43 protein-coding genes, 1 tRNA gene and 1 pseudogene (2 of these 45 running past the window's edge) are annotated in these 57,671 nt (G+C 40.1%); 34 read left to right on the forward strand and 11 right to left on the reverse strand.

The features are described 5' to 3' along the window. Positions 1–1,199, forward strand: partial view of a nicotinamide phosphoribosyltransferase domain-containing protein gene (locus tag HMPREF2086_RS04930; protein ID WP_023927663.1) — the 3' portion only. Its footprint begins 241 nt before the window's first position; the window shows 1,199 of its 1,440 coding nt (coding positions 242–1,440); the start codon falls outside the window, past its left edge; its stop codon occupies positions 1,197–1,199. A 52-nt stretch (positions 1,200–1,251) separates the two neighbouring features. On the opposite strand, the gene cutA is transcribed toward HMPREF2086_RS04930, so the two are convergent. Further along, positions 1,252–1,587: a divalent-cation tolerance protein CutA gene (cutA, locus tag HMPREF2086_RS04935; protein ID WP_023927664.1), complete on the reverse strand. Its 336-nt coding sequence runs from the start codon at positions 1,585–1,587 to the stop codon at positions 1,252–1,254. A gap of 258 nt (positions 1,588–1,845) precedes the next feature. Here cutA and HMPREF2086_RS04940 point away from each other — a divergent pair, with 258 nt between their 5' ends. The 8 genes from HMPREF2086_RS04940 (at position 1,846) to HMPREF2086_RS04975 (ending at position 12,184) form a co-directional block, all read left to right on the forward strand. Next, positions 1,846–4,746, forward strand: coding sequence for a TonB-dependent receptor (locus HMPREF2086_RS04940; RefSeq protein WP_023927665.1), 2,901 nt, complete (start codon positions 1,846–1,848; stop codon positions 4,744–4,746). A 14-nt stretch (positions 4,747–4,760) separates the two neighbouring features. Next, positions 4,761–5,582, forward strand: a complete 822-nt coding sequence (locus HMPREF2086_RS04945; protein ID WP_023927666.1) for an outer membrane beta-barrel protein — start codon at positions 4,761–4,763, stop codon at positions 5,580–5,582. 169 nt (positions 5,583–5,751) lie between these two features. Then, positions 5,752–6,756, forward strand: coding sequence for a phosphate acetyltransferase (gene pta, locus HMPREF2086_RS04950; RefSeq protein ID WP_023927667.1), 1,005 nt, complete (start codon positions 5,752–5,754; stop codon positions 6,754–6,756). A gap of 38 nt (positions 6,757–6,794) precedes the next feature. Beyond that, on the forward strand, positions 6,795–8,447 hold the full coding sequence (gene mnmE / locus HMPREF2086_RS04955; RefSeq protein WP_023927668.1) for a tRNA uridine-5-carboxymethylaminomethyl(34) synthesis GTPase MnmE: 1,653 nt from the start codon (positions 6,795–6,797) through the stop codon (positions 8,445–8,447). A 60-nt stretch (positions 8,448–8,507) separates the two neighbouring features. Next, complete coding sequence (locus HMPREF2086_RS04960) at positions 8,508–9,209, forward strand: hypothetical protein (RefSeq protein WP_023927669.1); 702 nt, start codon at positions 8,508–8,510, stop codon at positions 9,207–9,209. 186 nt (positions 9,210–9,395) lie between these two features. Next, the gene (gene pgp3, locus HMPREF2086_RS04965; protein ID WP_023927670.1) at positions 9,396–10,421 is read left to right on the forward strand and encodes a peptidoglycan metallopeptidase Pgp3; all 1,026 of its coding nucleotides are present in this window, start codon (positions 9,396–9,398) and stop codon (positions 10,419–10,421) included. 67 nt (positions 10,422–10,488) lie between these two features. After that, positions 10,489–11,292 (forward strand): glucosyltransferase domain-containing protein, encoded by an 804-nt coding sequence (locus HMPREF2086_RS04970; RefSeq protein WP_023927671.1) that lies wholly within the window; start codon positions 10,489–10,491, stop codon positions 11,290–11,292. After that, positions 11,231–12,184, forward strand: coding sequence for a hypothetical protein (locus tag HMPREF2086_RS04975; RefSeq protein WP_148374473.1), 954 nt, complete (start codon positions 11,231–11,233; stop codon positions 12,182–12,184). Before HMPREF2086_RS04970 ends, HMPREF2086_RS04975 begins: the two co-directional genes overlap by 62 nt. A 182-nt stretch (positions 12,185–12,366) precedes the next feature. On the opposite strand, the gene HMPREF2086_RS04980 is transcribed toward HMPREF2086_RS04975, so the two are convergent. From HMPREF2086_RS04980 to HMPREF2086_RS05000, 5 genes are all read right to left on the reverse strand, one after another. Further along, complete coding sequence (locus HMPREF2086_RS04980) at positions 12,367–13,728, reverse strand: MFS transporter (protein ID WP_023927673.1); 1,362 nt, start codon at positions 13,726–13,728, stop codon at positions 12,367–12,369. A gap of 201 nt (positions 13,729–13,929) precedes the next feature. Continuing rightward, positions 13,930–14,670: a YggS family pyridoxal phosphate-dependent enzyme gene (locus HMPREF2086_RS04985; RefSeq protein ID WP_023927674.1), complete on the reverse strand. Its 741-nt coding sequence runs from the start codon at positions 14,668–14,670 to the stop codon at positions 13,930–13,932. 111 nt (positions 14,671–14,781) lie between these two features. Further along, positions 14,782–14,858, reverse strand: a tRNA-Arg gene (locus HMPREF2086_RS04990). Positions 14,859–14,907: 49 nt separating this feature from the next. Continuing rightward, a complete protein-coding gene (locus HMPREF2086_RS04995) occupies positions 14,908–15,192 on the reverse strand; it encodes an HU family DNA-binding protein (RefSeq protein ID WP_023927675.1) in 285 nt (94 codons plus the stop codon). A gap of 353 nt (positions 15,193–15,545) precedes the next feature. After that, complete coding sequence (locus HMPREF2086_RS05000; RefSeq protein WP_023927676.1) at positions 15,546–17,003, reverse strand: phosphomannomutase/phosphoglucomutase; 1,458 nt, start codon at positions 17,001–17,003, stop codon at positions 15,546–15,548. Between the two features lie 326 nt (positions 17,004–17,329). On the opposite strand from HMPREF2086_RS05000, the gene HMPREF2086_RS05005 reads away from it, so the two are divergent. Then, positions 17,330–20,083, forward strand: a complete 2,754-nt coding sequence (locus HMPREF2086_RS05005) for an autotransporter outer membrane beta-barrel domain-containing protein (RefSeq protein WP_023927677.1) — start codon at positions 17,330–17,332, stop codon at positions 20,081–20,083. Positions 20,084–20,150: 67 nt separating this feature from the next. On the opposite strand, the gene HMPREF2086_RS11505 is transcribed toward HMPREF2086_RS05005, so the two are convergent. The 3 genes from HMPREF2086_RS11505 to HMPREF2086_RS05015 all read right to left on the reverse strand — a co-directional run bounded on the left by HMPREF2086_RS11505 (position 20,151) and on the right by HMPREF2086_RS05015 (position 23,003). Next, the gene (locus HMPREF2086_RS11505; RefSeq protein ID WP_148374474.1) at positions 20,151–20,378 is read right to left on the reverse strand and encodes a hypothetical protein; all 228 of its coding nucleotides are present in this window, start codon (positions 20,376–20,378) and stop codon (positions 20,151–20,153) included. Between the two features lie 236 nt (positions 20,379–20,614). Then, complete coding sequence (locus HMPREF2086_RS05010; RefSeq protein ID WP_034561118.1) at positions 20,615–21,067, reverse strand: acyltransferase; 453 nt, start codon at positions 21,065–21,067, stop codon at positions 20,615–20,617. A gap of 46 nt (positions 21,068–21,113) precedes the next feature. Beyond that, positions 21,114–23,003 (reverse strand): N-6 DNA methylase, encoded by a 1,890-nt coding sequence (locus tag HMPREF2086_RS05015; RefSeq protein WP_023927679.1) that lies wholly within the window; start codon positions 23,001–23,003, stop codon positions 21,114–21,116. 173 nt (positions 23,004–23,176) lie between these two features. Between HMPREF2086_RS05015 and hisA the strand changes: the two genes are divergently transcribed. From hisA to HMPREF2086_RS05085, 14 genes are all read left to right on the forward strand, one after another. Then, positions 23,177–23,902, forward strand: coding sequence for a 1-(5-phosphoribosyl)-5-[(5-phosphoribosylamino)methylideneamino]imidazole-4-carboxamide isomerase (gene hisA, locus HMPREF2086_RS05020; RefSeq protein ID WP_023927680.1), 726 nt, complete (start codon positions 23,177–23,179; stop codon positions 23,900–23,902). A gap of 163 nt (positions 23,903–24,065) precedes the next feature. Then, positions 24,066–24,440 (forward strand): chemotaxis response regulator CheY, encoded by a 375-nt coding sequence (locus HMPREF2086_RS05025; protein ID WP_023927681.1) that lies wholly within the window; start codon positions 24,066–24,068, stop codon positions 24,438–24,440. Positions 24,441–24,576: 136 nt separating this feature from the next. Next, on the forward strand, positions 24,577–25,779 hold the full coding sequence (locus HMPREF2086_RS05030) for a 50S ribosomal protein L11 methyltransferase (protein ID WP_023927682.1): 1,203 nt from the start codon (positions 24,577–24,579) through the stop codon (positions 25,777–25,779). 173 nt (positions 25,780–25,952) lie between these two features. Beyond that, positions 25,953–27,830: an ATP-dependent zinc metalloprotease FtsH gene (ftsH, locus tag HMPREF2086_RS05035; protein ID WP_034561122.1), complete on the forward strand. Its 1,878-nt coding sequence runs from the start codon at positions 25,953–25,955 to the stop codon at positions 27,828–27,830. A gap of 55 nt (positions 27,831–27,885) precedes the next feature. Further along, on the forward strand, positions 27,886–28,479 hold the full coding sequence (locus tag HMPREF2086_RS05040) for a phosphatidylserine decarboxylase (protein ID WP_023927684.1): 594 nt from the start codon (positions 27,886–27,888) through the stop codon (positions 28,477–28,479). Between the two features lie 188 nt (positions 28,480–28,667). Then, positions 28,668–29,405, forward strand: a complete 738-nt coding sequence (pssA, locus tag HMPREF2086_RS05045) for a CDP-diacylglycerol--serine O-phosphatidyltransferase (protein ID WP_023927685.1) — start codon at positions 28,668–28,670, stop codon at positions 29,403–29,405. Between the two features lie 79 nt (positions 29,406–29,484). After that, a complete protein-coding gene (locus HMPREF2086_RS05050) occupies positions 29,485–31,125 on the forward strand; it encodes a 2-isopropylmalate synthase (RefSeq protein ID WP_023927686.1) in 1,641 nt (546 codons plus the stop codon). Further along, complete coding sequence (locus HMPREF2086_RS05055; protein ID WP_023927687.1) at positions 31,122–33,641, forward strand: heavy metal translocating P-type ATPase; 2,520 nt, start codon at positions 31,122–31,124, stop codon at positions 33,639–33,641. Before HMPREF2086_RS05050 ends, HMPREF2086_RS05055 begins: the two co-directional genes overlap by 4 nt. 81 nt (positions 33,642–33,722) lie before the next feature. Then, complete coding sequence (locus HMPREF2086_RS05060; RefSeq protein WP_023927688.1) at positions 33,723–33,941, forward strand: heavy-metal-associated domain-containing protein; 219 nt, start codon at positions 33,723–33,725, stop codon at positions 33,939–33,941. Positions 33,942–34,143: 202 nt separating this feature from the next. Beyond that, positions 34,144–35,889, forward strand: a complete 1,746-nt coding sequence (locus HMPREF2086_RS05065) for an ABC transporter ATP-binding protein (protein ID WP_023927689.1) — start codon at positions 34,144–34,146, stop codon at positions 35,887–35,889. Between the two features lie 9 nt (positions 35,890–35,898). Next, a complete protein-coding gene (locus HMPREF2086_RS05070; RefSeq protein ID WP_023927690.1) occupies positions 35,899–36,561 on the forward strand; it encodes a metallophosphoesterase in 663 nt (220 codons plus the stop codon). Between the two features lie 229 nt (positions 36,562–36,790). After that, entirely contained in the window at positions 36,791–38,008 is a 1,218-nt protein-coding gene (locus HMPREF2086_RS05075; protein ID WP_023927691.1) for a HipA domain-containing protein, read from the forward strand. 67 nt (positions 38,009–38,075) lie between these two features. Next, positions 38,076–38,351 (forward strand): hypothetical protein, encoded by a 276-nt coding sequence (locus HMPREF2086_RS05080; RefSeq protein ID WP_023927692.1) that lies wholly within the window; start codon positions 38,076–38,078, stop codon positions 38,349–38,351. Further along, positions 38,320–39,090 carry a nucleotidyl transferase AbiEii/AbiGii toxin family protein gene (locus tag HMPREF2086_RS05085; protein WP_023927693.1) on the forward strand — a complete coding sequence of 257 codons (771 nt, stop codon included), beginning with the start codon at positions 38,320–38,322 and terminating at the stop codon, positions 39,088–39,090. The genes HMPREF2086_RS05080 and HMPREF2086_RS05085 overlap by 32 nt, the downstream gene beginning before the upstream one ends. A gap of 45 nt (positions 39,091–39,135) precedes the next feature. On the opposite strand, the gene HMPREF2086_RS05090 is transcribed toward HMPREF2086_RS05085, so the two are convergent. Beyond that, the gene (locus HMPREF2086_RS05090) at positions 39,136–40,305 is read right to left on the reverse strand and encodes an outer membrane beta-barrel protein (protein WP_023927694.1); all 1,170 of its coding nucleotides are present in this window, start codon (positions 40,303–40,305) and stop codon (positions 39,136–39,138) included. A 476-nt stretch (positions 40,306–40,781) separates the two neighbouring features. On the opposite strand from HMPREF2086_RS05090, the gene HMPREF2086_RS05095 reads away from it, so the two are divergent. The 3 genes from HMPREF2086_RS05095 to HMPREF2086_RS05105 all read left to right on the forward strand — a co-directional run bounded on the left by HMPREF2086_RS05095 (position 40,782) and on the right by HMPREF2086_RS05105 (position 45,277). Then, positions 40,782–42,560, forward strand: a complete 1,779-nt coding sequence (locus HMPREF2086_RS05095) for a Re/Si-specific NAD(P)(+) transhydrogenase subunit alpha (RefSeq protein WP_023927695.1) — start codon at positions 40,782–40,784, stop codon at positions 42,558–42,560. A 9-nt stretch (positions 42,561–42,569) separates the two neighbouring features. Then, on the forward strand, positions 42,570–44,093 hold the full coding sequence (gene pntB, locus HMPREF2086_RS05100; protein ID WP_023927696.1) for a Re/Si-specific NAD(P)(+) transhydrogenase subunit beta: 1,524 nt from the start codon (positions 42,570–42,572) through the stop codon (positions 44,091–44,093). 122 nt (positions 44,094–44,215) lie between these two features. Continuing rightward, the gene (locus HMPREF2086_RS05105) at positions 44,216–45,277 is read left to right on the forward strand and encodes a hypothetical protein (RefSeq protein ID WP_023927697.1); all 1,062 of its coding nucleotides are present in this window, start codon (positions 44,216–44,218) and stop codon (positions 45,275–45,277) included. A 103-nt stretch (positions 45,278–45,380) separates the two neighbouring features. Here HMPREF2086_RS05105 and HMPREF2086_RS05110 read toward each other — a convergent pair whose 3' ends face one another. Further along, positions 45,381–46,559, reverse strand: coding sequence for a cation:proton antiporter (locus HMPREF2086_RS05110; protein ID WP_023927698.1), 1,179 nt, complete (start codon positions 46,557–46,559; stop codon positions 45,381–45,383). A gap of 550 nt (positions 46,560–47,109) precedes the next feature. Here HMPREF2086_RS05110 and HMPREF2086_RS05120 point away from each other — a divergent pair. From HMPREF2086_RS05120 to feoB, 7 genes and pseudogenes are all read left to right on the forward strand, one after another. After that, positions 47,110–47,889: a HugZ family heme oxygenase gene (locus HMPREF2086_RS05120; protein WP_023927699.1), complete on the forward strand. Its 780-nt coding sequence runs from the start codon at positions 47,110–47,112 to the stop codon at positions 47,887–47,889. A gap of 378 nt (positions 47,890–48,267) precedes the next feature. Further along, positions 48,268–49,638, forward strand: coding sequence for a serine--tRNA ligase (gene serS / locus HMPREF2086_RS05125; protein ID WP_023927700.1), 1,371 nt, complete (start codon positions 48,268–48,270; stop codon positions 49,636–49,638). Positions 49,639–49,749: 111 nt separating this feature from the next. Next, a complete protein-coding gene (locus HMPREF2086_RS05130; protein WP_023927701.1) occupies positions 49,750–52,380 on the forward strand; it encodes a tetratricopeptide repeat protein in 2,631 nt (876 codons plus the stop codon). A gap of 20 nt (positions 52,381–52,400) precedes the next feature. Next, a complete protein-coding gene (locus tag HMPREF2086_RS05135) occupies positions 52,401–54,539 on the forward strand; it encodes an ATP-dependent helicase (RefSeq protein ID WP_023927702.1) in 2,139 nt (712 codons plus the stop codon). 21 nt (positions 54,540–54,560) lie between these two features. Beyond that, positions 54,561–55,340, forward strand: coding sequence for a flagellar basal body P-ring formation chaperone FlgA (gene flgA, locus HMPREF2086_RS05140; RefSeq protein ID WP_023927704.1), 780 nt, complete (start codon positions 54,561–54,563; stop codon positions 55,338–55,340). A 712-nt stretch (positions 55,341–56,052) separates the two neighbouring features. Continuing rightward, a pseudogene (locus tag HMPREF2086_RS12595) lies at positions 56,053–56,874 on the forward strand (mechanosensitive ion channel family protein); the annotation flags it as partial. Positions 56,875–57,232: 358 nt separating this feature from the next. Beyond that, a protein-coding gene (gene feoB, locus HMPREF2086_RS05150) for a ferrous iron transport protein B (RefSeq protein ID WP_023927706.1) crosses the window boundary here: on the forward strand, positions 57,233–57,671 show its 5' end (the start). It continues 1,976 nt past the right edge of the window; only the first 439 of its 2,415 coding nucleotides appear in the window; its start codon is at positions 57,233–57,235; its stop codon lies off the right edge, out of view.

Genomic DNA, 57,671 nt, shown 5'->3' on the forward strand with positions numbered 1-57,671 from the left:
GCATAAAATCTGGGTTGGAGTTTTTATACAGCGATTTTATGAAGCTAGATAAATCCCAAGAATCCTACCATTTCCTCATTGATAAATGGCTTAGCCTGCCAAATGAGATTCCTATCCACTTCAAAGTCGTGCCTGAAGGGAGCTTTATCCCCTCGCACTCGCCCATCATCACGCTCCAATCAACCAAGCAGGAGCACTGCTGGTTTGTAAATTTCATAGAGACTTATTTAAATTCTCAAATTTGGAAATCCTGCCTTGTGGCGACAAACGCAGCGCGCTTTAAGCGCATAGAATACGACTGCTTGGGCTACTACCTTGATGAAAGCTACAATTTCCACGACTTCGCACAGCGCGGAATGAACGGCATAGAGGACTGCTACAACTCCTCTATGGGACATATTTTGTTTTTTAATGGCACGGATTCTATGATGGCACTAAAGCACCTCTATGATGAATACGGTGCGCAAGCAAACCTAGTTGGCTCAATCCCTGCAAGCGAGCATAGCGTAATGTGTCTAGGCGGGCAAAGTGGCGAGGTGGAGAGCTTTAAGCGCATTATGAGAGCTTTCCCCAAATCAATGGTGTCAATCGTGTCTGATACTTGGAATCTTTGGGAGATTATCGAAGGGCTAAAGCACGATAAAGAGGCAAATGAGATGATACAAAATCGCGCATTTCCTATCGTGCTGCGTCCTGATTCTGGAGACCCGTTTTTAATCCTCACAGGCGATGCAGGCTCAAGCGATGAGCGGGCGAGAAAAGGCGTGATAAGACTTGTTGATGAGTATTTCTCCCTAAGCAAAGTGCGCATAATCTATGGCGATGCTATCACGGTGGAGCGTGCAAGGGCGGTGTATGATTGGTGCAAAGACAATGGCTATAACCCAACGGAGTTTTTGTGCTTTGGGATTGGCAGCTATGCGTATAACTCGGGCATAAGAGATGATGTGGGCTTGGTAAGCAAGATGACTTGGGCACGGATAAATGGGGAAAACAAGCACCTTATCAAATCCCCCATAACAGGGGGCGAGAAGCTCTCACTCTCTGGCAAAGTAGGCATAGATAGGCACACGCGCAAGACTAAGCAGTTTTTGGATAGCGATTTGGAAAATGACTTTTTAAGCGAGGATTTAAGCATTCCTAGTTTGGGGGATTTGCGCGGATTTGTCAAAGCGGAATTTTTACGTGTGCTTGGATAGTTTTTGCTCTTTTTTGCATTTAAGTGGCTTTGGATTTTTAGTTTTTTTTACATTAGTTTATAGATTTATCTAGCCATTTTTGATATTTCTCACTCATAGATTCTATGGGCAAAGAAATAATTTGTGGTGTGTCATAAGAGTGGATTTTGCCGATAAAAAGGGCGATTGCTTCAAAGTGCTTTTTGTGCGTTTTTATTTGTAAGAGATATTCTCTTTCATTGCAGATTGCCCCTTGCCATTCATAAAGACTTGTGATTTTGCGGATTTGGATACAAGCACATAGTCGCTTTTTTAACAGGGATTTTGCGATTTTGTGCGCTTCTTTTTTTGTGGGTGTTGTTGTTTGGATAGCGATATATTTGGTGGTTTTAGGTGGCATTTGTGGCATTGGTGTCCTTTATTTTAGTCTTGCATTTTATATCGTCATCGCACGCGCAAAAATATAAAAACTTTTTGCAAAAATTTTCACTTGATTTTTTAGCAATGCTTATAAAATATCGTAAAATAGCTTGCTTTCTCATTATGCTTCATATATTGATATAAGCGATTTTTAAGCGACTTAGGACTACAATATTTCAATTTTGTTAGTCGTTATCATTTTGTGTATAAAAATGATAATGGCACAAGAAATAAAAGGAGCTTAAAAATGGAGTTTGAAAAGCATTTCTACAAACAAAAAATTAGTGGATTTCGCGCTTCTTTCTTGCTAGCAAATTTTCTACTAGCATTATTTGCCAATCTCTCCCACGCACAGCAAAATCAACCCTCAAGCAACGCAGAAAAAATAAATAGCATTACGCCAGATAATATCGGGGGGGGGGGGGGGGGCGATACTAGCCAAAATCAACCTCCAAACGACACAGATTCTAACGACAACCTAAAAGCAACTTCTCTAGGCAAAATCACAGCCTACGGACACAAAGACTCTTCCTCTACCTACTCATCAAGTGCGGGGACAATCTCACGCACTTTACTAGAATCAAACCCAAGTGGGAATGGCGATATAACCTCAATCCTGCGCCTACTTCCAAATGTGCAGTTTGACAACTCTCAATTACGAAGCACTTCCCCCGGTGAAATCGACCCTGCAAACATTTCCATAAGTGGCGGGCTTTTTTGGCAAAATAATTTCCAACTTGATGGGTTTAATATGAACAACGACTTAGACCCGCACGGCAGCACCACAAACAACCAAACCTCCATACGCTCCACAGGCTCGCAAGGGTTAAACATTGACACAAGCCTTTTAGAATCCATAACCGTGCAAGATAGCAATGTAAGCGTGGCTTATGGTGGATTTAGCGGTGGGGTGGTAGAGGCAAATGTCCGCAGAGCACGCAAAGATAGTGGAGGTATCAAAGGCTGGCACGGCAATATCTCATATCAATTCACACAAGGCAATGCCGACCCTCAAAAATTCTCACTCACCAAGTATCACTACGATGAGCGTGCAGAAAGCAATCTCTTTTTAAGCGCAGATGAACGCTACCAACCAGAATTTTTCAAATACTCTATCAAATCAAGCCTAGAAGGGCATATCACTAAAGATTTAGGATTAGTAGCGAGCTTTACCACTACACAGAGCATTATCCCGCTAAGCTCATATCGCAATCTTGCCTCATATCGCTATGGTAATGACTTAGACAAAAAGCGTGAAAACAAACGCCAATCCTACAACTACTATCTAAAAGCACATTGGAATCCACGCGAAAATCTCACCCTAGAAGCAAATCTAGGCTATGCCCCGCAGTATAACACCTACTACAATGACGCCGCGGCAAATAGCTACTATGAAATACGAAGCGGAGGCTACCAAGCGGGACTAAAAGCGTTATGGCAGCTCCCAAAAGCTCTATGGACACAATCGCTAGGACTATCTTATGTAGAAAACTCACGCAAAAGCGATGCGAACTATTTTTATCAATGGTTTCGCAGTGTGGATAAAAATTTTGGTGGAATTTCTACGCTAGTGTTTGAGGGTGGGTTTGGCGATTTAGACCAAACCCAAGCTACCACCACTTACAAAAGTGATTTTAGCTTTGAGCCACTGCAAATCCACCGCCTAAGCAACAATATCCGCTTAGGCTTTGAAATCTCTCATCTCTACATTGGGCGCAATCGCCCAACCGACCATTATTGGATGCAGGGCAATCCTGAAAGAATGACTGCGGAGCAATCTTGCGGGGTGGATTCTCTAGGATATGATGGGCTTTGCTCTTCTTCGCCACTGCTCTTAAGCGGAAAACCTATGACAAGCGGGAGTGGTGCTGGCGGGCAATTTGCCACACAAATACGAATCAACAAAGCAAATAATTTTGTCTTTAATGGGCTAAGTTATGGAATCTACGCAGAAAATGATATGCAGTTAGATTTTGGCTTTATGGGGCTTCTTAACATTCGTCCGGGCTTGCGCTTTGATGGCGATAGCTATATGGGCAAGCACACTATTGCGCCGAGATTTTCGCTTAGCTACATTACACCTGCACCAAGAGAGTGGCAAACCAAACTCACATTTGGGGCAAATCGCTACTATGGGCGCAATTTATTGAGCTTTTGGCTCTATGCACAGCAGAGCAAAAGCTGGGAAGTGTGGCGCAGGCAAATGTGTGGTGATAATAGTCAAGCAAATGGATATACTTGCGGTAGTGGCGCAAATAAGCCTAGCGATTGGAAGCGTAATAATGATTACAATCTAAGTAGTTTCTTTCACTTTGAAAAACTTCGCGTGCCTTATGATGATGAACTAATGGGCGGTATCACACAACAACTCGGAATCTTCGAGCTAAGCGCAAAGTATATTATGCGATTTGGACGCGATGAAGTGATGAGGCAAGATACGGGGAATGCTCAAACGCGCAGTGATTCGTATTGGAACAATAACGGTAGCTCACAAAGCGACATAATAGCGGTAATGTTGCAAAACACACAGCCCATAAACACCTTTGGAATCGCTCATCACTATTTGTTTGCCTATGATGTTACGCAAGTAAAGCGCAGTTATAACATTTGGCTAAATACGCATAACGGCGTGGATAGAGATGATGATGAATATGCTAATAATGAGCTTATCTACTATGACGGAGCTCTCATACGCTACCGTGATAGACCTGTGGAAAACTTCGCGCGACCATTTACCCTGCGACTTACCACCACACATAGCTTCAAAATCTCGCGCACAAAGTGGCTGTGGAACAACTTTTTCCGCTATCGCGGTGGGTTTGATAGAATGATAAACACCGCGCAAACCATAAGCATAAATGGCACGAATTATCAGCGGTTTGACAAAATGCACTTCAAGGCAGCATTTAGCTGGGATATGCGACTAGGAATGGAAGTAGATGTCTATCGTGGCAAAAAAATGCGAAACATACTTTATGTCAATGTGGATATTTATAATGTGCTTAACACACGCAATATGACAACGCTCCAAGCCATAGGCACAACCACCACTAATGGCGCGATAACTCCCGGGATTGCTTCTGCGGGAACATTTATGGTGTATGAAATGGGACGACAGTTTTGGTTTCAAGTGGGATATAAATTTTAAAGGGGGGTTAGACAATGAAAAGAGCAATCAAAGATTTATTTTTTGTGTGGTTTGTGATGATTTCATCATTACAAGGGCTTAAATCAAGCGATTTATTTGAATCACCAAAATCCATAAATAGTGGCGAAGTAAGCGGATTTATACTAGGGCTTGGTGCGTCTTATGGCTCATTTGGATTTACACAATACAGCGAAACACAAACCACTATCGTAGACAATAAATCCACCGCACAAGGTGGCACTACTACAACTACTACCATAACGCCACTATATTCTATCAGCGCAAATGGCTATGGCGCGGGCGGTGGAATTATCTTGGGCTATCAGGGGTTTTTAGAGCCTTTTAAGCAAGTGGTGCAGTTTGGAGTGCGTGTATATGGAGACTTAAACGCCACAAAAACGCACATAAAAAACGATGATAAAATTTATGCCCCCACAATGCTACGATATGGGCTAAATATTGATATGATGATGAATTTTATCGTAGTGAAGCGTGTGTTTGGACTTGGGCTATTTGCAGGGGTGCGAATCGGTGGGATTTCGTATCTGGGCAAAGACATAGATAGTATTGACAGAGAACTGCGTGGGCTAAATAATGGCAATTTCCCAAAAAGCAGGTTTGATTTAGGCATAAATGTGGGGCTAAGAGCAAATATCGCTAGAAATAGTGGTGTTGAGTTTATTTTTGCTTTGCCTATGTTTGAGCTTGATTACAAAGCAAATAAAGAGCGTGTAGCTAAATCAAATGGACAAACTACAACCACTACAAATCGCCTAAGGGGCGACTTCAAGGAGCGGTGGAGTGTGGGCTTGCGCTATATTTGGACATTTGATTAAAAGCACAAATAAAGTGCGAGATTTTTTTTACACAAAAGATTTTCATAAAAAGTGTGTATAAATGTAATCTTTTGTGCTTTTTGCCAAATGAGAAAACTATCTTTTAATCGCAAATTTATCAAAATAGCATAATATTTAGTGTCTTAAATTTCCTAAAAAGAGGTGTAAAATGAGTTTTATCGATGACATTAAAGCAAAGGCAAAGGCAGATATTAAAAAAATCGTGCTCCCAGAGACAAGCGACATACGCACGCTAGAAGCGGCGAGCACGATTTTAGCAGAGGGCTTTGCAGAGGTGATTTTGGTAGGCGATGAGGGCGAGATAAACTCACGCGCTAAAGACAAGGGCTTAAATGTATCCAAAGCAGAGTTTATAAACCCCACTAATAGCCCGCTTTTGGAGGAGTTTATCAAACTTTTTGTAGAATTGCGCGGGGCAAAGGGAATGGATAGTGCGCAAGCAAAAGATTTGCTCCTTAATAATCCTTTGTATTTTGGCGTGGCGTTGGTGCGAAGTGGCAAGGCAGATGGAATGGTGGCAGGCGCGATAAATGCCACCTCTGATGTGCTACGAGCGGGACTGCAAATCATCGGCACGGCAAAAGATTCTAAAATCGTATCGAGCTTTTTTGTGATGGTTGTGCCAAATTGCGACTTTGGGCTTAATGGGACATTTGTGTTTGCTGATTGCGGATTGGTGCAAAATCCTAGCGCAGAGGAGCTCGCACACATTGCCATTAGCTCGGCAAAGAGCTTTGAAGCCCTTACCAAAGCCACGCCCTATGTGGGATTGCTAAGCCACTCCACTTATGGTAGTGCCAAGCACGCCGATGTGGATAAAGTGATAGAGGCGCGTGATATTGCCAAAAAGCTCGCGCCACACATTGCTATTGACGGGGAACTTCAGCTTGATGCGGCAATCGTGCCAAGCGTGGGAGAATCTAAAGCAAAAGGCTCAAATGTCGCAGGCAAAGCAAATGTGCTGGTATTCCCTGATTTAGATTCTGGAAATATCGGCTACAAACTCGTCCAAAGGCTCGCTAAGGCAGAAGCGTATGGTCCTATCACGCAGGGAATGGCAGCCCCTATCAATGACTTATCGCGCGGGTGTAGCGCACAAGACATTGTGGGTGTAGCTGCACTTACCGCCCTACAAGCACAAGGCGCGAAGTAAGCGCAAGTAATAGAAGCCGATAAAAGCAATAAATAAAAATGCCAATAAAGCAAGAATCTAGCCCACACCTTAGCTCACAATGCTCTAGTGATACACAAGACACAATCGTAGCAATATCAACGCCAAATATTGCAGTAAGTGGTGGGGCTAATCGTGGAGCGGGTAGTGTGCTAGGAGGGGGCATAGCCATAGTTCGCTTAAGCGGCACACAAGCCCTAAAAATCGCTTCTCTCATTGCTGTGCCTGTAAAAAACAACACTTTAAACACTAACTCCAAAAATCCAAGCAATCAAATAATTAACCAAAAAGCTAATCAAAAAACTAACCAAGAATCTAGCAAAGACAAAAATCAAATCCCTACACAAAATCCAAGTGCCACACAAGCACAAAATACAAATTTCACGCAACACCAAGCAAAATCAAAAATAGATTTTATCGATTTATCCCCACGCCACGCTACGCTGTGCAATGTCTATGACAAAGAGGGAATCTTGCTAGATGAAGCTATCATCATCTACTACAAATCCCCCCATAGCTACACTTGCGAAGATGTCATCGAAGTGCATTGCCACGCAAGTGATATTATCGCACAAAAGGTGCTACAATCCTGCTTGCACTATGGTGCTAGGCTCGCACGCGGGGGGGAGTTTACCAAGAGGGCGTTTCTAAATGGACGCATTGACTTATCCCAAGCAAACGCTATCGCTCAAATGATAGCTACTAAAGATGCCTATCTGCAAAGTGCCCTCATATCCCAGCTAAAAGGCTCGCTAGGGGATTTTGTGCGTGAGGTGCGTGAGGTGCTGTATTTCGCGCTTGCAAGTGCGGAAGTGATGATTGATTATAGTGAGGAGGATATTCCAAGCGAGCTTATAAGCGATATACGCACCAAGCTAGAATCCTTGCGAGTAAGGCTTGCTAAAATCTATGATTTTTCCACCACTAGAGCCAAAATCGGCAACGCGTGGAAGCTAGCAATTATTGGCAAACCAAATGTCGGCAAATCTTCGCTTCTAAATGCGATTTTGCTCCAAGAGAGGGCGATTACCTCAAATATCGCAGGCACGACACGCGATAGAATCGAAGAGGAAATCATAATTGACGGTAGCATTGTGCGTCTTATCGACACCGCAGGCATACGCACTAGCACAGATATGATAGAATCCAAAGGCATACAGCTAAGTTTGCAAGCCTTGCAAGAAGCAAATATTGTCCTTGCGATTTTTGATAGCTCACGCCCGCTAGATAGCGAGGATACTCAAGTGCTAGACGCGCTAAGCAAAAACAAAAAAGACAAAAAAATCTTAGCTATTTTTAACAAAAGCGATTGCAAAAATGTCCTAAAAAACCAAGACATAAAGCGTATAGAAAATCTATGTGATGAAAGCCTATCCATAAGTGCGCTAGATGTCGAGCACACTGCACACACACTACAAGAGAAGCTAAAAGAAATCATTGCCAAAAGTAATCTAAATGGCGAAGTGATTTTAAGCGCGTCCTATCAGCTAGAATCCCTAAAAACAAGCATTGCCAATCTTGATTTAGCATTGCAAAGGCTAGATACAAGTGAGCTAGAGCTATTTGCTTATCACATAAAAGATACGCTAGAATCTATCGGGCAAATCACTTCGCCATATACAAATGAGGAAATGCTAGATAAAATGTTTTCTCAATTTTGTCTTGGCAAGTGATAAAGTGCAAAATGTGATAGAAGCGCAAAAGTGCGAAAATGCACTAAACAAGGAGAATCTATGAGGGTTTTTGTATTTGCATTTTGTGTGGTGTTTGGAAGCGTTTGTATGAGTGTTTGTATGGCGGATTCTAGCATAAAATCTAGCCCAAAATCTAGCTTAGATTCTAGCGAGGATTTTGCACTAGAATCTAGCGCAGAGTCTAGTCAATCAAAAAGCACAAAATCTAGTAAAAAATCAAAATCCAAAAAAGATTTTAGCCCTACTTCAAATTTTGCTCTAGGGATTTTTGGCAATTTTGGCTCGATGATGGGCGGTGGAGTAGAAGCTGGTTTTTGTATCTATTGTGGCGAAGTGTGGCAGGTGCGAAATGCAATATCACTTGAAGCAAAAGGCATAAAATTACACAGCGATTCTTATGATAGCCTAGCCCTCATCGCACACGAAAAAGTCATATTTAGCGCGACACTTGGCAGCTCTTTAGCCTCACGCATAGGGTTGCCATTTTTTCGTCCATATCTGCATATTAGTGCTGGATTTGGCTTGCTAGATTCTGCCCATACGGATTTTTCTCGCTCGCCATATTATTATGAAGTGCAAGGTGGAATGGGACACGAGTTTATCTCTCTAAAAGGGCATAGCGCGTATTTTGAAGTGGGAGGAGGAGTGGCAAACTTAAGTGCTAAAGTGCCACAAATGCTAGAAAAAACCGCATTAGGAGGGATTTTTAAAGTTTTGGTGGGAATGAGATTTTATTTCTAGAGATTTTTAGCCTAAATCTTTTATCGCGCTTTTGTGGTGGCTTGACTTGTGGCTAGCTAGTTGGCTTATGATTGTGCTTTTTTGGGTAAAATGCTCCTCTAAGGCTTTAGGCAAAATCTCTTAAAACCACTTCAATCCTTAAAGCAAAAACTGCCAAATCCAAAACCCACAAAAAAAAGGAGCAAAATGAAAAATATCAAGCTATATATATGCGTGTTTTTTATAGCTAGCACATTAGCCCAAAGCATAGAGCAAAATCAATCCACTCCGCTACAAAATCCAAAACAAGAAAAAAATAAAGATTCTGCCAAAAAAGACACTAAAAAAACTCCCCAAAACGATGCTCAAAAAAAAGAGCAAAATAACGCACAAAGCAATACGCCAAAACCACAAACTACCACAACCACACCACCCAAAAGCCAAACACCACTTACTTCCCCTAGTGCTATCACAGCACAAATCCCGCATATCGCTTATAATGGCACGGCATATATTTTCACTACAAATGAGGCAAATCCAAAGTCGCTAAAATTTGGCGCAAAAACGATTTCTTGGCTAGCACACCCCACAAAGACAGATACAAAAATCGCACTTGTGGGCGTGCCATATCGCGCAAATCTTGGCAAAATCACTCTAAAAGAGGGGCTTATTTTGGAAGTAAAAGCTGCCAACTACAAAAAAGAGCAAATTACAGTTACAGATACTTCAAAAGTCCGTCCAAACGCAGCACAGCAGGAGAGAATAACGCGTGAGCTAGAGGAAGCAAACAAAATCTACCTAACGCGCACAAAAGAGCGACTATGGAGTGAGAGATTTGAGCTACCACTAGGGAGCGTGATAACAAGCCACTATGGCAATGCTAGAATGTTTAACAACGAGGTAAGGAGCTACCACGCAGGCACGGATTTTCGCGCACTTATTGGCACACCCATAAAAGCAGCAAATGATGGCAAAATAGCACTTGCAAAGGAGAGATTTCTATCGGGCAAAAGCGTAGTCATCGACCACGGAGAGGGGATTTATAGCGCTTATTTTCACTGCAGTGAGCTAAAAGTCGCAGTGGGCGATAGCGTAAAAAAGGGACAAATAATCGCGCTAAGTGGCGATACAGGGCGCGTTAGCGGTGCGCATCTGCATTTCTCTATGATGGTGCAGGGAGTGAGTGTAGATGCACTGCATTTTATCACTACTCTAAACGCACTATTTGAGTGAAGCAAAAATTAAATTTGCCAAAATCCAAGCCACTAGCCACAAGTCGCTAACTTAAAAGGAATCACAAATGCCACAAAGAAAAATCCCACAACACTATGCAGTTTTTAAGCAAAATCTGCTAGATTTTATTCACACACCACGATTTAGGGCTATTTTTGTTTTTGGTGTCTGTCTATATCTTGTCGCGCTTTTTGCGCTATTGCGAGGGAATGCGTATTATTTAGATGATTGGGTTAGGAGTATGAATCGTCAAGGATTTAGCGGATTTTCTCGCTATATGGCGACATTTTTGGTAGAGGTGCTAAATCTTTTTGATGGGATTTTGGATATTTCCCCGCTTTATCAGCTGCTAGGTATTTGCTTTCTCACTCTTGCGTCTATGGCAATTTTATACGCACTAAATGGTGGCTTTAGTTTTTGGGGAATCATCGCTTTAGCACCGCTTGGGCTAAGTCCATATTTTTTGCAAAATATCTCATATAGATTTGATTGTGCTACGATGAGTTTCGCGCTATTGTGCGTGTGCTTGCCTTTTATCTTTCGCAAAAATCTAGTTGTGTTTTGCGCTGCGAGCGTGGTTTGTCTAGTGTTTTCATACCTAAGCTACCAAGCTGCAAATAGCGTATATATCGTGCTTTGTTTGTTTTTTATCTTTGTGATGACAGTTGAAAGTCTTAGCAAAAAGCATATTTTGGCTTTTGTGCTCTCTTGTGCGGGAAGTTTTGTGCTTGCTAGCGGGATTTACAAAGTGATTTTTGTGCGAAAAACTGATATAAACAGCTATGCTAGCGATAAAATGCTTTCTTTTAGTGAAATGTTCGGGGGGGGGGATATATGCAAACATAAGCACTTATTTTCATCACTTGCTTAGTGATATGGCGTGGAGTCCATTTATCTTTATTTTTTGCGCACTATGTGTGTTTTTTGTGATTGTTTGTTGTTTTGGGGACTTTGCTAGAGAATCTAAAAATACTAAGGCTTCTTTGCTAGGCAAAGTTTGCATATTTATTTGCGCTATTTTGTTTTTGGGCGTGAGTTTAGGTTTGTCTTTTGGGGCGTATTTGGTGCTAGAGAAGCCTATATTTGCACCACGAGTGTTTAATGGAATCGGTGCTTTTGTAGCTGTGCTTTGCTTGTTTTGTCTTAGATATTCTCAAAATGGCAAAGTTTTTAAATTTTTGGGACGAGCTTTTGTGCTTATCCTAACCTATCAGTGTGTGCTTTATGCCAATGCCTATGGTAACGCGCTTGCAAAGCAGCAAGAATACACAATGTTTCGGGCAAATTTGCTGATAAATGATTTGATTAAAATAAAGCCAAACCCCACTTACACCACACATTTGCAAGACAGGCGAAATCCAAACAAATGGTGGCACAAATGGAAAAAGCCAAAGCTACTCAAAGACTATGACACGATAATTTTCATAAAAGGCACTATCGGCTACACTCCTACTGCACAAGAGCTAGCGCGTAGATATGCTATCACAAAGGCACTTTTGCCGATACATTTTGGGGAAGCATTTACCACGCCTGCAGTTTTGCAAGTCTATAAGATTCCTTATGCGATTGAAACTTTTAGCGAGCAATCCTACCAAGAATGCACCAAAAAAGACACAAAATCTACAAGAGATTCTACCATAGATTCTAGTGCGAAAATTTTGCTAGAAAACCCTTATCACAAAATCGAAACTTATCAAGCAAAAGAATCCAAAAACGACACCCCAAAAACTTGCCTTATCGTTACACTTAAACCAAGCGAGTAAAATCTAAAATAATTAAGCAAGCAAAATCTAAGCAACCAAAATTTAAGTAAGTAAAAAATCCTTAAGCAAATAAAATCATCAAACAAAAGAATCTTAGATTTTTTTGGTTCGCTTGGTTTTTAGATTTTGTTCTTTTTGTGGCGAGATTGCTTTTGTAGTTCTTGCTCTTTTGTGGATTTTGCCTAGTTGATTATTCCCTTTTTGGGTAGTAGGCTAGCTACGATTAGCACGAGTGCCATCATTATTGTTACATAGATAAAAAATCCATTCTCCACACCTGCGTTTTTGAAATTTAGCGCGACATATTGCGCAGAGCCACCAAAAATCGCATTTGGTATCGCATAGCCAAACCCCGTGCCAAGCGCACGAATGTGCATAGGAAATAGCTTTGCTTTAAAGATTCCAGCCACTGAAGTATAAAAACTAAGTATCACAAAAAGTGCGACTATCACGCCAAAGGCATAGTATGGATTTGCACTCACTTGCGTGCTTCCTAGCAACATAAATAGCGGGTAGATTCCACACATTGCTAGGGTAGCAAAGATGATGAGAGACCGTTTATGCCCGATTTTGTCCCCTAGTAGCCCAAAAAGTGGCTGCATACACATAAGCAAAAATAGCGCGTAAAGCATAATATGATTTGAAGTAGTCGTGCTGATATGCGCAGAATTTATCATAAAAGTCTTTGTATAAGTTGTGATAGTATAAAACGCTAGAGAGCCACCCGAAGTGATTCCCACCACGAGCAAAAAGGGCTTCCAGCTTTGAAGTAGTGCTTTTAGCGTGCCTCTATCCTCGTGCTTCTCTAAATCCTGCGCACTCTCTTGCATAATGCTTCTTACAAAAAGCGAACCTAGTGCCAAAACCCCACCTATGACAAACAAAATCCTCCAAGCCCACTCTTTCATCTCTGCTTCGGTGTAAAAATATAGCATTATACTGATACTTGCCACTGCCAAAAGCTGCCCACCGATGAGTGTAACATACTGAAAAGATGAGTAAAATCCGCGCTTTCCCTCGCTTGCTAGCTCGCTAAGATAAGTCGCTGCTATGCCATACTCGCCACCCACGCTTATGCCCTGAATAAGTCGCGCTATAAGCAAAAGTATCACGGCAAATTCCCCCACGCTATCTTTGCTAGGCAGAGCTGCTATCATAAAAGAGCCTAGTGCCATAAGCACTACCGAAATCACCATAGATGACTTACGCCCGATTTTATCCGCTAGAGAGCCAAAGAGCCAAGAGCCAATCGGACGCATAAAAAACCCAAGCGCGAAAATCCCAAACGCGTTTATCTGCTGAATCGTGGGATTATCCGAAGTAGAAAATGTATGCGCAAAATACACTGCGCTAAAGGCATAAATATAGAAGTCAAACCATTCTACGAGATTTCCACTACTTGCTGCGATGATAGAGCGGATTTTGGCTTGCTTTGATAGTTGGTTCGTAGCGGGTGTAGAATCTGCTTTGTCTTGTGAAGTGCCACTCTGCGAAGTAGTGCTTTGCGAAGCGGCAGTAGTGGATAGGTTTTTAGAGTTTTGCATTTTAGTCCTTTTTGTGATTTAAGTAGTTTGGAATTGTCTTTTTTGATTTTTATGGAATTTTTAAAAATCAAAAAAATCTCAAAGTGGAATCCAAAAACATTCTAGCCAAAGAGTTTTAAAACGACTAAAAATATTGCGTAGCTTTTTGTTTCTTTTTGACAAAGGGTTACAAAAATAAACAAAATATGTTTGCTTGTGTTTTTACGGATTTTGCTTATTTGTGGAAAAAAGTGCCGAGCCTATGCGAAGCATATTTGCCCCGTTTTGTATCGCTAAGTCAAAATCCCCACTCATACCCATAGATAGCACACTAGCACCTGCGCTAGAGAGGCTATCATACAGCTCTTTTGTGATTGCAAAGCTATCATTTATCTTGCTTCTATCATCGCTGTGCGCACCGATAGTCATTATCCCACATAGATTGAGATTTTTGGCACGGTCTTTTATTTCTAGAAAAGCTTCTTTAGCACATTCTAGGCTAAATCCGTGCTTGCTAGGCTCATTTGCGCTATTTACTTGCAATAGCGCAGGTTGGGTTATGCCTAATTCTAGGCATTTTTCATCTATGGCTAGAGCTAATGGTAGGGAGTCTATGGAGTGGATAAGTGCTGGGCGAAGTGCAAGGAGGGAGTTTATTTTGTTGCGTTGAAGTGTGCCGATGAAGTGCCATTTGATAGGATTTTTATCAATAGAGTTTTTGCCAACAAGACTTTTGGAGTCTATTTCGCCAATTTTTTGCCTCAAGTCTTGGACTTTGTTTTCGCCAAAGTAGCATTGCCCTAGAGAGTGCAGAGTCAAAATCTCTTGCGTGCTGTGGTATTTTGATACAGCGATTAGCTTTATTTCGTGGGTTTTTATATTGTGTTTTTGTGCGTAGATTTGGGAGTATTTTTGGACTTTGTCTTGGATAGATTTTAGGTTTTGTCTAAAGTCGCTTATCATTGTTTCTCTTTATCGCAAAAATAGTAGATATTTTGGTGGGGATAGTAAAAACATTCTAAAAAGTGTAAAAAAAAAAAAAAAAAAACAAAAAGTTTCAAAGAAAGTAAAAAGTGGTGTCCTCGGCGGGATTTGAACCCACGACCTTACGATTAGGAATCGTACGCTCTATCCAGCTGAGCTACGGGGACAAGCCCCCACAAGAGGGGACAAGCCCCATAAAAATGGGGGGAAGAAGACTTATTTAGCCTTAGCTACTAGGTCTTTCAAGCTCTTACCGGGCTTAAACTTAGGAACATATTTGTCCTTAGTTGTGTAAGTTTTGTTGCTGCCGGGAACTTTACCAGTTTTGCCTTTTTGCACTGTGGCTTCAAATTTGCCAAAGCCAACTAGCTCAACAGGCTTTTTCTTGCTAAGTGCTTTTTCCACAGCTGCTACAAAAGCGTTTACTGCGTCCTCTGCACCTTTTTTGCTTGAAAACTTGCCAGCTTCTTTTACAAGTTCTACAAACTCTGCTTTATTCATCGTGTCTCCTTTGAGGTGAAATTTAAAGCGTGCTTATTCTATACAATTTTTTCCCTAAAATCAAGGATTTTGCGCAAAATTTTATAAAAAAGTGCAAAATTTTCCCTATTTTTAGGGCATTTTGCACGATTTTTGTCCTACAAAGCCCTTTTTTACTTGATTTTTAGTTTTTAGATTTTTTATGTTTTAGCTTCTTTTTTTTTGCTTATTTTTTTGACACTTGCTAGATTTCACACGCCTTAGCATAATCCATATCATTGTGCAAAATTGTAGTGCAAAATTTACACCCCTCGCACCTCTTGCACTGCTAAAATCCCTCCAAAAGCCCTCTTTCTAGCTCCATAGCCACACTCTTAGCATTCTCTTAGCACAGAAAATATCGCATTTTGATATTGCTCTAGTTCCTCTTTTGATTTTGCTTCAAACCTCGTTACAAGCACGGGCGTGGTGTTGCTAGCCCTTACCAAAGCCCAGCCGTTTTCAAACACCACTCTTACCCCGTCAATGTCGATAATATCATAAATTCTTGGGAATCTGCGATGAGATTCTGTATGTATGGTTATATCTCTACTATCTCGCGCTATGGCTTCTAGCTTTGCCTTTAGATTTGCTATTTTGGCAAATTTTTCTTCCTCTGTGGTTGAGATTTTTTCCTCATCAGTGGAGTAGAGTTTGGGTAGGGATTTTATGCTAGATTCTACTTCACTAGGTGTGTGCATTGCAAATAGCTCTAGCGAGCGCAATGCCGCATATAGCGCATCATCATAGCCAAAATACCTATCATTAAAAAACAAATGCCCACTCATTTCTGCTGCCATTTGCGCATTTAGTTCTTTTAGTTTTACTTTTAGATTGCTATGCCCTGTCTTATACATTATGGCTGTGCCTAGAGAATTTATCTCATCATACATTATTTGAGAGCATTTTACTTCGCCTATGATAGTTGGATTTGGCGTGATTTTGGCGATTTCTCGTGCAAATAGTATCGCCATTTCATCGCCTTTGTAGAGATGATTTTGCGTCATCAGCGCGATTCTATCCGCATCTCCGTCAAAAGCGATTCCAATAGACGTGCTATTTTCTTTCATATACTTGATAATATCAGCGAGGTTTTTTTCTTCGCTTGGGTCGGGGTGGTGGTTAGGGAATGTGCCATCAGGCTTTTCATATAGGCTTGTATGCTTTATTTTTAGGCGAGATAGCACATTTTCTAGCCCGAGCGCACCCACGCCATTACCATAGTCAAGCACGATTTGGTAAGGGAAATCCTCCAATCGCGCAAAATGCTCCACCAAAAAATCCTCATAGTTTTTTAGCGCGTCTAGATTTTTGGCTTGATTTTGCGCTGTGTCTAGTGCTTTTAGCTCGCTTTGTGCTAGCTCTGCGCCCAGATTTCTTATATCCTCTCCATAAAAAGGCTTTCTATCAATAGTGATTTTAAATCCATTATATTGTGGCGGATTGTGGCTACCTGTTATCATCACAGAGCTTGTGATATTTGCTTTTTTGTCTATTTTTTCGCTCGCAAATGTGGCGAAATACGCCACAGGCGTGGGAATCATACCCATAAAATACACTTCCACACCACTTGAGATAAAGCCATCTTTTAGCCATTCATACAGCGTGGGGGAGTGCGTGCGTGCATCATATCCTATGGCGACTGTCTTGCTTGCGCTAGCAAGTATGCGCTTGCCAAGCAAAAGTCCTATATGCTGCACGACTTCTTTTGTGAGGCTTTCTCCATAAATCCCGCGAATGTCATATTCTCTAAAGATATTCATATCTACTTTTTGGTTTGCATTTTTACTCATTTTTGCTCCTTTTTGCTGTGGCTTTTGCTTTTTTTGAGATTATAGATTTTCCTACATTCTCACTAATGAGAGTCTAATAAATCTACATTTTTTTTACATAACCTTTTTTGCTAAACTTGTATAAAAATCCTTAAAAAATTTTTAAGAAAGTTTGTAAAACCTATATAGATTTTTCATATATTAGATAAAAAGATACCAAAAAGACTTAAATTTAGATTTTTTGCTTTACTTTTGAGTTAAACTTATAGGGTTTGTAATAAACTAGACATAACCCAAAAAAACATTACTTCCTAAGGAGATACGATGAATATAGATAAAAGCACAAAATGTATAAGTGCTTTGAGGCACAAACGAGAGAGAGAGAGAGAGAGAGTAGTTCACGCTTAATCAGTTCCCCCTCCATTGCGAGTGGGCATAATGTTAGTTCCCCCTCCCGCAGCACGAGTGGGGCTAGGGGGTGGGTAGATACCACTTCCGCACTTCAAGTAAAGCTAACAACTGCCAATAGTGCGAATATTTCCGTTACCAACAATACAAATTCAAATGTTTCCGTCATTGCGAGCGAACGAAGTGAGCGTTGCAAAACAAGGCGAAGCCGAAGTTTCTTTAGTGATGACGAATCTTTCCACGCTTTTTCTAATGCAAAAGATACCCACCCCCAAACCCCCTCCGCAAAGGAAAGGGTTTTTAAAAAACAAAGCCACCACCACTTAAGCGCAAAAATACTCCTAGCCAAAGTAGCAATCATATCGGGGCTTTTTTGTCAAGCACTTGTAGCAACTGATTTCACAGGCTCTATGAGTGCTAGCGAACTACAAAACAGGCTTCAATCCGACAATGATAAAACTTACAATTTTGGCACGACAAACGCCAAATTATCTGTGGGTGCAGGCACTGTATCAAAAACTTTTACCACTTATTCATCGCTAAATTTTCTAAACACCTCTGCTTCTAGCACGACTTTTGACTTTACGGGTGTTGGCTATTCATCGATAGTTTTAAGTGGTGGCACTAGTATAGGAGGGCTTATTTTAAAAGGTAGTTTTAGTGGTGGTGTAAGCGTGAGTGGTGGGGCAAGTGTAGGTGGTGAGGGAATATCTTTAAACGATACCTCAAATATATCATCACTCACTATCGGTGGTGCAGGGAGTTTTGTAAGTAAAATACGAAGTAGTGGGACTGTTAATTATAATGACCAAACAAAAAATGCTACTCTTACAGGTTTTGGCAAAATAGGCACACTTACTGTGGGAACAGCAGGCGTGTTTTCTCCTTATTTAGGAAGCACATATTTAAGGGCAGATATAACCAATCTCAACATTCACTCTATATCTCTTACCATAAATGCTAGTTCTACTGCTTGGAATAGCGTGCCTAGAACCGATGCATTAAAAGGGCAACACATTACTATATCTAATTCGACAGGGGCGATTGGCGATAGGATAAAGATAGGAGATGGCTCTATATATCTCTCCATTGGACCAAATGCACAGGCAGGCTCGTGGTATAACTACCAATACCTTGTGCTAACAAACGATGGCAACACCTATAACCCAAACTATAAAATAGGATACAGTAGCATAACAGCTGCGCCCGGTGTGTCAATCAAAGAGGGGGAGACAGGATTTATCCTAGAAGCTGATGTCGCTACTAGCTACGGCGCGGGTGTGTATCGCTCTCTAGCCCTAAGCTATATGCGCCGTCAAGCGATGACACAAAATATCCTAGATACGATGACGACAAAGACATTTCATAGCGATAGATACTACAACCAAGAAGTAGAGCTAAGGCTAATCCAATACGATATGTCTAGGCTAACCAACCGTAGCTCTAAGTTTGCTAAGCAAACTCGCAAAAATCAAGTAAAAATCGACAAAATGCGTGATAAGCTAGCCAAGCTAACCCTAGAGCAGTCCAAAGGACAAAATCTAGACAAAGGATATAACAACTTTGAAGTCATAGACCAACTTGATGTAATGTTTATCCCCTATACGGGTAGGCGAGATTGGCGAGTTTTTGCACTTCCTTATGCTGTGCATAGCTTCGTAGATATGGGTGCAAAAAGCTCCGCCATAGAATACGCAGGTGGTGCATTGGTAGGATTGCAAAGAAATTTGAAGGCAAGCGGAATCGTTGGTGCGTATATGGGGTATGAATTTTCTCACGCAGATACTACCCTAGCTGGCGCACCTGCCACAGTGCAGACAAATAGTATCCAAGCAGGGCTAAACTATTTTAAAACCTTTGCGATTACTTCTAAAATATGGGAGGGGTTTATCAAAGCAACTATTCGTGGTGGAGCGGATTTGCCACAATTTAGATTTGAAGCGGGCGGAAAAACAAACAAAATAGACTCCGACTCAAAAAACTCTAGCGTGCCACTAATGTATAGCGTAGGCGCGGAAGTGCGCGGTGGTTTTACATTTTATTACTTCAAGCGAAATAGCTACCTAAGTCCTGAAGTCGGGCTAAGCTATGATATGCTATCTAGTTTTCCTATGAAATTTATGAAGCCTGTTATTCCAATTGATGGGGTAGATTTTATGCCTTTGGGAGCAAATGAATATTACAATTCTATCTATTGGCATTTGCCACAATTAAGCGCAGCTGTGCGATACTACAAAATGTGGGGAAATAAGTTTCGCACAAATTTGAAAGTGGGCGTGAAGTATAATATCATAAATGGCAAACAAGCAAGTTTTAGGATTGGCGAAAGTGAAGACTTTAAAAACACGGGCAAAATAACCCTGCCTGCAGTGTATGGGAATCTAGCACTTGATTTTATTTGGATGATAAAGAAAAATCACGAGCTAAGCTTTGGCTATGATGGGCTTTTCTATGCTAGCACTTTTGCCAAAGAAAAAAACGCTCAAGGACAAAGCGTAAAAACAGATGATTGGTTTAATGGCGTAACTACGACTTTGAATCTCAAATACGCGTATTGGTTTGGTGGCACGGACTATGTCAAAGACAAAGACGGCAATGCTATCTCTCGCTCCGCACTTGAGAACTCACAAAAGAAATCTAAGCCAAAGAAGCCTAAAAAGTCCAAGAAAAAAATCTACTATATTGATGAATAAATGGTTTGATTTAAGCGTGGGCATTTGGTATAAGGCTTAGATTAGGTTTTATGGTTTTGTCATTTTGTCATTGCGCGTAAGTCGCAAGACTTACGCGGCAAAACAAGCGAAGCGAAGTTTCTTTAGAAAACAAGCGTAGCGCAGTTTCTTTAGTAATCCACACGCCAATCGTCATTGCGAGCGAACGAAGTGAGCGTGGCAATCCATAAAAAAGACATAGATTGCCACGACTTGACTTCGTCAAATCTCGCAATGACAAATAAAAGCGTGGATTGCTTCGTTGTGGCTTAGCCACTGCCTCGCAATGACAAATATGAAGAACTTTTTAGATTGCTACGAACACCAAAGCGATTCTCGCAATGACGGACAAAGATATAGATTACCACGAGAATCCTTGCGGATTCTCTCGCAATGACGAATTTTTTGAATTACTAAAGAAACTTTGCCGCGCTTGTTTTTGCTACGATTCCACGCTTTCAAGCCGAATCTAGCAATGATGAATACTTTTGGATATTTTTGATAGCTTATTATTTACAAATCACGGATTTTTTTGGCAGGGTTGCCTGCATAGATTCCACTTTTGGTTATGTCTTTGGTTACCACGCTTCCCGCGCCGATTACGACATTATCACAGATTTTCACAGGCAAAATCGTAGCATTACTTCCGATACTTACATTATTTCCTACACTTGCGCCACGCCATTTGTTTTTATCAGCACTTGGCTTACCCTCTCTAAACAAATCATTTACAAACGCCACACTATGCCCGATGAAGCAATTATCCCCGATAATGCTAAGCGAGCAGATGAAGCTGTGGCTTTGGATACGGCAATTATGCCCGATAGTTACTTCGTTTTGGATTTCTACAAATGGACCCACAAAGCAGTTATCCCCAAAATGACAGCCATAAAGATTTAGTGGCTTTACTATGCAAAACCCTTTCCCGTGTGTAATATCTACAATCTCGCTTTTCAAAATCCGCATTTGTGATGATTGTGCTTTTTTGGATTTTGTATTTGATTTTGCATTATTATTTGCCATCTTTTATGCCTTGTATTTCCCACTCTATTGCATAGATTCTCTCTTTTGCATTATCAAGTCTAGCGATTTTATCCATAGAGCCTTTGTCATAGTCGCTTGGCACGCGCAAAGAGTGCAGGCTTTGGGTGTCTATCGCGACATCGGTGCTTGTTTTGTAAAGCCGTGATAATGCTTCCTCGCCCTGTGTGGAGAAAAAATAACAATAAAGCCCGATAGCTACTTGCTTGCTAGGAGCTCGAAGCACGATGATTCCAGCATTTACCACGCTTGGAATCATATTTATGCTAGAGATGCTAACCCCATCTTTTTGTAAGACTTCTTTTTTGGCAAACGCGTTTTGTCCTACTATGGCGATTTTGGGGCTTACCCCTCGCAAAGATAGCAAAATATCATAAGGCTTTATGCGGTATTTATAGATTTTGGCAGCGTTGCCTTTGTCTTTTTTTGCTTCAAAGCTTTGCGTAAAGCCACAGATAGCAAAATCTGCTATGCCTATGTCATAAAACTCAATAGGCTCATCTTGGCTTGTGCCTTGCACTCTTTGCCCGCGAAATATCTCTACACCCAAATCTTGCAAGCTAAAATCTTTGGCAAGTTTTTTTGTTTTGGCAGTGATTGGTAGTGGGGTAGGTGGCACAAGTCGCAAGTTTATGTAGCTTTGGGCTCGCAAGTCTTTTGGAGAGATTTTCTCAAGCGGAGTTAGCGCAGAATGTGGAGTTAGCTTTTTGTAGTGATAGATTTCTAGAAGTCTTTCGATATTTTTTAGGCGATTATACTTGCCGTCTTTGGCAAAAAAATGCTCGTTATTTGCGTTTATATGCAAAATCTCTTTGTTGCCTTTAGAGACAACAATCACAGAAAAATCATAATTTTGATGAGGAAAAATATTTTTGGGTAGCTCGATTATAGCTTCTATAAGTCCATTTTGACACAGATAGGAGCGTAGCTTGCCCTCTAGCGAGGATTTTAGCAATGTTTGATTACGCACGATAAAAACGCCTTTTTGCTTTAGGTGAGCAAGAGAGTGCACCAAAAACACTAGCTCGGGATAGGATTTTGCTAGTATTCCCATTTCCCTAAACCTCATATCATCTTTTAAATTTTCAGTGCTCATTTGTGCGTTTAGCGGTGGATTGCAAAGGATTTTGTCAAACTTCATAAAGTCAAAATCTTGTGAATCTATCGTGGAATTTTTACTTTGGTTAGCGTTTTGTTTTGTGTTTTGTGTGTTTTTTTGGACTCTAAAGAGTGGATTTTCCAAAATATCGCCCACACCCAAATGTGTCTCCTCTATCCCGCTAATGCTCGCAATAAGCCTAGCAAGATAAGAAAGTTTAGAATCTAGCTCCTCGCCATATAGTTTTATTTTTTTGCTTGGCAAGCACAAAAACACACTTCCCATTCCATAGCAGGGGTTATACACTTCATCATTATCTTTTATATCCAAAATCCCTACCAAAAGACGATTTATCTCGCTAGGCGTGGAGTAGAAATACAGCTTATTAGAGGTTTTTTTCTGTGTGATAAGGTGCAAAAACTCCTCAATTAACTCATTTGAAATCTTTGATATGTGGCTTTGCTCAATAAATCGCAAAATCTTTATAGGGTTTATTTTGGATTCTTGTGTGAGTAGTAAGGTAGTGTATTTAGGTTCTTTTAGGGTAGTTTTTAGCACTTCAAGTAGTTTATTGCTAGCTTTTGTTTTATTGACAGATGAGAGTAGGCTAGAGTATTGTTTTGGCTTTTTGATTTTTAGCAAAATCATCTCAAGCATAACACCTATAACATCAAGTGTGTCGATATAATAAGGCTTTAGATAGTCAAAGCATTTTAAAAGTGGCTGCAATGTATCAAAATCTGTATTTTTTGTAGAATCCATTTTATAAAAAACTCCATTTTAAAAAATCTGCACCAAAATTCTAGCATTTTTGTCAAAATCATCACCAAAATCACAGATGAAATTGCGATAAAAAGCTATAATTTTGGCTTTGTTTTTTTGCCAAAGAGTTTTCTTAAAGTTGATTTTAAGTTTATTTTTAGAGGTGATTTATTATGCTAGAGATTTTTCCTGCGATTGATTTAAAAGGCGGCAAGGCTGTTAGGCTATATCAAGGCGAGTTTGATAGTGCGAAAATCTATGGAGAAGCACACGATTTTTTGCGTTTATTTGAAGAGGCTGGGGCAAAGTGGGTGCATATTGTCGATTTAGATGGTGCACTAAGTGGAAAGAATGAAAATCTAGCATTGATAGAATCTTTGCGTAAAAGCACTTCACTACAAATCCAAGTAGGAGGTGGAATTCGCGATGAAGAGGCTATCAAGCGATATATAAATATCGGTGTGGATAGAGTGATACTTGGCTCAATCGCGCTAAAAAATGTAGAATTTACCAAGACTGTGGCAAGTAGCTATCCTGTGGTGGTAGGCATAGACGCTAGAGGTGGCAAAGTCGCAGTAGAGGGCTGGGGAAGTGTAAGTGAGATAGATGCGCTAGAGCTAGCAGGGGAGTATAGAGATAGTGCCATAGAGGGTGTTATCTGCACAGATATTTCAAAAGATGGAGCATTAAGCGGGATAAATATTGATTTCACACTCTCTATTGCAAAGGCTTGTGGCAAGCCAACTATCGCAAGTGGCGGGTGCAAAGGCATAGAAGATGTAACCAAACTAAAAAAGGCTTTTGAGGGCGAAAATCTAGCTGGTGGGATTATAATCGGCAAGGCTTTTTATGAGGGGAAAATCAACTTAAAAGAAGCGATAAAAGAGGCTAACCGCTAGTTTTGTGTGATTTTTAAACGCGCACAAAAACCATAAACAAAATCTAATAAAAAGGCAAAGAAAGGGATAAATCTTAATGGTTTTATGTTATGATTACGCAATTTAAAAGGTGCGTAAGATTTGCCCTTGCATTGATTAAGCAAAGTAAATAAAGGAGTTTCCCTTGAGATTATTAGTCGTTGATGATAGCTCCACAATGAGACGAATCATAAAAAACACTCTTGAGCGACTAGGCTACCAAGATATTTTAGAAGCCGAGCACGGGGTGCAAGCGTGGGAGATTATGGATGGGCAAGAGGGCATAGGGGTGCTGATAACAGACTGGAATATGCCTGAAATGAATGGGCTTGATTTGGTAAAAAAGGTTCGCGCTGATGGGCGATACAAGGAGATTCCAATCATTATGGTAACCACAGAGGGTGGCAAGTCTGAAGTCATTACCGCGCTAAAAGCTGGCGTGAATAACTACATTGTGAAGCCATTTACCCCTCAAGTGCTAAAAGAAAAGCTAGAGGTCGTGCTAGGTGTAAATGATTGACATATATTTTGTGTATTTGAGTTGCGTTGCTTTTGGCAAATGACTATTAAGTGTAGAGCCACATAAGAGTTCATATAGTTTTATAAAGATTGCAAAAATTCAAAAATCATAAGATTATAGAAGTTATATAGTTTTTATGAAAACACATTATTATGAGACTTGCATTGTCCCCACAGGATACTTTGACATTTTTTGCGATTATGTGCTTGAGATGACGGGAGAGGCTATCGAGCAAAAGCCTATAACGCAAAAAGAGCTTCAAAAATCTAACCAAGAATCTACAAAATCCACTACAAAAACTTCTGCAAAATCTGCAAGAGAACCTGCAAAAGATTCCACAAAAAACCATACAAAAACCCCAACCAAAAATCTTTCAAATCCTATATGGCATTGTTGCAATGCTGATTTTAGCGAAATTTGCGCAAACTTAGCGATAGCTGAAGCAAAAGGTATAGAATCCCAAATGATGATTGTCCGCGCAGAATCCACCCCACAAAGTCTTTTGAAAGAATTGCAGGATTTTACACAAACTTTAAGCGAGCGCGTAGGAGAAAAAGTAGGTTTTGCTTATAGTGTAAAAAAATGCGAAAATATTGATTGGATAGAAGCGTATAAGCGCGGTGTTAGCCCCATAGAGTGTGCGAGATTTTATATCCGTCCTTCGTGGTGTGAGCCACCAAAATCTAGCTATGTCCAAACGACAAAGCCACCAAAAAGCACAAAAGCACTCAAAAATACCAAATCTAGCACACTTATAGACATTATCATTGACCCGTCTTTAGCGTTTGGCTCTGGACATCACGCAAGCACTTTTTTGTGCCTAGAGGAGTTGCACAAAGTCGATTTGGAGTGGAATTTGCGCAATAAGGTTTGTTTAGATTTGGGCTGTGGAAGTGGGATTTTGGGCATAGCTATGGTAAAAATGGGTGCAAAAGTCGATGTGTGCGATATTGATGAATACGCCATAGAGCAAACGCGTAAAAATTTCGCGCAAAATCGTGCGGATTATGACAAAGCATATCAAAGCACGCTTGATAAAATGCTAGCAAACCCCTCATTTGATGCAAAATATGACCTTATTTGTGCAAATATTTTGGCTGATATTTTACTGCCTTTGCGAGATGATTTTGCGCTTGCCTTAAATCGTGTCAAAAATCGCAAAAACCCAAAAAACTGCGATAAACATATTTTTACTCCTCTGCTGATATTATCGGGAATTATTGAGAGCAAAGCTCCCCTTATCATCTCACATTTTTGTGCCAAAGATTCTGCCTTTGTTTTGCTTGATGAGAAGTGCAAAGATGAGTGGGTGTGCCTAAAATTTGCTTTGCAGAATTAGCATTAGCCAAAATCAACCAAATTTGGCTAATTTTCTTGCCAAAATATAATATAATGTGGCTTTTAAGTCTTTTGACAAACAAATTATTTTAGAGGAAATAAGAGGAAACAATGGAACAAAATACACAAAATAATCAACAAAATGGTGGTAAAAAACCACAAAAAACACCACCAATGAAGCAAAATCCTATTTTACTTTTTATCGTTTTTGCCGTGATTGCTATGTTTGTAGTGAAGTTTAGCAGTGGCGATTCTACGCTTTTTAGCACCGCTTTTGGTGGTAATGCGACTCGCAGTATGGAATACTCCGAACTAAAGCAGCTCATCTCTAGCCGTCAAGTAAGCAATGTAAGCATAGGGCAAACTATCATCAAGGCAAATGGTATAGATTCTAATGGTGCAAAGATTACTTTCATAGCGCGAAAAGTAGCCGACCCTACGCTAGTTCAGTTATTAGAAGAGAATGGCATTCCTTATGGTGGGTTTAGCGAGAGCAACTTTTTGACAGATATGTTTGGCTGGTTGCTACCCATTTTTATTTTTCTTGGACTTTGGATGTTTTTGGCAAGCAGAATGCAAAAAAATATGGGCGGTGGGATATTTGGTATGGGAAGCTCAAAAAAGCTCGTAAATGCTGAAAAACCCAAAGTGAAATTTGATGATATGGCAGGCAATGAAGAAGCAAAAGAAGAAGTTGTAGAAATCGTGGATTTTCTAAAATACCCTGATAGATACGCTGCTGTGGGGGCAAAAATCCCAAAAGGCGTCTTGCTTGTAGGACCACCGGGCACAGGTAAGACTTTGCTTGCAAAGGCAGTGGCAGGCGAAGCAAATGTTCCGTTTTTTTCTATGAGTGGGAGTAGTTTTATAGAAATGTTTGTGGGGCTTGGTGCAAGTCGCGTGCGTGATTTGTTTGAAATGGCAAAAAAAGAAGCACCTAGCATTATTTTTATTGATGAGATTGATGCTATCGGCAAATCTCGCGCTGCGGGTGGAATGGTAGGCGGGAATGATGAGCGAGAACAAACACTAAATCAGCTTTTGGCAGAAATGGACGGCTTTGGTAGTGAAAACGCCCCTGTCATTGTGCTAGCTGCGACAAACCGCCCTGAAGTGCTTGACCCTGCATTGCTTCGACCGGGGCGATTTGATAGGCAAGTCTTGGTTGATAAGCCAGATTTTAGCGGTAGGCTAGAGATTCTAAAGGTGCATATCAAAGCTGTGAAGCTATCACGCGATGTTGATTTGGAAGAAATCGCAAAACTTACCGCAGGACTTGCGGGAGCTGATTTAGCAAATATCATCAACGAAGCTGCACTACTTGCAGGTAGAAACAACCAAAAAGAAGTATCTCAAAGCAATCTAAAAGAAGCAGTCGAGCGAGGAATCGCAGGGCTAGAGAAAAAATCTCGCAGAATCTCCCCCAAAGAAAAGAAAATAGTAGCCTATCACGAGAGCGGACACGCCCTCATAGCTGAAATGACAAAGGGTGCTTCCAAAGTCAATAAGGTATCTATCATTCCGCGTGGTATGGCAGCACTTGGCTACACGCTAAACACGCCTGAAGAAAACAAATACCTTATGCAAAAGCACGAGTTGCTAGCAGAGGTTGATGTGCTACTTGGTGGGCGTGCAGCTGAAGATGTGTTTTTGGGCGAAATCTCCACAGGTGCTAGCAATGACTTAGAGCGGGCTACTGACATACTAAAAGCGATGATAAGCTACTATGGTATGACAAATGAAAATGGACTTATGGTGTTAGAAAAGCAACGCAACGCATTTTTGGGTGGTGGGCTTGGTAGCTCAAGGGAATTTAGCGAAAAAACTGCAGAGAGTGTGGATAGCTTTGTGCGAGCTACGCTAGATTCTCGCTTCAGTGAAGTCAAAAAGACGCTAAAAAGCTATGATGGCGCGATAGAACTAATGGTAAAAGAATTGTTTGACAAAGAGGTTATTGACGGCACGCGTGTGCGCGAAATCATCACTGATTTTGAAAAACAAAACGATATGCCAACGCGCATTGTCCCGCAAGAACAAGAGGAGGAGGTTTAGAAATCTTAATAAAATAAGGTTTATAAACCAAATATACCAAGACAAAGGAGCTAAAATGAACAACACGCAAATCATTACAAAAGAAAGCTTTAATGGACTTTTTGCGCTTGGGATTTGGATAGTTTTTTGCTGGTTTTTTGATTTTTCATTTGGGACATTTATCGGTGTTTTGGGGCTTTTGGCTTGGATTTGGGCTTATAGAAATCCTGAGCGAATCGCCTTGCAACAAGGCAAAGACATTGTATTAGCCCCGATAGATGGCTATATCAGCAATATTGAGCAATTAGATAACGGTGTTTGCATACATATCAAGGTGGGGTTTTTTGATGTGGGCTTGGTGCGTGCACCTACGAATTGCAAGGAGCTATCTATTTCTAAGCAGGCAGGGCTTTTGGCGTATTTTTCTCCGCTAAATGAAAGCCTAAATGAAAGCCTACACGCAAAAAGCAAAAACTTTGAAATTATGCTTTTGCCACGCATTTTTAGGCATTCTTCGTTTTATGCACCTATCGAATACAAAGCGGGCGATAGAATCGGCTTTATGAAAGTAGGCGAAGTAAAAATGCGTGTTTATGGCAATATCGAGATGATAAGCAGGATTGGGGACAAAATCCAAGCAGGCGTTAGTGTGGTGGGAAATCTACGCTAAGTCATCAAAAAGCAAAAATACCTGATAAAAATTGCAAAAATGAGAAAAAAAAAAAAACAAGGGGCATAAAATCTTGTAGTGCTTTTCTTAAATTTGCAAGCCGTGTATTAAGTTAAATTACACAAGCACAAAACATAGCTAAATCTGCAAAATCTAGCAGAAGTTAGCAAAATCATAAGGATAAGGCGATGAATATAAACCCTCTTTTTATCTTGCCAAACCTATTTACTGCAGGTGGAATCTTTTGCGGAATAGTAAGCATTATGCTTGCTTCAAACACACGCTTTGAGCTAGCGGCGTGGCTTATCGTGCTTGCTATGGTGTTTGATGGGCTTGATGGTAGAGTGGCTAGGCTTACACACACTACTAGCAAGTTTGGCGTGGAGTTTGATTCTCTAGCAGATATTGTAGCCTTTGGCGTAGCACCTGCTATGTTGCTTTATTACTACATTCCACAAATCGGCTCAAGCTACGGATTTGACGGGGATTATGGACTATATCGCATTTTTGTTTGTGCGTTGTTTGTCATATTTGGCGCGATTCGCTTAGCTAGGTTTAATGTAACGACAAGCAACACCGAGCCAAATACATTCATAGGGCTTCCCATACCTAGTGCAGCGGTGATTTTGGTGCTTTGGATTTTGCTTGATTTGCGCTATGGATTTTTAGCACCCAAGTTCAGCTACGCGCTTCTTATTTTGGCATTTTTGCTAAGCATTTTAATGGTAAGCAATATCCGCTACCCTAGCTTTAAAAAATTGCGATGGAATCTAAAGCTATTTGTCATCTTGCTAATCGCCCTTGCGGCGATTATTAGTTCAAAATTTTATGTGGAGATTTTTTGCGCACTTTTAAGCGGATATATGCTTTATGGCATTATTCGATTTATCGTGCTTATGTGCAAAGTCCTCCTTAAAAAATGCTAAAAAATAAATAAACACTTTTAGCGCGAAATCCGCCTTTTGCACTTAAAGAATCTCTAGTATTCAAAAAAAAGGAAAAACAATGAAAAACACAACAAACGATAGAATCATCATATTTGATACGACATTGCGAGATGGGGAGCAAAGCCCCGGAGCTTCTATGAATATTGAGGAAAAAATCCAAATCGCATTGCAGCTAGAAAAACTAGGCGTGGATGTCATTGAAGCAGGGTTTGCAGCGTCTAGTCCGGGAGATTTTGAAGCCATACACCAAATCGCTTCAAGGCTTACTACTACGAGCGTTTGCTCACTTGCTCGTGCGGTAGATAGCGACATAGAAGCAGCAGCAAAGGCGATAACCCCAGCCAAACTAAAAAGAATCCACACCTTTATCGCCACAAGCCCAATCCATATGCAATACAAACTAAAACTCCCACCAAATGAAGTCATCAAACGCGCTGTCAATGCCGTAGGACTTGCAAAGTCTTTATGCGAAGATGTGGAGTTTAGCTGTGAGGATGCACTTAGAAGTGATATAGGGTTTTTAAAAGAAATCTTGCCAGCTGTGATTGAAGCAGGGGCTAGCACGATAAATCTGCCCGATACTGTTGGCTATCGCTTGCCAAATGAAATCGCTTCATTTATGAGTGAAATCCACAGCTTTCTTTATGAGAGATTTGGGGAGAAAGCATTGCTATCTACGCATTGTCATAATGACTTGGGGCTAGCGGTGGCAAACTCTATCGCTGCGATACAAAGTGGTGTGCGACAGGTAGAGTGCACGATAAATGGTTTGGGCGAGAGAGCAGGTAACACCGCATTAGAAGAAATCGTAATGATACTAAAGACACGAAAAGATTTATTTGGGATAGATTCTACCCTTGATAAAAATCCTAGCAAAAATTCGCTTGATACGCGCATAAATACTAAAGAGATTTATGCCACAAGTAAGCTAGTAGCCGACATAACAGGTATCCGCCCCCAGCCAAACAAGGCTATCGTAGGCAAAAACGCATTTGCACACGAGAGCGGAATCCACCAAGATGGCGTGCTAAAAAACCCAGAGACTTACGAGATTATGCGACCTAGTGATATTGGCATACCAGATTCTAGTGGATTGATTTTGGGCAAGCATTCGGGTAGGGCGGCATTTAAAGATAAAATAAAAGAACTAGGATTTGCGCTAAATGATGAGGAAATCCTAGTCGCTTTTGGTAAATTTAAGCAACTTTGCGATAGCAAAAAAGAAGTCTTTGATGAGGATATTAGTGCCATTTTGCGTGAGCAATCAAGCCATATTCCTCAAGTATTTAGCCTAAATCTACTCCAAGTAAGCGCGTGTAGTAGTGGTAAATTTTGCGCTGCTGTGAGTATCAGCAAGCTAGAATCAGATTCAAGTAAGCAGATAAAAGAAGTAGAATACAGCGATTCTGCGCTTGGAAATGGCGCGGTAGATTGCGTGCTAAAAAGCATTGATAGGATTAGTGATATTAGCGGGCATTTGCTTGACTACAAGGTAGAATCCGTAAGCAAAGGCAAAGACGCCCTAGCCAAAGTCGTAGTCAAAGTCGCTTTTGAGGATGCTAAAAAAGCAATGATAGGACACGGCATAGATATTGACACGATGAGTGCAACTGCAAAGGCATATATCTCTGCGCTAAATAGCTATCTTTCTATGAAAAACTTTTTGGGAAAAACTTTTTGGGAAAATAAAAATTTGTGAAAAAAGATTTTGGCACAGATACATATATGGACTTTTCATCACAAAAAGATTTAGCAGAGACTTTAGCTAGCACTGCGCCAAAATCAAACACAGATGGGATTTGTAGTGCGAAGTTTTATATCGAGGGTATGAGCTGTGCAGCGTGTAGTGCAAGCATAGAGCGTGCGCTATCTCGCAAAGATTTTATAAAATCCGCTCAAATAAACCTAATCACAAAGTCTGCTATTGTCAAATACGATAGCACAAAAGCTAGCTTAGATGATATTTTTGCCCTTATCTCAAAGCTAGGATTTTCGCCATTTGTAGCAGATTCTGCCACAAAGCAAAAACTAGATTTTACAAAACCTAGCGCAACTACTTTAGGCACAAATTCCACTACAACGCACGCGCAAACCACAGCAAAACCCCCAAGCCAAATCTTAAAAAAACTCCGCTTTTTTATCACTTCTTTTAATTCCCTTGACAAAAGACTTTTGCCACCAAAATTGCGGATTTTGTGTAGTGTGCTTGCCACACTTCTTGTGCTATATTTATCGATGTTTCCTATGTTTAGCTCTAGCGTGCTTATTGCGCCATTTGATGATTTTGGTATAAATATCGCCACACAGATTATTTGCACACTCATTGTCGCACATATGGGGAGGGATTTTTATTTCAAGGGCTTTGCTACGCTTTTTGCCCGCACACCTACTATGGATTCTCTAATCGCTATTAGCACCGCAAGTGCGTTTGCATATAGCTTGTGGCTTTTGATGTTTCATACACACGGCGGAGAGATACCACATTTATATTTTGAGAGTATTTGTGTGATTATCACATTTGTGCTTTGTGGCAAATCCTTAGAATCAAGTGCGAAATCCCAAGCAAACGAAGTGATAAACGCGCTTTTATCGCGCAATGTCAAAAACGCCATAAAGCTAGATTCACTCACACATAAAGTAGAGTCAAATATCCCCATAGATTCTATCAAAGAGGGCGATTTGCTAAAGGTTTTGCCTTATAGCTTTGTCCCTGTCGATGGCGTGGTGGCTAGCGGGGATTGTGCCATAGATGAGTCAATGCTAAGCGGGGAGGTTTTGCCCGTGCCAAAAAGTATAGATTCTCCACTTTTTGCAGGCTCGCTAAACACCACACAAGCATTTATAATGCGTGCAACTTCTAGCGCAAAAAATAGCAGCCTAAGCGCGATGATAGCACTCATAGAGGAGGCTATCACTTCTAAGCCACACATTTCGCGCATAGCTGATAAAGTCGCAAGTGTATTTGTCCCCGCTGTGATTGTTATCGCACTTATCGCAGGAAGCATTTGGAGTGTGGCAAAAGATTTTAGCTTTGGATTTGAGATTTTTATCAGCACTCTAGTGATTTCTTGCCCTTGTGCTTTGGGGCTAGCCACACCGCTAGCAGTGATGATAGGCAATGCCCTAGCAAACAAAAATGGCGTATTTTTCAAAAACGCGCAAAGTTTTGAAACCGCCTCAAAAGTCAGCGATGTTGTATTTGACAAAACAGGCACGCTTACAGATTCTGCCCTGGAAGTGCGCGAAGTGCTACCTTTTGGCGAAATATCAAAAGATGAGATTTTGGCTATGGGTGCTAGCATAGAAAGAGGTAGTGAGCATATCATCGCAAAAGCCCTCATAAAAGCAGCTACACAAAGCGTGGCTAATAAGAGCTATGATTTTAGCGATTTTGTCGCTTACGCAGGGCTAGGCATAAAAGCCACGATGAAAGAAGCTAGCGATAAAAAGGGGCAAGTTTTTGTGCTAGGAAGTGAAAAGTTTTTTAAAAATTTAGATTCTAGTATATCTCTAAAATCACTTGAAAAAGACGCGATTTGCGTGTATCTAGGAGTGCAAAACCAAGACAACACATACAAAATCTTAGGCGTGATTTATCTGCAAGATAGCATAAAAAGCGAGGCTTTTAGACTGATAGAAGCATTAAAAAGGCGCAATATCACGCCACATATCTTAAGTGGGGATATTGCTAGCAATGTTAGTCGCGTGGCACAAGAATTGCAAATAGATGATTTCATCGCGCAAGCTAGCCCAAAAGACAAGCTAGAATTTATCCAAAATATAAGTCAAAAATCTACAAAAAAATCCACGCAAAAATACACACAAAAATTTGCGCAAAAAGATTCCAAAAACCCCCAAAATCTCGTAATGATGATAGGTGATGGCGTAAATGATGTGGGCGCACTGCAAGCAAGTGATATTTCAGTTAGCTTCAAAGAAGCAAGTGAGGTAAGCGAAAAAAGCGCGGATATTATCATTTATAGCCACGATTTAGGCAAAATCTACTATGCGATTAGCTTAAGCAAAGCAGTGCTAGCAAATATTAAGCAAAATCTATTTTGGGCGTTTTGTTATAACGCGCTTTGTATCCCGCTAGCGTGCGGTGTGCTGTATGGATTTGGTGTGCTTCTAAATCCTATGATTGCCGCATTTGCAATGAGCGCAAGTAGCCTTAGTGTGGTTTTAAATGCGCAAAGATTGTGGCGATTTAGATAAATCAAGTAAGATTTGGAAGATGCTCCACCAAAAAATATAAAAAGCGATAAAAAACAAAATCCAAAACAAAAAGGAGCAACTATGCAAAATCTCACTCTAAAAGTTGGTGGTATCCATTGTGAAAACTGCGCAAGCAAAGTAAAATCCATTCTAAAAGGCATAAAAGGTGTAAAGCACATAGAAGTGGAAGTGATAAAAATGCAGGGAAGTGGTATTGTCAAAATCGAGTTTGACGCACCTGCTAGTATTGAGGCGATAAAAGAGGAAATCCTAGATTGTGGCTATGAAGTGCTAGAATAAAAGCCCAAAAATACTAAACCAAAAAGCAAAATCTTGTTTCCAAAATCTAGTATTTAAGATTTTTTGCGTCCAAAAAAAAACTTGCACTCCAAAATCTCGCATTAAAATCATAGTGCTACAATTTCATCTGCAAGTTTTATCCACAAGCCCCAAAGTCTGCAAATTTGCATAAAATCTACAAAGATACAACAAAAGGCAAAAAATGCAAAACGCTACACAAACCACAAACCCCCCCAAAGTAACGCTAAAAAGTTTTTATAAACGATTTTATCCTTACATAAAAGACTATTATTTGTTTTTTTTCTTAGTCGTTATTTCTAGCTCTATAACCGCAGCTGGGACAGCTGGCTCTGCTTATCTTATCAAACCCGCCCTTGATGATATATTTCTAAACAAAGATGCAAAAATGCTAACTATCGTGCCATTTTTGGTGGTTGTGGCGTATTTTGCCAAAGGAGCTGGTTCTTATGCACAAAATTTCTTTATCAACTACATAGGCTCTGACATTGTGCGGAGAATCCGCGAAGATGTGCTAGAGCACACCTTGCGACTTGATTTGCAGTTTTTCAACAAAATGCGCACAGGCGAGCTACTAGCACGTGTAACAGGCGATATAGAAATGGTGCGTGCAGCAGTGGCAAACTACTGCACAGATTTTGTCCGCGAGGTTTTCACTATTGTGGGGCTTATCGTGGTTGTGATTTATCAAAGTCCTATGCTTGCGTTTTATTCATTTGTGGTGTTGCCTTTTTCTGTCGTGCCTGTGATTATCCTTATGCGACACGTAAAACGTCTAACGCGCAAAGGCGTGAATAAGGGTGCAGATATTGCCTCAAAACTTACCGAGATTTTCTCTAGTGCTGAAATCATCAAAGCAAACAATGGCGAGCAGCTAGAATTAGAGCATTACAAAAAAGAAAACAAAATCCTCTTTAAGCTAGGTATAAAAGGCGTGCTAATCGGTGGAATCAACACACCTTTAATGGAGTTTTTGGGCGCAATCGCCATAGGCTTGGTTATCTTTGTAGGCGGAAACGAAGTCATACAGGAGCGAATGACAGTTGGCGAGTTTGGTGCTTTTACTGCGGCGTTATTTATGCTTTGGACACCTATCAAAAGGCTAGTTGGGATTTTTATGAGCTTTCAAAGCGCACTTGTAGCAGGGGAGAGAATCGCTTATATTATGGATTTGCGCCCAACCATAATCGATGGGAATCGCACACTAAATAAACCAATAGAATCCATACAAGTAGAAAGCACCAAACTAAGCTATGATGAAGTCGCAGCCCTAAATGGTGTAAGTTTGGAAGTGGCTAGAAACGAGATAATCGCACTTGTTGGCAAATCTGGCTCTGGCAAAAGCTCGCTTGTAAATATGATTTTGCGACTTTATGAGCCAAGTAGTGGGAGGATTTTGATAAATGGTGTGGATACAAAAGAATTTACCCAAAAATCTGTGCGTGATAATATCAGTATCGTTACGCAAAGAATCTTTATTTTTAATGACACGATTGCGGCAAATGTCGCTTATGGAAGCACGATAGACAATGAGCGCGTGATAGACGCGCTAAAAAAAGCTCAAATGTGGGATTTCGTGCAAGGTATCGAGGGTGGGATAGAAGCAAGGCTTGATGAGTTTGGCACAAATCTAAGCGGTGGGCAAAGACAGCGCATAGCCATTGCAAGGGCGATTTATAAAAATAGCGATGTGCTTATATTTGATGAAGCCACTTCCGCGCTAGACATAAAGACAGAGGAGGAAATACGCAAAACCATAGAATCCATAAAACAAGATAAAATCATTATCCTAATCGCTCATCGCCCTAGCACAATTTCGCTTGCAAGCAGAATCTACCACTTAGAAAACGGACTCATCACGCATATAAACACACCTGAAGAGTTTTTCCGTGATGAAGCCCTAAGCCAAGAATTGCAAAAAGAACAATAGCAAAAAACAATGAAATACAACATAAACCTTGATACTTTTTTGATTTCTGATTCTCATTTCGGGCATAAAGCCGTGATGAAAAAAGAACCTTCTCGCAAAGAAGCACTAAAAAGAAGTCCTTTTAAGGTGTTTGAGGATTTGAGTGTGTATGAGTGGAACACAGTAGTAAATCGTGGCGATAAAGTGCTGCATTTGGGGGATTTGTATTTTGATGATGGGTATAAATACTTGCCAAAGCTAAGCGGGGATAAAATCCTACTTGTTGGCAATAACGACATTGGCAAGTTTTGGCGAGTGCAAGAAATGGAGGAATGGCAAGTCTGCAAAAAGCTAAAGCTACAAATCCCGCAAAAAAGCAAAATTTTGCGTAGGCTAGTAGAAAAATTTGGTAAAGAGCAAGTCAAAAATATCTATGCAAATGCTATCGTGCTAGATATAGGCAAAGAGCGGATAATGTTTAGCCATTTTCCCGTGATGAATCGCAAGAGTAATGATAGATTTTGGGAAGCGCGAGATGTGCTAGATGAGGCGTATCGGCTAAGCGAATGTAGCTTAAACATACACGGGCATACGCACTCTAAAAAAACGCATAATAAATTTTGTATAAATGTCAGCTGTGAGGAGACAGAGTTTCGCCCTGTGAGATTATTTCAAGTGCTTAGTATGCACTAGCTGTGTCCTTGCTTATCGTGGCTTATTCTTTTTCTGCAAAAGCATAGTTTAAATGGTGCTAGATTTTAAGATTCATAAAATTTAGGTTTTGTGTTATAATCCAAGCAGTTATTAAAAATTTTTCACACAATAAAACTTCACTAGTTCGTTAAAAATCATTTAAGGATAGAAGTTTTTAGACATAGGCAATATTGGGAATTATATATCCAAAGAATCATAAGGATAATTTATGCCACCAATTCTAAGCAATAAAAATCAAACAAATGAAACATATATCTACAAGCAACATAAACTCTATGCTAAGTTGCTAAGCGGAGAATATTATTTGCTTAAAAATAATAGTTTTGTCCTAGCAAATGATGAGATAAATGAGATTTTGGATATTTTGCCAGAGGGTATAGATTTAAAAATAATGCAAAAAAGTTTTAATGCAGAAAACCCTATCGAGCTTTTGCCCTACCTTAGAAATACCATCGGGGATTTTGATTTTTCACATTTAAGCACAAAAACAAATTTTGATAAGCCAATTATGTCAAATCTATCACTAGATTTTGCATTTCCAAAGATACTAGATTGTCAAATCGATATAAATCCAAGTGCATTGTATCCAAGCAGGGATATTGACCCAAAAAATAATGGAATCCAAGTTTTATCACTAAGTGGCGCACAGCACAAACTTCAAGTAAGCATTACAAATAATGTAATCACAGAAAATTATGGAGATTTTATCCTCAAGCCTGACAATGAGGAATACTCAAATCTAGCAGTAAATGAACATCTAAATATGAGTTTTATGCGCGAATTTGGGTTTGAAGTGCCTTTTAACGCGCTTGTTTGTGATAGACATTTTGGAGAGTTTCATTATGTGGTTAAGCGATTTGATATAGATGAAAATGGCAATAAAATGCCACAAATAACGCTTAATGCACTAACAAAAAGCAAAAGAAAAGAAATAGGAAATATTGAGGACATAGCAACTTTTCTGCGAGATAGGCTAGATAATGCAGAAAAAATGAAATTTATAAAATATATCTATGCAAATGCGCTGCTACACAACAACGACTTGCACAAAAAAAATATCAGTTTTGTATTTAAAGATAATGCGCTTAAGCTAAGTCCAGCTTATGACATTCTAAATATTTATCCCATAAGAAAACTAGAAAATACTCAATGCCTCTTGCTAATCAACAACAAACAAAACAATATAAAAATCGATGATTTTCACTTAGTCAGTCAAAATCTAGGAGTTGATTTTGCACAAGCTAGAGAAAGTCTAAATCAAATACTAGATATTTATCTAAACAAATACCCTGAATATATCAAAAAATTACAAGACATACTAAAAAAACACCCCACAAAAAGCGCAGAAATTGCTATGAGTTTTAAGGATTTTAGAAATAAACTTTTAGATAGTTATGATAAATGTCAAAAAAATAATGAGATTTAGCAATTTCTTCAAAAAAAGTATTATAATCTTGCCAAAATGTAGGTGTCTAAAAAAAGGAAAAATAAAAATGAAAAAAAATAAAAAACCAAATCCGATGCTGTTGCTTACGATAAATTGCTCCATAGGTAATAAACGAAATCATCTAAGTATTAAGCGTTTGTGCGATTTATTTTTGCATATCAAAGAAAAGGAAAATTCTCTAACCAGCCTTGAAAAATATGCAATCACAACAATGCAAGAAGAAGCAAAGCCACAAGAAATAGAATTATTTAAGCAAGAATATCCACATATACCTAAGGAAAATATCGATTATGCCTTATCAATTAAACCTTACGCAAAGTAATGTTGATTTTATAAAAACATATTGCACAGAGCAGATATACGCGCTAGAGCAGTTTTTGCCAATCGTTAATGAATCTGTGAATAGAGGAGCTATAAAAGATGGCATAGCTTTTGGTGGAGGAACTGCACTAACAATGTATTATCTAGCGCATAGGAGGAGTTTTGATATTGATTTATTTGTAGATGATAGACAATATCTTTCCTTTTTTAGCCCAAAACTTTGGATTTTAGAAAATTCAAAGTTTAATGATAGTTACACAGAGCTTGCCCACCATATTGGTTTTAGCACAAAAGAAAACATAAAAATAGATATACTTGCTAGCCCTTTTATTGAAAAAGCATTATTAGATGATTCCAAATCTTTTTTCAGCCAAAGTGTCTATATTCATTCCATAGAGGACATTATCGCAAACAAAATCCGCTTTAGAAAACTTGATAATAAAACAAGAGATATTTTTGATATTGTTGCTAGTATCCAAAAATATCCTAATTTGATTGATGATTTACTAGAAAAAGAATCAATCAATAAAAATGACATAAAAGACTTAAAAACAGCTATACAAACGCTAAATTATGAAAAATATCATAATGATATAGAAATGATGCAACCCATCCAAGAATACAAAGAAATAGCCTTAAATGCCCCCAAAATTCTAATAGATTATATTGACACGCATATACTAAAAACAACCACAATACCCCTCCAAACCCCCAGCAAAAAACCAAATCCCCTCGCATAAGGTTTCGTGCGATTCTAGCCCCCAAAACCCTAAACCCAAAAAAAACTAAAACACAAAATTGTAGCGGAAGAATATGTCATAGTTTGAGCCAACCACCGCTTTTGTGCCTACTTGTGTTGTTTCGCCATTGCCGTTTCCTCCACCATTAGCAGGTTTTGATTCCATTTTATCTGGCTTACCTAGTGTAGCTCTCACAGGGCGAAACCTAACGCCCAGCTCGACATCGTGATGCTTAGCGAGATTTGCCCTCACACCGAAGTTTATAGCGACATTGAAGCTAGTTTTTGGGTTGCTAAACTTCTTGCCCTTGTAGTTTGTAGGAAGTGTTGTGGGTGCAAGAGTTACGCCACCACTTCCAGCTGCATCTCCTGCTGCTTCTAGCATATTTTCTAGCAGTTTATTGCTCCAGCCATAGCTCTGCGCTCCTAGCCCCACACCAGCAAAAAACCCAAAGAAATTGTTGTTTTTCTCTACGATATTTAGTAGACCATCAATATTTAAATTATAGTTCATACCCCAGATTTTGTTTTGGTGAGCATAGGAGTAGTTGAAGTCTGCATAATATCGCAAGCCAAATCCACCCGTGATAGCGTGCTTGTATCCCACTAGGATTCCATAGATTCCTGTGGCTCTATCTAGTGAGGCTGATGAAGTGTAAGTGTTTTGCGCTCCACCTGTTGGAGTGGCGAGGTAGCTTATAGCTCCATTGTAGCTCAGAGATGCTACACCGATGCTTAGCCCCACAAACACACCACTTTTTTCTTTATTCATAGGCTCGATTTCAAAGGGGCGAGTTTGCTCCTCTTGGGCTAATTGCTCTTGGGTGTTTTCTCCTGTGCCTAGCGTGTCTGCGCTTTCTTGTGTGTGTGTGTGTGGCACTCCGCAGCCCTCCCCACAAGGCGTGCTAATGGATTGCACAGGCTCTTTTTGGTTAAGCGTTTGCGCTTGGCTTGTTTCATTTGTCGCTTCGCTTGCTGCTTCTTGCGCGGATTGATTTGTCGCTTCTTGTGTCGCCTCTTGGGTTGCTTCTTTTGTTGCTTCTTGGGTGTTGGCTGGTGCTTGTGCTTCATTTTGCGCTTCAGGCTGTGCATTTGCGATACTTAGCACACTTAGAGCAAAAGCACTTGCCAAAAGCACTTTCCCCAAAGGCTTTAGCTTTGTATGCTTAGGGTTGTTGTTTGGGGTGTGGTTGCAGTTTTTTGTTGTAGTAAGCATTTCATCTCCTTTTTGCTTCTTTTTTGTCTGTGCTAGATTGAGTGCTTTTCTTGTTTTTCACGCTTTTCATACCCAATCTTTATCAAGGCTTTGTGGATATTTTGCGCTTTTTTGCAAGAAATCGTGTGATTATAACACAACTAAAACAAAAAAAAAAAAAATGGAAAAATATTTTGGGATTTTTTGTGTTTTGCGTTGTTTTATTGTGTCGTATTGTGAGTTTTTATGGTGTGCAATGCCAACTTTTGCCATAAATTCTAATATTTTGCCATAATCCCAAACTTTTGTCATATTTAGCATTAGTGAAATATCTCATACGCAAGCCATAGCCTCACTATAAAAATAATGCTAATTTGGGCATAACTAAATATTTAAAAAACTGCTATAACATAGCGCATAGACTTCAAATCCCACCGCGAAATCTCCAAACTACTCTAACTCCAAAAAGTGTGAAACATAAAACTTAAGGATAAAAAATGCAACAAACACTTTTCACAGCTACATCGCAATCCCAAATCGGTATCCCACAAATAGGCATTCCAAAAGAAAGCCAAAAAAACGAAGCACGGGTAAGTGCATCTCCTGCAAGTGTGAGTGCGCTGCAAAAGCTAGGATTTGCCGTAGTGGTAGCAAAAGGTGCTGGGGCAAAAGCTGGATTTAGTGATGAGGAGTATCAAAACAATGGCGCGACAATCGCCACCCAAAATCAAGCACTATCTAGCGACATAGTCCTGGTAGTAAATGCCCCAAACGATGAGGAAATCAAGCAACTAAAAAAAGGCGCGATTCTAATCGGGCTACTTGGCATAGCGCATAATAAGCCACTTTTAGAATCCCTAAACGCGCAAGGCATAAATGCACTTAGTATGGACTGCGTCCCTAGAATCTCACGCGCTCAAAGTATGGACGCGCTTAGCTCTATGGCAAATATCGCAGGCTATCGCGCCATAATCGAATCTAGCTTTGCCTTTGGGAGGTTTTTTGGTGGTCAAATCACTGCTGCTGGCAAAATCCCCCCTGCAAAAGTCCTAGTCATCGGCGCGGGCGTAGCTGGACTAGCATCAATCGGCACGGCAAATAGCTTGGGTGCGGTTGTGAGGGCATTTGATACGCGTCCTGAAGTCAAAGAACAAGTGCAATCTATGGGTGCGGAATTTTTGGAAATAAACATAGAAGAGGAAGCAGGCGGTGGCGATGGCTATGCAAAGGTAATGAGTGAGGCTTATATAAAAGCTGAAATGGAGCTTTTTGCCACCCAAGCAAAAGAAGTAGACATTATCATCACTACCGCGCTTATCCCGGGCAAGCCCGCTCCCAAACTCATCACCAAGCAAATGGTAGAATCTATGAGGCAGGGCAGTGTGATTGTGGATTTGGCAGCCCAAAACGGCGGTAACTGCGAGCTAACAAAAGCAAACGAACTAATAGTTAGCAAAAATGGCGTAAAAATCATCGGCTATACGGATTTGCCCTCACGCTTGCCTACGCAAAGCTCACAGCTATATGCGACAAATGTGCTAAATCTGCTAAAGCTAATGTGTGAGAAAAGCCAAGCTATCCAAGAAAGTAAAGAAAGTAAAGAAGGCAAAGAAAGCAAGCTAGAAATTGATTTTGATGATGAGATTTTGCGCGGTGCGTGTGTTTGCAAAGACGGGCAAATCACTTTCCCACCACCACCTATAAAAGTCTCTGCTACAAAAAATCCCGCAGATGATTTGGTAAAATCTAGCCAAAAAGATTCTACTAAAGAGGATTTGGCAAAAAAGGATAGCGCACAAAGTGGGGTGGATTCTAGCAAATCTTGCCCGCTAAGAAAGATTTGGCACAAATATTCTAGCTACGCGCCACTTGGGTTTGGGATTGTAGGGATTTTGGCGTTTTTTGGGATTTGTGCAAATGCGCCGAGTGAGTTTTTGTCGCACTTTATGGTGTTTGCACTTGCGTGTGTGGTGGGCTACTATGTCGTGTGGAATGTAAATCACGCACTTCACACCCCGCTAATGAGCGTTACAAACGCCATTTCTGGCATCATCGTGGTGGGGGCATTGCTACAAATGGGCGAGGGAAGCCTAATTAGCGCGCTTGCTTTTGTGGGTGTGTTTATCGCTAGTATCAATATTTTTGGTGGATTTTTCGTTACGCAGCGAATGCTAAAAATGTTTCGCCTTGATAGAGATGATAAGCAAGAGGGCAAAACTACAAAATCTAGCAGTGCCAAAACTAGCAATGCTACTAAGTCTGGCAATGTGAAATAAGGAGGCAAAATGTTTGATACTTTTTTTGACAATGCAAATCTAACAAACGGTGCTTATATCATTGCTTCGATTTTGTTTATCCTCTCTCTTGCTGGACTATCTCAACACAAAAGCGCGAAAAGAGGCAATCTTTTTGGCATAGCAGGTATGGCTTTAGCCCTCTTAGCGACAATATTTAGTGGCGATATAGGCAATCTCGCCCTAATCATCGCAGCTATGCTACTAGGTGGTGGCATAGGAGTGATTTTAGCCCAAAAGGTAGAAATGACACAAATGCCCGAATTAGTAGCGATTTTGCATAGCTTTGTGGGGCTTTGTGCTGTGCTAGTGGGACTAAATAGCTTTATAGGCGATTTACAAGATTCTAGCAGATTGGTTGAGCAGCTAGAATCTAGCGGGCTTGATTCTGGGCTAGAATTTGGACTAGGGCTTATGTTGCCATTTTTTGGTGCGGATTCTGCTGGACTTGATGAGATTGGCAATCCTGCAAGTGCAAATCCAATCCACCTAGTCGAAGTGTTTTTGGGTGTGTTTATCGGGGCGGTTACTTTCACAGGCTCGCTTGTAGCGTTTGGCAAACTTCGTGGAATCCTATCTGGCGCACCGCTAAACTTGCCTTTTAAACATTATTGGAATCTAGCCGCGCTTGTTTTGTCATTTATCGCGCTTATCGTGTTTGTAGCTAGCGATGATATGCTTCCACAAATCATCGCTATAAGTGCTATGCTATTTATCGCGCTTGTCTTTGGCTGGCATTTAGTCGCTTCTATCGGTGGAGCAGATATGCCTGTGGCTGTGTCTATGCTAAACTCATACTCGGGCTGGGCTGCAGCTGCAGCGGGGTTTATGCTAGGAAATGATTTGCTTATCGTTACAGGTGCGCTTGTGGGTAGCTCTGGGGCGATTCTCTCATACATTATGTGCAAGGCGATGAATCGCTCATTTATTAGCGTGATTGCAGGGGGGTTTGGCACAGATGGAGGAAGTGCTAGCGCAGATGAGGGAGGAGAATACACACAAATAAGCCCCGAGCAAGTAGCCACACTGCTAGGAAACGCAAAATCTGTCATCATAACCCCGGGCTATGGACTAGCAGTCGCGCAAGCCCAATACCCTGTCTATGACTTGACAAAAAAGCTCCAAGATAGAGGAGTGGAAGTGAGGTTTGGCATACACCCTGTGGCAGGGCGACTCCCGGGACATATGAATGTATTGCTAGCAGAAGCAAAAGTGCCTTATGACATCGTGCTAGAAATGGAGGAAATAAACGCAGATTTCCCAAGCACTGATGTCGTGCTAGTCATCGGTGCAAACGACACAGTAAACCCAAGCGCACTAGATGACCCAAATAGCCCCATAGCAGGTATGCCTGTGCTTGAGGTATGGAAAGCAAAAAGTGTGATAATGTTTAAACGCTCGATGAATACGGGCTATGCGGGCGTGCAAAATCCGCTATTTTTCAAAGAAAATACCAAAATGCTTTTTGGCGATGCTAAAAAGAGTGTGGAGGCGATTTTGGGTGCATTGCAATAATAAATCTGCAAAAGAGATTCTAGCTCAAATAAAGATTCTAGCCAAAGATAGATTTTTGTAAGGGTTTGCCAAATCAAATCCTAGAAATCAAACTACCAAAACTAAAGCATAAGGACAAAATAATGACAGCACGACAAAGAATCTCAAAAATCCTAAGTCCCCTAAAATCCCACGACAAAAACGCTATCAAAATCTTAAACAGCATTTTTTTAGCATTTGGAATGTGTCTATCCGCCCTGCAAGCTAGCACACTAAAGTGTCAGCTAAAAGCCACTCAATATCCACAAAGCTACAAAATTTCCCAAAAAGAACAACAAGCCCTAAGCCTAATCACCCAATCCATACAACAGCCAAATAGCACAGAAATCATCAAAAAACTTGCCACGCTAGATTCCACTCTTGGCAAACTCTATATCTTGCAACTTCACTCCTTGCTAAACCAAATCAATTCCATACAAGCCACAGATGATAGCGAGATAAAGTGTCAGGCTTGCGTTGACTTTGCCAAAAGTGCGTTGTCTTTTGCCTTTGGTAGCGAAAAAAATCAAAATCACATAAAGGAGCTTTTAGAGCTAGATTCTAGCGCAAGGGTGGGCGAAGAGCTACTTTGCGTAGGGCTAGCTAGCAAAGATGCAAAGGCGTTGGTAGAGTCTTATGCACACTTCGCACTTGCAGGGGTAAATACTCGCGCGATAAATGCACTGCTTAGTGCGGTAAAAATGGGCGATAAAGACGCGGCTAGGATTTTGGAGTTTTTGCTTGATAATGGTGTGTATTTGGCGCAAAATACCCAAACTAGCCAAACACTAAAAAAAGCGATAAGTAGCGGGAATCTAAATAGTATTTTTACAAATTCTAGCAAGGATTTTGTGGTGCGTGAGTTTAACGCATATAGCAATGTGCTAGAAAATCTTTTTTATCAGTCTTTGCTTAGCAGGGGAGTTATCATAGATGAGCTAGATACTCGCTATGCCAACTTAAGCGTAGCGTCAAAAGCTGATAGTGCTAGCATTTTAGCCAAAGAGCTAGATAGGGCAAAATCCCTAAAGCAAGCCGTGATAGTAAAAATGTCTACTAACGAAAAAAATGAGTTTAATGAGGCACTAAAGTTTAAGCAGCATTTGCACAATGTCGATGAAACGCCTTATACTAGCACTTATTTAATCAAGCAGAATAAAAAATAAAACAAATAGAATCTAAAATATAGTGGATTTTATAAGTGTTTTCTAGCTTAGGCAAAGCTAGAAAATAGGGCTAGTGTAGGCTAGTGTTTTTTTGATATTTTTGCTATTTATGGGGCTTTTTCCATAGATTCCAAAGAAATTTGATAACTATGCTAAAAACTATGCCCTCTATCATCGCTGCTATCAAAAACGCATAATACATATCTTTGCTTATGGCATTCCAATCATCTGCGATTTTGGCAGTAACGACAAGAAAAGTCAAAGGCATAGCGTGGCTTAGTGCAAAAAGTGTGGTGCTTTTGGCACTTTTGAAATACCGAAAAAACGCCATATTTGCCGCTACAAGCCTTAAAACAAGCATAGCAACTGCAATATATACGCCCTCTAAAACATAGCTAGGATTTTGCAAAATCAGCTTCAAATCTAGCGTGCTTCCCACATAGACAAAAAATAGCGGGACAAAAAAACCAAACCCGATTTCATTTAGTTTGCCAACTAACTCGTGCTTATAAGAAAAAAATATCGCCACAATCGTCCCTGCCAAAAACGCCCCTAGCACTGCTTCTAAGTCAAGAAACAGCACCAATGCCACAAACACAATAAAAAGCATAACCACAAATCTAATATCGCGATTGCTCAAATCATCATAAGGCATAAGAAAGAGTTTGAAGTTTGGAAACCACCAAAATAGCATTTTAAACACCCAAAAAATCCCAACTACTCCAAGCATAAACACCAAAAGAACAGTTAGATTTTCATATAAACGCAACGAATTGCCATAATGATAAAATCCGCTGATAAGGGTTAGGATAGCGATACTTATGACTTCGCCTATCACGCCTACGGCTAAGGATATTTCTAGCCAAAGTTTGTCTTTGCCATAGTCTTTTATCAGCGTCATTATCATACCAAGACTCATCACAGGAAGTGCGGCGATAAAGACATTTGGTAGCTCCAATACAAGCACGATAATCGCTGTGAGTGCGTATAGCACGACAAAATACACCACCACGCTTTTTAGAAATCTTTTGCCAAGTCTGCTAAATCCGCGCAAATCCACCTCCATACCGCACAAAAACATCAAAAACAAAAATCCAACCTTTGCCATAAGCTCAAAGGCTTCACTATGGCTAAACACGCCAAAATACACACCAAAACAACCCAAAAACATTTCTACCACGACTATGGGGATACGCGTGAGATTGGCAAGTATTGGGGCGATGACTATGCAAATAGCAATGATAGAAAAAGCGATAAAAATATCTAGCAGAATGTTTTCCATTTTTGGCTTTGATTCCTTGTGAAGTTTGTGAGTTTGGTAGATTTTGGCAACTTTTGTTGATAAGATTTTTAGAAGTTTTTGCTTCTAGCCTTTCTAAATCGGTAGTTTTTTGCTTTGATTTTAGCTTGATTTTGGCTTGGGATTGGCAAACGGCTATAAAAACAACGATAAAATCAAAAACACAAAAACACGATTGCATTTGTTTGGAATTTTAGTTTGATTGTATTTTTATACTTTCAAGCAAAAAATCAAAATTTTATGAACCTTGTTTGTTTATTTTTCTTGTTAATTTTTGGCTAAATTTTATAAATCTCACTCAAAATAGCTATCAAAATGAGAATTTTTAAGAGATTTTAAAAAAATATTTTTATGAAAAATTTGGTATATAAATCTTACAAAACCATTATAAATAGGGAAATATGAGTTTTTTTACTTTCGCATTTTTTTGGTATTTTTAAGAATATTCGATAAACAATCTCATTTCTAATAAAACTTTAAGTTTTCTTGTATTATAATCCCACTCATATTTTTCACAATCAAAGGAGTAACAATGGATTTTGCAGAAGTCATAAAGGGATACATTTCCCATATGAATGACCACCACAGCAAAGAGCTAGAAGCATTGCTTAAAAAATTTGGCAATGTAGATGAACCAAAAAATGTCCTCTTAGAAAGTATTGATTTAGAGGGGCTAGACATAGCTCATAGCGGGGGCAAACTTCGCGTAGAATTCCCTCAAAAAGCCACGCAAGAAAATCTACGCGACACGATTATTGAGCTATGCAAGAGCATTGAGCAAAGCAAGGATTTGGGCAAAGTAGAAAGAGAGATAGTCGAGTTTGCCAAAAGTTTTGGTTCTGCTTGCCTTGCTACGCTTAGTCCAAAAGGCGAGGTGCTTTGCACTTACGCGCCTGTAATTCATCATAAAGAGAAATTTTTTATCTACATTAGCGAGGTTGGAGAGCATTTTAGCTCTATCAAGTCTCACCCTGAAAATATTGAGCTAATGTTTTTAGAAGATGAGAGCAAGGCAAAATCTGTGATTTTGCGCAAAAGGCTTCGCTACCGCGTAGAGCCTAGATTTATACAGCGAGGTAGTGGGGAGTTTGATGAAGTCTATGATAGCTTCATAGAGCAAAGTGGTGGAGGTGGCGGAATCAAAACCATACGCGATTTTGCAGATTTCCACCTTATTGAGCTTAAGCCACAAGGCGGGCGATTTGTCAAAGGATTTGGAGAGGCATATCTCATAAAAGATGGCAAAGCTAGCCATATCACAGGCGGTGCTGGTGGTGGCTCTCCACACAAATTCCCACACAAAGGAGCATAGCACAAAAACCAACTAAAGGTGTAAGAGTAACTAAAGGCGTAATAGGGTAGGTTGAGCGGTGGGTCTCCTTTAGTTGTTGTGATTTGTTTAGGTAGCTTGTGAGATTTCGCGCAAGGTTTTTACAAAATCTTGTAGCCAAGTCTTGCAAGCAACGCCTAAATGGCATTATCTTCCTTTTCAACGAAATACCCCTTTTCTCTACTCTCTCCTTTGGGAATTGGGGATTTCGTTTTTATCACTCTCTATTAGTATTTCTTTTTTTATTTCTGCTTATTTTTTCTTTTTAGTATATTTTGCTATAATTACGCAATCACGCACGGCTTGACACGCGTTTTCGTGTTTTTATAATCCTCAACAAATCTCCACAAAGGCATACTAATGATAGATATAAAGCTACTTTTAAACGACTTTGACGCCATAGCCCAAAAGCTATCCACTCGCAATCTACCAAAAGAACAACTAGAAAACCTATCAAACCTCGCCAAAAACTACAAATCACAAAAACAAGCCCTAGAATCCCTGCAAGAATCACAAAACAAAGAATCCAAAAATTTTGGCACACTAATGGCGCAAAAGCGCGATAAAAACGACAGCGAAGTGCTAGCCCTAAAAGAAAAACTAGAATCAAACAAATCCCAAATATCCAAAAACGAAGCACTTGTAAGAGAAGCAAAAGAACAGCTAGATTTTGTGCTAGCTCAAATCCCAAATATCCCTGATGAATCCACGCCCATAGGCACAGACGAGAATCAAAATGTCGAAATAGACCGTATCCTTACTCCAAAAGAGTTTAGCTTCACTCCAAAGGAGCATTGGGAGCTAGCCGAGTGGCACAACAAACAAAGCGACAGCAGGAGGAAATGGATAGATTTCGGCGCGGGTGTGAAGCTAGCAAAATCTCGCTTTAGTGTTTTGCGAGGGCAGGGGGCTAGATTGTCTCGCGCACTTATAAACTTTATGCTTGATATGAATGAAAAGGCTGGATTTGAAATCATCTCCACGCCTGTAATCGTAAATGAGAAAATGCTCTTTGGCACGGGGCAGTTGCCAAAATTTGAAGAAGATATGTTTAAAATCGCCCAAGACAATCTAGAGCAAAGCGCAGAATCACACGAGCTAGACAATGAGGCACAATCTAGCGAGTCCAAAAGCGCACTCTATCTTATTTCTACTTCTGAAATCACTCTTACAAATCTCTACAACGACACAATCATAAACGCAGATGATTTGCCTATTTGTTTGACGGCTCAAACCCCTTGCTTTCGCAAAGAAGCGGGAAGTGCGGGGCGAGATACGCGTGGCATCATTCGCCAACACCAATTTGACAAAGTAGAGCTAGTAGCTATCACTCACCCAAGTCAAAGTCAAGCTATGCAGGCAAAAATGATAGAATGTGCTAGCTCGATTTTGCAAGCACTAGAGCTACCTCATAGGCTTGTGCAGTTGTGTAGCGGGGATTTGGGATTTAGTGCTAGTAACACTGTGGATATAGAAGTGTGGTTTGCAGGGCAGGGGAAATATCGAGAGATTAGCTCGGTGTCAAATACGCGTGATTTTCAAGCGCGTAGAGCAAAAATCCGCTACAAAGAAAATGGCAAAAACGCCCTTGTGCACACGCTAAATGGCTCTTCACTTGCAGTGGGGCGATGTCTAGCTGCGATAATGGAGTATTACCAAAAAGAAAATGGCGAGATAGAGATTCCCAAAGTTTTGATTCCATATATGGCACGAAATGTGCTAGATAACTAACTAATGGCGTGGTTTGTCGCCACCGTGAAATCTGCTAGCGCACAAGCAAAATAGCCTAATTTTGTAGCTACATATTTCGTAATTTTACACGAGAGAATGTGAAGGGGAAAAATGCCACCAGAGCCAAGTAATATTAACAGCATACAAGAAACACAAGCTAGTGAGCAAGCTAGCGCAAATGCAGGTGGCAAACTTGGTGGGCTAGGCCAAAAAATATCTGCATATTTAGACCCACTTGTTGCACCACTTTTAGAAAATCCTACTTTTGAGAAAATCTACAAAAACAAGCCACTTTTTTTTGGGATTTTGGGCGGTGTGCTTGCACTCATCATCGCACTTATCATCGTCCTTATCCTAGCCCTATCGCCCAAAAGCGAAGAGGACGAGGAAGAGGAATTCACAGAGAGGACTTACACGCAAGCAGAGATTGATGAGATTGTAAATACTCCTTTGCCAGAAGCAAGTGATGAAATCAAAGAATCCAATATGGACAATCTAATCATCAAAGGAAATCTATTATTTCAGCAAGGCTTACACAAGGAAGCCTATCAGGTTTTTCGCAAAATCGCGGATTTTTCTCAATCCATAGCCAACTACAATCTAGGCACAATCCAACTAAAAAACAACTCCTATGAAGACTCTATCGTGGCGTATTCTGACTCCATAGAAACAGGGCAAAATATCTCGGCAAGCTCGATAAATGCAGCGATTGCCGCGCTAAAAATCAATCGCTATGATTTATCAAGCCATTACCTAAATCTAGCGCGTGAAAATCTAGCCGAAATCGCAAATGAGCCGTTTTTTAGCTACGCTTACGCGCTACTTTCCTACTACAAGGGCAACTACTTTGAGACACTCTCCCCCTTGCTAAACCCAAATTCCAAAGACTTCACTACCCAAAACGCAAGGCTTGCAGCGCATATTTTTACGATTTTTAGCGATGATGAAAACGCGCTAAAAAATATCCAAAAAGTAGCTACTCCAAAAGATGACAAAACCATAGGGCTACTTTATGCGCGAATGGCACAATACCCAAAAGCAAAAACACACTTGATGAACTATCTAAGGGCAAATCCAAGAGATATTGATTCTATGCTAGCACTAGGGCTTATTGACTTAAAGCTTGGGAATTATATGGGTGCGGCAAATTCGCTAGAATCTATCGCTTCAAATAGGGGATTCCAAGAAAAAGCACAAAAAATTTATCCTATCAAAGTGATAATCAACCCCGAGCTTTTTGATATAGCTTTGGCTCAAAGAATGTTTTGGGAAAGGGACTTTGAAAACAAAGACAAACTAGGCTATAAAATGCTTTTTTATTACGCGCCATATCGTGTGTTTGACGCAAAGAGGGCATTAGAAGAAATCTCTCAAGCCTCAAGCCTTACGCATATCAATATCACAGAGGGCAAAAATATGCTACTTCGTAGCTCTACGACTTCCAAAATCGATAAGCAGATTCTAAGGACGCTTGTAGAGCTTGAGAGTAAAAATTTACGCGAAGCACTTGGCTTTTTGCAAGAAGCAACCAAAAACAATCCCAATCACGCGATTTTGTATTATAACTTAGGGCTTGTGCTAGCGCAACTAGGGCATTATGATGATGCGTATTCGCATTTTATCCGCGCGTATTATTTAGACCAGAGTGATTATATATCAGGGATTTTTGCCGTTCTAGCAGGTAGATTTAGCAACAAAAACACCAATAGAATCAATAATGATTTGCTACAAAGATTTTATGATGAGGAGATTGGCGATTCTACAAAAAAGGCATATATCGAAAACTTCCTAAACTACCTAAATGACAATCAATTCCAAGAGCGAGATTGGATAAAAAACGCAAAAGTCAAAGAACCGATTTATTATGTGCTTGAGTTTATCTACGCGCTAAAAAGCAAAAACAAAAAAGAAATGCTAGAAAACATAAACGAGCTTAAAAATATCTATCCAAACGACATTGTGGCAAATATTTTATCTATCCTTGTGGGTAGCTTTGGGGATAATCTCCAAGATATAAGCATAAGTATGTATAATCTTTTTAACCAAAAATCCCTTGATTTGCGTCCTTTGCATTTAGGTGGTGCTTTTCCTAGAGAGCTATATGTCTACACAGGATTTGTAACAGGCTCACTGCAAAATCAAGCCCGCATAATGCAAAACTACCTTATCGCAAATGAGAGCGACCCTAGAGGCACTATGCAAACACTCGGTGCGATATATCTCTATCAGAGAGAATTCCAAAAAGCATATAGTATTTATACCACGCTTGTAGATGAGCTAAAAGAGGGCGATAGTCATACGCGATTTTTAGCTGCGGTAAGTGCGGTGGGTGCGGGCAACTATCCTGATGCTGTGCTACTGCTTCAGCTAGCCAAAATGGAAACACCCACCGCTTATGAAGCGCGATATGGGCTAGGGCTACTCTACCACGCTGCAAACAATCTAAAAACCGCCGCGCTTAATTATAATTTTATCGCTGTGCCAAATTTTCACTCCCAATTTTTTGATTTCCAAATCGATACGCAAAAAATCCACTCCTATGAACTTGTAAGCAAAAACAACGGCAATCCAGAAGACAACCCCCCAAATCCTACGCAAGAAGTGGATACAAAATCCGCACAAAATCAAAGCCCTACACAGCAAAGTGTGCAACAAAGCGCACAACAAAATCCACAACTTGATGAAAATCAGTTACCACAGCCCACACAACAGCCCGTAACAAATCCGCTTTTAGATACTTAAACGCGCTTAAAGTCTTAAAAATGTCTCATCTCCTAGATTCTCTAAATCCTAAACAAAAAGAAGCCGCTACGCATATTGATGGAGCATTGCTAATCTTAGCAGGTGCAGGCAGTGGCAAAACAAAAACACTTACTTCGCGCTTAGCCTACCTCATAAAAGAAGTTGGGATTTCCCCAGATTCTACGCTTACTCTTACTTTTACCAACAAAGCCGCTAGCGAAATGAAAGAGCGCGCACTAAACTTGCTTAGAGAATCTAGCAACAAAAATGGAGCAAAAGAAGCAAACTTTGCTCAATCTTTTTTGTCATTACCACCACCACTTTTATGCACTTTTCATCGCTTTGGTTTGCTTTTTTTGCGACTTCATATTTCATACTTAGGACGAGAAGCTACTTTTACACTTATAGACACTGATGACCAAAAGCGAATTATAAAGCAGATTGATTCTAGTATGCAAACAGCGATGATTCTTGGCTATATCTCAAACCAAAAAAACGCACTCATTTCAGCAAAAAATGCGACACTATCTGCCAAAACTCCACAGCAAAAAATGCTAAGCAAAATCTATGAAAAATATGAGGAATTTTTGCTAAAAAACAATATGGTGGATTTTGATGATTTGCTGCTATTAAGTTTTAGGATTTTGGATAGTGATGAAAATCTATGCGCTCAAACCTCGCAAAAATACCAATACATTATGGTTGATGAATACCAAGATACAAACCTTTTGCAAGTGGCATTGCTAAAAAAACTTTGCGCCACTCATCAAAATCTATGTGTGGTGGGCGATGATGACCAGAGTATTTATAGTTGGAGAGGGGCTGATATAGGCTATATTTTGGGATTTGCCCAAAGTTTTGATAACGCAAAAGTCATCAAACTAGAATCAAACTACCGCTCAAAAGCACCCATACTAGAAGCTGCAAATGCCCTAATCGCGCACAATACCTCACGGCTAGGCAAGCAGCTAGAATCCACGCGCGGGCAGGGCGAAAATGTTGAGCATATTTATAGCTATGATGAAAACGCAGAAGCAAACACTATCGCACAAAAAATCGCTAAACTCATAAATAATGGGATAAATCCACAAGAAATTGCGATTTTGTTTCGCCTAAACGCCCTCTCAAGAAGCATAGAAGAGGGGCTAAATCGCGCTAAAATTCCCTACAAACTCATCGGCGCGATTCGATTCTATGAGCGAGCGGAGATAAAAGACATTTTGGCATATTTCCGCCTTGTAGTAAATATGAGTGATGATTTTAGCCTAAAGCGAATCATAAACACACCAAAGCGAGGCATAGGAGAAGTGGTGCAAAAAAAGATTTTCTCCCTTGCAGAATCGCTTGGCATAAGCGTCTTTGAAGCATACAAATTAGGGCATTTGGATTCTATTTTGCGCCCTGCACAAAAAAACGAGCTAGAAAAACTTTTTGTGATTTTGCAAGATTTGCAAAAGGTGCTAGAGGAAAGTCCGCTAAAGTTTTTGGCTGATTTTGGGGAAAAAATCCAAATCATTGATGAAGTCAAAAACAAACACGATGAAATCGACAGACTAGCAAATGTGCACGAATTTTATGGATATTTTCGCGACTATATCACACAAAATCCACACAACTCTTTGAGTGATTTTTTGGGCGATTTATCGCTTAGCTCTGGGCTAGATGTGCCATTGCAAGATTGCGTATGTCTAATGAGCGTGCATAGCGCAAAAGGGCTAGAATTTGAATATGTTTTTGTGGTGGGAATGGAAAAAGGATTTTTCCCTCTTATGCGTGATGAGAGCGATTTAGAAGAGGAAAGGAGGCTTGGCTATGTGGCTTTTACCCGCGCAAAAGACAAGCTATTTACTTCAAGTGTGCGCTCAAGGTTTTATAAAGGCAGGCGCGAGATTATGGACTTATCGCCTTTCCTCTATGAAGCAAATATATTACAAAAAAACACCAAAAGCAATGAGCTAGATGAAATCCTACTAGATAGTCCAAGTAGTCAAAATAGCGATAATGATGGGGACAACACATATCGCTTTAGAAATGGCGAGGCTGTGAGGCACAAAATCTTTGGTGCGGGTGTCATAAAAGAAGTGCAAGGCGACAAACTGCATATCAATTTTGGCGGAAATGTGCGCGTGATAATGCAGGATTTTGTAGAAAAAATCTAAACTAAAATCAAAGGTGTCTAAATGTGGCTAAAAAAAATACTAAAAATTTGCAAGAATTTTGGCAAGATTTTTGGGGTAGTGTGCTTATGTGTATGTCATTTTGCTTTGGCAATGCAAAATAACGCACAACAAAATATGCAAGATGAAATAAGCCCACAAATGGACTTGCAAACACAAGAATACATAATCACAAATGAGGAGGGCATAAAAGAATATATTCTCTCTCAATACAAGGCATTGTATCCGCACTTTGAGCTAGAAAGCATAAGCATAGATATGCCAAAAAGCCTAAATCCGCAAGCCAAAATCCGCAAACTAAGCCTGCCAAGTAGCGCTACCAAAAAGCCAAATGGGACGATTATCGCTACGATTTTGCAGGGCAAAGGAGTGGTTTCTGTGCCTATTGGCTATCATATCTATGCAAATGTCCTCATAGTCCAAGCAACACTATCAATAAAAACAGGCACAGATATAACACAGCAAAACACACAAACACAATGGATAAGCATCTCTGCCATAAAAGGAAATCCCCTGCCACCCCAAGAGATAGGAAATGTCTCTGCTCGCTCGCTTATCCCACCAAACTCTATCATTACCCGCGATAAAGTCCAAGAGCGGATTTTGGTTCGCAAAGGCGACAAAATCACAGGGCTTTATAAATCACAATCTATGCAGGCTCAAATCGCGCTAAAAGCCCTGCAAAACGGCTCAAAAGGCAATATCATAAAAGCGCAGAATCTCCAAAGTGGCAAAATCTTGCAAGTGCGGATTGTCGATGAGGGAGTGGGCGAGATTTTGTAAAACACTTTTTGGTATAATGACAAATAAAAATGCTTCAAATGCTTCATAAAGCACATTAGCACAAACCAAACACCAAAAGCCACAAAAACAAAAATAAGGAAAAGCAATGTTAAATCAAAAAAAAATGCGTGAGAAAATCATAAATCAAATAAGGATATTAGCTTTGATTTTTTGTAGTGTGTTTTTGGTGGATTTTGCTTTGGCAAGCGAGCTAGAATCAACACAAACAAGCCAAGTGCTAAACACCGACACTACTTACAATCTTTTGCAAATCAAAGCCTTTGATTCTGCAATCAAGCATTCTCTTGTCTTGCTTGAAGTGGCTTTTATAAATGCAAAGCTAGAATCCTATGCTAGTCCCTTGATACTTCGAGTGATTTTATCACTCATTGCATTTGGGTTTTTGTGGCTATTTCGTAGGATTTTGACACGACTTGTTATGTGGCTTATTAGTCTTAGTTTTCATCTAGCCAAGCAGGATAAAGATGCGCAGAGCAAAATCCAGCGTGAGATTATCAAGCCTGTTTCGCTGTTTTTGTTTTTATTAAGCCTTGATATAAGTATCAACATTTTGTATTATCCAAGCCTTAGTCCAAAGGAGCTAGAAAAATGGTTTTCTGTGGGCTATGTGGTAAATTTTGGGTGGTTTATCATTATCGCACTTAGGGGCTATGCAGCGGTGTTTATAAGCACTATTACCCAAAAAAACACCACGCAGCATTTTCGCAAAGAAGTGCTAAATCTTTTGTTAAAAATTGCGTATTTTTTTATCGTCATCATTATGCTTTTGTGGATTTTAAAAATCTTGGGCTTTAATATTTCAGCAATCATCGCTTCACTCGGGCTTGGTGGGCTAGCTGTGGCACTAGCTGTCAAAGATATGCTTGCCAATTTTTTCGCCTCTGTAATGTTGCTTTTTGATAATTCGTTTTCACAAGGCGATAGAATCGAATGTGGTGGCGTAGATGGCGTAGTGGTAGAGATGGGACTGCGCCGCACGACTATCCGCACAAGTGATAACGCCCTAGTGCTTGTCCCAAATTCCGAGCTAGCAAACAAATCTATTATAAATTGGAGTCGCAGAAAAGCGGGCAGGCTTATAAAGCTAAATATAGGACTTACATACTCTACTTCACGCGAGCAGGTGTGTGAGTGTGCCAAAGTGATAAAAAATATGCTACTAGAGCACCCCAAAATCGCCAAAGATAGCGACGAAAAAGAGGGGCTAGATTTTAGCATTTCTTTTAAGCAAGATATTATTTCGGTTGATGATTATCTAGGCTACAAAGGTAGCGTATATGTCGTGCTTAATGAGCTAAGCGATAGCTCAATAGATATTTTGGTGTATTGCTTTAGCAAAGCCATAAGCTATGGGGAATTTTTGCTTACAAAAGAGGAGATTTTGCTAGAGATTATGCACATCGTAGAATCTATGGGACTTAGTTTTGCATTCCCAAGTCAAAGTGTGTATATCGAGCAAGTGCCACAAAACCCACAAAACACGCTTGCAAACATACCACAAAAGACAACATAACAAAAATAGACATTTATAGATTCTATGCAAAATATAGTTTTTGCTAGATTTTATATTTTATGTGCGCTATAAATTTTGCATACAACGCTGTATTTTTCAAGGCTACATTTTTGCCATAAAAGATGCGTTGATTCTCATTATTTGTGTATTTTTGATAAAAGCTAATAATTAAACTCAAAATAATGATTTTTATATTACAATAACGATTTAAAAAATCACTAGATGATTTTAGAAGATTTTTCGTGGATTTTTATCAGCTATATTTTCGCGTAAAATCCACATAAAAAGCACTTGTAAAAACTTGCAAATACATTCACAAACAAGCCAAATCTAGCCAAAAATCTAATGGAGTAGCACTATGACAAAAACCCCTCCCTCACAAACCTCACAAAACACCCATTCTACTTCCCAGCTTACAATAGCCCTTGTCGGTCAGCCAAATGTCGGCAAAAGCTCTCTTATCAACGCTATAAGTGGCGCAAATCTAAAAGTAGGTAATTTTAGTGGCGTAACGGTGCAAAAAGATGAAGTGCGCTTCAGCTACAAAGACACACAAATAAATATCGTGGATTTGCCCGGGACTTATAGCCTAAATGACTATTCGCCAGATGAAAAAATCACCAAAGATTTTTTGGAATCTAGGCAATATGACATCGTGCTAAATGTGCTAGATTCTACCAATCTAGCGCGAAATCTAGCTCTAAGTGCGCAAATAATGGGACTTGGTGTGAAGTGCGTGCTGGGACTAAATATGATAGATGAGGCAAAAGCCGATGGAATAGAGATTGACACAGAGC

It is taken from the genome of Helicobacter macacae MIT 99-5501, assembly GCF_000507845.1.
GTDB classification, from domain to species: Bacteria; Campylobacterota; Campylobacteria; order Campylobacterales; family Helicobacteraceae; genus Helicobacter_B; species Helicobacter_B macacae.

Coding starts and splice junctions, on each gene's coding strand:
- ftsH (WP_034561122.1), top strand. CDS start 25,953: ATGAAGCAAAATCCTATTTTACTTTTTATCGTTTTTGCCGTGATTGCT.
- HMPREF2086_RS05010 (WP_034561118.1), bottom strand. CDS start 21,067: ATGCGGATTTTGAAAAGCGAGATTGTAGATATTACACACGGGAAAGGG.
- flgA (WP_023927704.1), top strand. CDS start 54,561: ATGTGGCTAAAAAAAATACTAAAAATTTGCAAGAATTTTGGCAAGATT.
- HMPREF2086_RS04940 (WP_023927665.1), top strand. CDS start 1,846: ATGGAGTTTGAAAAGCATTTCTACAAACAAAAAATTAGTGGATTTCGC.
- hisA (WP_023927680.1), top strand. CDS start 23,177: ATGCTAGAGATTTTTCCTGCGATTGATTTAAAAGGCGGCAAGGCTGTT.
- HMPREF2086_RS04980 (WP_023927673.1), bottom strand. CDS start 13,728: ATGCAAAACTCTAAAAACCTATCCACTACTGCCGCTTCGCAAAGCACT.
- pta (WP_023927667.1), top strand. CDS start 5,752: ATGAGTTTTATCGATGACATTAAAGCAAAGGCAAAGGCAGATATTAAA.
- cutA (WP_023927664.1), bottom strand. CDS start 1,587: ATGCCACAAATGCCACCTAAAACCACCAAATATATCGCTATCCAAACA.
- mnmE (WP_023927668.1), top strand. CDS start 6,795: ATGCCAATAAAGCAAGAATCTAGCCCACACCTTAGCTCACAATGCTCT.
- HMPREF2086_RS05060 (WP_023927688.1), top strand. CDS start 33,723: ATGCAAAATCTCACTCTAAAAGTTGGTGGTATCCATTGTGAAAACTGC.
- HMPREF2086_RS05095 (WP_023927695.1), top strand. CDS start 40,782: ATGCAACAAACACTTTTCACAGCTACATCGCAATCCCAAATCGGTATC.
- HMPREF2086_RS05065 (WP_023927689.1), top strand. CDS start 34,144: ATGCAAAACGCTACACAAACCACAAACCCCCCCAAAGTAACGCTAAAA.
- HMPREF2086_RS04945 (WP_023927666.1), top strand. CDS start 4,761: ATGAAAAGAGCAATCAAAGATTTATTTTTTGTGTGGTTTGTGATGATT.
- HMPREF2086_RS05070 (WP_023927690.1), top strand. CDS start 35,899: ATGAAATACAACATAAACCTTGATACTTTTTTGATTTCTGATTCTCAT.
- HMPREF2086_RS05090 (WP_023927694.1), bottom strand. CDS start 40,305: ATGCTTACTACAACAAAAAACTGCAACCACACCCCAAACAACAACCCT.
- HMPREF2086_RS05105 (WP_023927697.1), top strand. CDS start 44,216: ATGACAGCACGACAAAGAATCTCAAAAATCCTAAGTCCCCTAAAATCC.
- pgp3 (WP_023927670.1), top strand. CDS start 9,396: ATGAAAAATATCAAGCTATATATATGCGTGTTTTTTATAGCTAGCACA.
- HMPREF2086_RS05135 (WP_023927702.1), top strand. CDS start 52,401: ATGTCTCATCTCCTAGATTCTCTAAATCCTAAACAAAAAGAAGCCGCT.
- HMPREF2086_RS04960 (WP_023927669.1), top strand. CDS start 8,508: ATGAGGGTTTTTGTATTTGCATTTTGTGTGGTGTTTGGAAGCGTTTGT.
- HMPREF2086_RS05080 (WP_023927692.1), top strand. CDS start 38,076: ATGAAAAAAAATAAAAAACCAAATCCGATGCTGTTGCTTACGATAAAT.
- HMPREF2086_RS05000 (WP_023927676.1), bottom strand. CDS start 17,003: ATGAGTAAAAATGCAAACCAAAAAGTAGATATGAATATCTTTAGAGAA.
- HMPREF2086_RS05110 (WP_023927698.1), bottom strand. CDS start 46,559: ATGGAAAACATTCTGCTAGATATTTTTATCGCTTTTTCTATCATTGCT.
- HMPREF2086_RS05015 (WP_023927679.1), bottom strand. CDS start 23,003: ATGGATTCTACAAAAAATACAGATTTTGATACATTGCAGCCACTTTTA.
- HMPREF2086_RS04995 (WP_023927675.1), bottom strand. CDS start 15,192: ATGAATAAAGCAGAGTTTGTAGAACTTGTAAAAGAAGCTGGCAAGTTT.
- serS (WP_023927700.1), top strand. CDS start 48,268: ATGATAGATATAAAGCTACTTTTAAACGACTTTGACGCCATAGCCCAA.
- HMPREF2086_RS04970 (WP_023927671.1), top strand. CDS start 10,489: ATGCCACAAAGAAAAATCCCACAACACTATGCAGTTTTTAAGCAAAAT.
- HMPREF2086_RS05030 (WP_023927682.1), top strand. CDS start 24,577: ATGAAAACACATTATTATGAGACTTGCATTGTCCCCACAGGATACTTT.
- HMPREF2086_RS05085 (WP_023927693.1), top strand. CDS start 38,320: ATGCCTTATCAATTAAACCTTACGCAAAGTAATGTTGATTTTATAAAA.
- HMPREF2086_RS04985 (WP_023927674.1), bottom strand. CDS start 14,670: ATGATAAGCGACTTTAGACAAAACCTAAAATCTATCCAAGACAAAGTC.
- pntB (WP_023927696.1), top strand. CDS start 42,570: ATGTTTGATACTTTTTTTGACAATGCAAATCTAACAAACGGTGCTTAT.
- pssA (WP_023927685.1), top strand. CDS start 28,668: ATGAATATAAACCCTCTTTTTATCTTGCCAAACCTATTTACTGCAGGT.
- HMPREF2086_RS05130 (WP_023927701.1), top strand. CDS start 49,750: ATGCCACCAGAGCCAAGTAATATTAACAGCATACAAGAAACACAAGCT.
- HMPREF2086_RS05050 (WP_023927686.1), top strand. CDS start 29,485: ATGAAAAACACAACAAACGATAGAATCATCATATTTGATACGACATTG.
- HMPREF2086_RS05005 (WP_023927677.1), top strand. CDS start 17,330: ATGTATAAGTGCTTTGAGGCACAAACGAGAGAGAGAGAGAGAGAGAGT.
- HMPREF2086_RS05120 (WP_023927699.1), top strand. CDS start 47,110: ATGGATTTTGCAGAAGTCATAAAGGGATACATTTCCCATATGAATGAC.
- HMPREF2086_RS05040 (WP_023927684.1), top strand. CDS start 27,886: ATGAACAACACGCAAATCATTACAAAAGAAAGCTTTAATGGACTTTTT.
- HMPREF2086_RS05075 (WP_023927691.1), top strand. CDS start 36,791: ATGCCACCAATTCTAAGCAATAAAAATCAAACAAATGAAACATATATC.